49 protein-coding genes (1 of these 49 running past the window's edge) are annotated in these 56,017 nt (G+C 58.3%); 17 read left to right on the top strand and 32 right to left on the bottom strand.

Annotated elements, in window-relative coordinates; all coding sequences use genetic code 11:
* On the top strand, window positions 1–226 hold the 3' portion of the coding sequence (locus ACR0DT_RS19920; RefSeq protein WP_480712429.1) for an Hsp70 family protein. It extends 1,025 nt beyond the left edge of the window; 226 of the gene's 1,251 nt are visible here — the last part of the coding sequence; its start codon lies off the left edge, out of view; it ends in the stop codon at window positions 224–226.
* A 92-nt stretch (window positions 227–318) separates the two neighbouring features.
* Here the strand turns inward: ACR0DT_RS19920 and ACR0DT_RS19925 are convergent, their stop codons facing one another.
* From ACR0DT_RS19925 to ACR0DT_RS19950, 6 genes are all read right to left on the bottom strand, one after another.
* Entirely contained in the window at window positions 319–786 is a 468-nt protein-coding gene (locus tag ACR0DT_RS19925; protein WP_170399401.1) for an Hsp20 family protein, read from the bottom strand.
* A 122-nt stretch (window positions 787–908) separates the two neighbouring features.
* Window positions 909–1,691 (bottom strand): trypsin-like serine peptidase, encoded by a 783-nt coding sequence (locus tag ACR0DT_RS19930; protein ID WP_480712475.1) that lies wholly within the window; start codon window positions 1,689–1,691, stop codon window positions 909–911.
* A gap of 29 nt (window positions 1,692–1,720) precedes the next feature.
* Window positions 1,721–2,512 (bottom strand): trypsin-like serine peptidase, encoded by a 792-nt coding sequence (locus ACR0DT_RS19935; RefSeq protein WP_480712430.1) that lies wholly within the window; start codon window positions 2,510–2,512, stop codon window positions 1,721–1,723.
* Window positions 2,513–2,630: 118 nt separating this feature from the next.
* Window positions 2,631–3,947: a glycolate oxidase subunit GlcF gene (glcF, locus tag ACR0DT_RS19940; RefSeq protein ID WP_480712431.1), complete on the bottom strand. Its 1,317-nt coding sequence runs from the start codon at window positions 3,945–3,947 to the stop codon at window positions 2,631–2,633.
* A gap of 4 nt (window positions 3,948–3,951) precedes the next feature.
* Window positions 3,952–5,052 (bottom strand): FAD-binding protein, encoded by a 1,101-nt coding sequence (locus ACR0DT_RS19945; RefSeq protein ID WP_480712432.1) that lies wholly within the window; start codon window positions 5,050–5,052, stop codon window positions 3,952–3,954.
* A 25-nt stretch (window positions 5,053–5,077) separates the two neighbouring features.
* Entirely contained in the window at window positions 5,078–6,526 is a 1,449-nt protein-coding gene (locus tag ACR0DT_RS19950) for an FAD-linked oxidase C-terminal domain-containing protein (RefSeq protein ID WP_480712433.1), read from the bottom strand.
* A gap of 82 nt (window positions 6,527–6,608) precedes the next feature.
* Here ACR0DT_RS19950 and ACR0DT_RS19955 point away from each other — a divergent pair, with 82 nt between their 5' ends.
* The gene (locus ACR0DT_RS19955; protein ID WP_480712434.1) at window positions 6,609–7,319 is read left to right on the top strand and encodes a DUF599 domain-containing protein; all 711 of its coding nucleotides are present in this window, start codon (window positions 6,609–6,611) and stop codon (window positions 7,317–7,319) included.
* 35 nt (window positions 7,320–7,354) lie between these two features.
* Window positions 7,355–7,702, top strand: a complete 348-nt coding sequence (locus tag ACR0DT_RS19960; protein WP_480712476.1) for a hypothetical protein — start codon at window positions 7,355–7,357, stop codon at window positions 7,700–7,702.
* A gap of 3 nt (window positions 7,703–7,705) precedes the next feature.
* On the opposite strand, the gene ACR0DT_RS19965 is transcribed toward ACR0DT_RS19960, so the two are convergent.
* The 4 genes from ACR0DT_RS19965 to ACR0DT_RS19980 form a co-directional block, all read right to left on the bottom strand.
* Window positions 7,706–8,191 (bottom strand): flavodoxin family protein, encoded by a 486-nt coding sequence (locus ACR0DT_RS19965; RefSeq protein WP_480712435.1) that lies wholly within the window; start codon window positions 8,189–8,191, stop codon window positions 7,706–7,708.
* A gap of 1 nt (window position 8,192) precedes the next feature.
* Window positions 8,193–8,663 (bottom strand): 23S rRNA (pseudouridine(1915)-N(3))-methyltransferase RlmH, encoded by a 471-nt coding sequence (gene rlmH, locus ACR0DT_RS19970; protein WP_480712436.1) that lies wholly within the window; start codon window positions 8,661–8,663, stop codon window positions 8,193–8,195.
* Window positions 8,664–8,707: 44 nt separating this feature from the next.
* Window positions 8,708–9,067: a ribosome silencing factor gene (gene rsfS, locus ACR0DT_RS19975; protein ID WP_480712437.1), complete on the bottom strand. Its 360-nt coding sequence runs from the start codon at window positions 9,065–9,067 to the stop codon at window positions 8,708–8,710.
* Window positions 9,068–9,231: 164 nt separating this feature from the next.
* Window positions 9,232–10,581, bottom strand: a complete 1,350-nt coding sequence (locus ACR0DT_RS19980; protein ID WP_480712438.1) for a mechanosensitive ion channel family protein — start codon at window positions 10,579–10,581, stop codon at window positions 9,232–9,234.
* A 90-nt stretch (window positions 10,582–10,671) separates the two neighbouring features.
* Here ACR0DT_RS19980 and ACR0DT_RS19985 point away from each other — a divergent pair, with 90 nt between their 5' ends.
* From ACR0DT_RS19985 to ACR0DT_RS20015, 7 genes are all read left to right on the top strand, one after another.
* Window positions 10,672–10,770: an isopropylmalate isomerase gene (locus ACR0DT_RS19985; RefSeq protein WP_170351859.1), complete on the top strand. Its 99-nt coding sequence runs from the start codon at window positions 10,672–10,674 to the stop codon at window positions 10,768–10,770.
* Window positions 10,771–10,823: 53 nt separating this feature from the next.
* Window positions 10,824–12,227, top strand: a complete 1,404-nt coding sequence (gene leuC / locus ACR0DT_RS19990; RefSeq protein ID WP_480712439.1) for a 3-isopropylmalate dehydratase large subunit — start codon at window positions 10,824–10,826, stop codon at window positions 12,225–12,227.
* A gap of 37 nt (window positions 12,228–12,264) precedes the next feature.
* Complete coding sequence (locus ACR0DT_RS19995; RefSeq protein WP_480712440.1) at window positions 12,265–12,819, top strand: HdeD family acid-resistance protein; 555 nt, start codon at window positions 12,265–12,267, stop codon at window positions 12,817–12,819.
* 42 nt (window positions 12,820–12,861) lie between these two features.
* Complete coding sequence (gene leuD, locus ACR0DT_RS20000) at window positions 12,862–13,467, top strand: 3-isopropylmalate dehydratase small subunit (RefSeq protein WP_480712441.1); 606 nt, start codon at window positions 12,862–12,864, stop codon at window positions 13,465–13,467.
* A 382-nt stretch (window positions 13,468–13,849) separates the two neighbouring features.
* Entirely contained in the window at window positions 13,850–14,629 is a 780-nt protein-coding gene (locus tag ACR0DT_RS20005; RefSeq protein ID WP_480712442.1) for a hypothetical protein, read from the top strand.
* Window positions 14,626–15,669, top strand: coding sequence for an endonuclease/exonuclease/phosphatase family protein (locus ACR0DT_RS20010; RefSeq protein ID WP_480712443.1), 1,044 nt, complete (start codon window positions 14,626–14,628; stop codon window positions 15,667–15,669). Before ACR0DT_RS20005 ends, ACR0DT_RS20010 begins: the two co-directional genes overlap by 4 nt.
* Window positions 15,670–15,726: 57 nt before the next feature.
* Window positions 15,727–16,620: a LysR family transcriptional regulator gene (locus ACR0DT_RS20015; RefSeq protein WP_480712444.1), complete on the top strand. Its 894-nt coding sequence runs from the start codon at window positions 15,727–15,729 to the stop codon at window positions 16,618–16,620.
* Here ACR0DT_RS20015 and ACR0DT_RS20020 read toward each other — a convergent pair.
* Window positions 16,617–17,144, bottom strand: a complete 528-nt coding sequence (locus tag ACR0DT_RS20020; RefSeq protein WP_480712445.1) for a redoxin domain-containing protein — start codon at window positions 17,142–17,144, stop codon at window positions 16,617–16,619. The genes ACR0DT_RS20015 and ACR0DT_RS20020 overlap by 4 nt on opposite strands.
* Before the next feature lie 91 nt (window positions 17,145–17,235).
* Here ACR0DT_RS20020 and leuB point away from each other — a divergent pair, with 91 nt between their 5' ends.
* Window positions 17,236–18,339, top strand: a complete 1,104-nt coding sequence (gene leuB / locus ACR0DT_RS20025; RefSeq protein WP_480712446.1) for a 3-isopropylmalate dehydrogenase — start codon at window positions 17,236–17,238, stop codon at window positions 18,337–18,339.
* 60 nt (window positions 18,340–18,399) lie between these two features.
* Here the strand turns inward: leuB and ACR0DT_RS20030 are convergent, their stop codons facing one another.
* A complete protein-coding gene (locus tag ACR0DT_RS20030) occupies window positions 18,400–20,583 on the bottom strand; it encodes a transglycosylase domain-containing protein (RefSeq protein ID WP_480712447.1) in 2,184 nt (727 codons plus the stop codon).
* A gap of 249 nt (window positions 20,584–20,832) precedes the next feature.
* Between ACR0DT_RS20030 and ACR0DT_RS20035 the strand changes: the two genes are divergently transcribed.
* From ACR0DT_RS20035 to ACR0DT_RS20045, 3 genes are all read left to right on the top strand, one after another.
* The gene (locus ACR0DT_RS20035; protein ID WP_170351849.1) at window positions 20,833–21,171 is read left to right on the top strand and encodes a P-II family nitrogen regulator; all 339 of its coding nucleotides are present in this window, start codon (window positions 20,833–20,835) and stop codon (window positions 21,169–21,171) included.
* A 32-nt stretch (window positions 21,172–21,203) separates the two neighbouring features.
* Window positions 21,204–22,532 (top strand): ammonium transporter, encoded by a 1,329-nt coding sequence (locus ACR0DT_RS20040; protein WP_480712477.1) that lies wholly within the window; start codon window positions 21,204–21,206, stop codon window positions 22,530–22,532.
* A 149-nt stretch (window positions 22,533–22,681) separates the two neighbouring features.
* Complete coding sequence (locus ACR0DT_RS20045) at window positions 22,682–23,107, top strand: hypothetical protein (protein WP_480712448.1); 426 nt, start codon at window positions 22,682–22,684, stop codon at window positions 23,105–23,107.
* Window positions 23,108–23,150: 43 nt separating this feature from the next.
* Here the strand turns inward: ACR0DT_RS20045 and ACR0DT_RS20050 are convergent, their stop codons facing one another.
* From ACR0DT_RS20050 to ACR0DT_RS20065, 4 genes are all read right to left on the bottom strand, one after another.
* Window positions 23,151–24,335 carry an amino acid aminotransferase gene (locus ACR0DT_RS20050; protein ID WP_480712449.1) on the bottom strand — a complete coding sequence of 395 codons (1,185 nt, stop codon included), beginning with the start codon at window positions 24,333–24,335 and terminating at the stop codon, window positions 23,151–23,153.
* Complete coding sequence (gene sseA / locus ACR0DT_RS20055; protein WP_480712450.1) at window positions 24,335–25,189, bottom strand: 3-mercaptopyruvate sulfurtransferase; 855 nt, start codon at window positions 25,187–25,189, stop codon at window positions 24,335–24,337. Before sseA ends, ACR0DT_RS20050 begins: the two co-directional genes overlap by 1 nt.
* Window positions 25,190–25,260: 71 nt before the next feature.
* Complete coding sequence (locus ACR0DT_RS20060; RefSeq protein ID WP_480712451.1) at window positions 25,261–25,539, bottom strand: CBU_0592 family membrane protein; 279 nt, start codon at window positions 25,537–25,539, stop codon at window positions 25,261–25,263.
* Window positions 25,540–25,565: 26 nt separating this feature from the next.
* Entirely contained in the window at window positions 25,566–26,129 is a 564-nt protein-coding gene (locus tag ACR0DT_RS20065; RefSeq protein ID WP_480712452.1) for a helix-turn-helix domain-containing protein, read from the bottom strand.
* A gap of 106 nt (window positions 26,130–26,235) precedes the next feature.
* On the opposite strand from ACR0DT_RS20065, the gene ilvD reads away from it, so the two are divergent.
* A complete protein-coding gene (ilvD, locus tag ACR0DT_RS20070; RefSeq protein ID WP_480712453.1) occupies window positions 26,236–28,068 on the top strand; it encodes a dihydroxy-acid dehydratase in 1,833 nt (610 codons plus the stop codon).
* A gap of 199 nt (window positions 28,069–28,267) precedes the next feature.
* Here the strand turns inward: ilvD and ACR0DT_RS20075 are convergent, their stop codons facing one another.
* Window positions 28,268–29,086 (bottom strand): sulfotransferase family protein, encoded by an 819-nt coding sequence (locus tag ACR0DT_RS20075; protein WP_480712454.1) that lies wholly within the window; start codon window positions 29,084–29,086, stop codon window positions 28,268–28,270.
* A gap of 140 nt (window positions 29,087–29,226) precedes the next feature.
* On the opposite strand from ACR0DT_RS20075, the gene ACR0DT_RS20080 reads away from it, so the two are divergent.
* Window positions 29,227–30,804: a DUF5928 domain-containing protein gene (locus ACR0DT_RS20080; protein WP_480712455.1), complete on the top strand. Its 1,578-nt coding sequence runs from the start codon at window positions 29,227–29,229 to the stop codon at window positions 30,802–30,804.
* 36 nt (window positions 30,805–30,840) lie between these two features.
* Here ACR0DT_RS20080 and amaB read toward each other — a convergent pair whose 3' ends face one another.
* Window positions 30,841–32,352 carry an L-piperidine-6-carboxylate dehydrogenase gene (amaB, locus tag ACR0DT_RS20085; protein ID WP_480712456.1) on the bottom strand — a complete coding sequence of 504 codons (1,512 nt, stop codon included), beginning with the start codon at window positions 32,350–32,352 and terminating at the stop codon, window positions 30,841–30,843.
* Window positions 32,353–32,355: 3 nt separating this feature from the next.
* On the bottom strand, window positions 32,356–33,462 hold the full coding sequence (locus ACR0DT_RS20090) for a saccharopine dehydrogenase family protein (RefSeq protein ID WP_480712457.1): 1,107 nt from the start codon (window positions 33,460–33,462) through the stop codon (window positions 32,356–32,358).
* Between the two features lie 401 nt (window positions 33,463–33,863).
* Here ACR0DT_RS20090 and ACR0DT_RS20095 point away from each other — a divergent pair, with 401 nt between their 5' ends.
* Window positions 33,864–37,454, top strand: coding sequence for a flavoprotein (locus ACR0DT_RS20095; protein WP_480712458.1), 3,591 nt, complete (start codon window positions 33,864–33,866; stop codon window positions 37,452–37,454).
* Here ACR0DT_RS20095 and ACR0DT_RS20100 read toward each other — a convergent pair.
* The 13 genes from ACR0DT_RS20100 to ACR0DT_RS20160 all read right to left on the bottom strand — a co-directional run bounded on the left by ACR0DT_RS20100 (window position 37,451) and on the right by ACR0DT_RS20160 (window position 55,697).
* Entirely contained in the window at window positions 37,451–38,614 is a 1,164-nt protein-coding gene (locus ACR0DT_RS20100) for a hypothetical protein (protein WP_480712459.1), read from the bottom strand. The two genes, ACR0DT_RS20095 and ACR0DT_RS20100, sit on opposite strands and share 4 nt — an antisense overlap.
* A 12-nt stretch (window positions 38,615–38,626) precedes the next feature.
* Window positions 38,627–41,890: an adenylate/guanylate cyclase domain-containing protein gene (locus tag ACR0DT_RS20105; RefSeq protein ID WP_480712460.1), complete on the bottom strand. Its 3,264-nt coding sequence runs from the start codon at window positions 41,888–41,890 to the stop codon at window positions 38,627–38,629.
* A 117-nt stretch (window positions 41,891–42,007) separates the two neighbouring features.
* Window positions 42,008–43,717 (bottom strand): ABC transporter ATP-binding protein, encoded by a 1,710-nt coding sequence (locus ACR0DT_RS20110; protein ID WP_480712461.1) that lies wholly within the window; start codon window positions 43,715–43,717, stop codon window positions 42,008–42,010.
* A 4-nt stretch (window positions 43,718–43,721) separates the two neighbouring features.
* On the bottom strand, window positions 43,722–44,672 hold the full coding sequence (locus tag ACR0DT_RS20115; protein WP_480712462.1) for an ABC transporter permease: 951 nt from the start codon (window positions 44,670–44,672) through the stop codon (window positions 43,722–43,724).
* On the bottom strand, window positions 44,669–45,646 hold the full coding sequence (locus ACR0DT_RS20120) for an ABC transporter permease (protein ID WP_475212237.1): 978 nt from the start codon (window positions 45,644–45,646) through the stop codon (window positions 44,669–44,671). The genes ACR0DT_RS20115 and ACR0DT_RS20120 overlap by 4 nt, the downstream gene beginning before the upstream one ends.
* Window positions 45,647–45,729: 83 nt before the next feature.
* Window positions 45,730–47,295 carry an ABC transporter substrate-binding protein gene (locus ACR0DT_RS20125; RefSeq protein WP_480712463.1) on the bottom strand — a complete coding sequence of 522 codons (1,566 nt, stop codon included), beginning with the start codon at window positions 47,293–47,295 and terminating at the stop codon, window positions 45,730–45,732.
* A gap of 102 nt (window positions 47,296–47,397) precedes the next feature.
* Entirely contained in the window at window positions 47,398–48,978 is a 1,581-nt protein-coding gene (locus tag ACR0DT_RS20130) for an ABC transporter substrate-binding protein (RefSeq protein WP_480712464.1), read from the bottom strand.
* Window positions 48,979–49,136: 158 nt separating this feature from the next.
* Window positions 49,137–50,420, bottom strand: coding sequence for an amidohydrolase family protein (locus ACR0DT_RS20135; RefSeq protein ID WP_480712465.1), 1,284 nt, complete (start codon window positions 50,418–50,420; stop codon window positions 49,137–49,139).
* Window positions 50,421–50,428: 8 nt separating this feature from the next.
* The gene (locus tag ACR0DT_RS20140) at window positions 50,429–51,370 is read right to left on the bottom strand and encodes an ABC transporter permease (protein WP_480712478.1); all 942 of its coding nucleotides are present in this window, start codon (window positions 51,368–51,370) and stop codon (window positions 50,429–50,431) included.
* Window positions 51,370–52,440 (bottom strand): ABC transporter permease, encoded by a 1,071-nt coding sequence (locus tag ACR0DT_RS20145; RefSeq protein WP_480712479.1) that lies wholly within the window; start codon window positions 52,438–52,440, stop codon window positions 51,370–51,372. The genes ACR0DT_RS20140 and ACR0DT_RS20145 overlap by 1 nt, the downstream gene beginning before the upstream one ends.
* Complete coding sequence (locus tag ACR0DT_RS20150; RefSeq protein WP_480712466.1) at window positions 52,440–53,957, bottom strand: ABC transporter ATP-binding protein; 1,518 nt, start codon at window positions 53,955–53,957, stop codon at window positions 52,440–52,442. Before ACR0DT_RS20150 ends, ACR0DT_RS20145 begins: the two co-directional genes overlap by 1 nt.
* A gap of 39 nt (window positions 53,958–53,996) precedes the next feature.
* Complete coding sequence (locus tag ACR0DT_RS20155) at window positions 53,997–54,986, bottom strand: BMP family protein (RefSeq protein WP_480712467.1); 990 nt, start codon at window positions 54,984–54,986, stop codon at window positions 53,997–53,999.
* Window positions 54,987–55,424: 438 nt separating this feature from the next.
* Complete coding sequence (locus ACR0DT_RS20160) at window positions 55,425–55,697, bottom strand: hypothetical protein (protein ID WP_480712468.1); 273 nt, start codon at window positions 55,695–55,697, stop codon at window positions 55,425–55,427.
* Window positions 55,698–56,017 lie beyond the last annotated feature (320 nt).

Below are 56,017 nucleotides of genomic sequence, written 5' to 3' on the forward strand. Positions count from 1 at the left end.
CATGGAGTCGCATTCTCAGAAGCTGGCGCAGGGCGTTGCTGAAACACTTGGTCTTGCAGGGATTAAGGCAACTCGGGTCAACACTGTTGTCTATGTAGGCGGTTCCAGCCTGATGTCGTCAGTCTCGGAAACGCTCAAAACTGTTTTCCCGGACGCCCAACACAGGTTTTCCGAGGTTTTCACAGCCGTGACCGATGGCCTGTCTATCGCCGCCAACAGGATGTAGGTAAAACAACGCCCCGCGTCTGGAGGAACGCGGGGCGCATGGTGCGACGATCCAGAGAGGAGGAGATCGCCGCGGCGTGAGGGTTAACCGCCTTAGTTCACGGCTTTGGCGTCGACTACGTCCTTTTCAATGGCATTGGCCGAAGCAATCTCGATCCGGCGCGGTTTCAGGGCCTCGGGCACTTCGCGCTTCAAGTCGATGTTCAGCATGCCGTTTTCGTGGTTGGCGCCGGTGACGCGCACGTGGTCAGCCAGCGCAAAGCGGCGCTCGAATGCGCGGGTGGCGATACCACGGTGCAGGTAGCTGCGCTCTTTGTCTTCGGCGGCTTTTTTGCCGGCGACGATCAGCGCGTTTTCCTTCACTTCAACCGACAGGTCATTTTCCGAGAAACCGGCGACAGCGACCGAGATGCGATAGGTGTCGGCATCGGTTTTCTCGATGTTGTAGGGCGGATAGCTGGGCTGAGCCACGTCATTGGTCAGAACGCGATCCATCATGTCGGCGATCTGGTCGAAACCGATGGTGGCGCGGTGCAGCGGTGCAAAATCAAATGTACGCATGTGTCATATCCTCATGTCTGAGCGATCTACGATTTGCCCTCCGTTCGGACGGGCGATTGAGTATTCCGGGCCCCGTTCACGGCGACCCGGTACATTTCAGATGGGGAGGATTTTGACCGAGTTCAAGACCCGTCTGATGAGATGAATTTGGCACCGGAACTGGACTTACCAGCCCCCACCTGCAACCGGCGGATCGAGGCTTTGGGTTGGGGGGCATCACGGCGCATATCAGCTTTAAGTTCAGAAACAATTCCAGACAGTTCCATGCCATATCCGACCTTACGCCGACCGTCGAAACCACCTGCGGACACAACCGACAGAATCTGCCAGCGTGGTCCTTTCTTTGCCAAAATAGCTGACCCCGAAGACCCAAAGGTTACGTCGCAGTCAAAGCTGATCAATCCGCTACCCCTTTGAAGGATTCTGCACGAGCGCTGGCGCGTGATCGCTTCGGACCGGCCTTGCCCATATGATGCAACGCTGATTTCGTTGCCGTTGATCCGTCCCTCATACAGCGCAAACGGATCGGCGACACCATGCGGAACCGGTGCTTCCAAGCGCATCAGCGCTACGTCGATACGAACACGCGGTGCCGAGACCGGCGCGTTAGCCACGAAATCCGGATGGGTGGCGATTTGGATGACTTTACGGTCGGCCAGGGATTTACCGTTGCTCAGGCCCGCCCGGAACGTCACTTCTCCGGATTTAAAGGGCCGACCCGTGGCTTTATCCAACGCACAATGGGCCGCCGTCAGCACCAGATCCCGCGCGATCAGCGTGCCGGTGCAAAAGCCCGAATTGCCTATATCCAGACGACCCACTGCCTCCCAGCCATACAGGTCATCGCGATCCGTCAGCTTGCGTGTGCCGGTTTGCGCATGGGACGCGGTCGACAAGACAAACATGCATACCAAAAAATTTAGCAGAAGTCGTGTCATGGCTTGATGAACTTTGCGCCAATGTTTCTTCTGGACGCGCCGTCCGGGGTTGCAGCCAGAAACCCACGCCCCGCAGACAATTCAGCCTGCAATAAGTGCAGTGACCCTTCGACTGGGGTACCGACAGCGACCCGCTGGCCATTAAACTCGGCCTTAGCGGCCACAACAGAAACGATGCGCGGGCGGTCGCCGTCAAAGGAAAAGACTGGCGCGCCGGATGAACCAAACTCGACATCGCAGGACATCACCAAAACATCTGACCGACGGGTCATGACCGAGCAGACCTCTTGCAGCGCCGGGGCTTCAGCCCTATCCCGCCCGTACGAAACCACGCCCACCTCTTGCCCCCGTAGCGGCCGATCGCCGGTTTCAAAAGGGATCACGGTAGTGTTGCGGATGGGTTGCCACAGTTCGATCAGTGCGATGTCATTGCGCAGCCTCGCGGCAGAGGTTTCGTTGACATAGCGATAGTCCGGATGGACCACCGCCCGCCTGGCCGCGCGATAGGCCGAAGCACGGCCCAATCGCCACGCGGCCAGAAACTCTACCCCGGATAAGTCGATCCGCTGACCGGTTGTTTTGTCATACAGGCAATGCGCGGCAGTCAGTACCAAAGTCGGCGAGATCAACGTTCCGGTGCAGAACCCCGATCCGTTGATATCCAGACGGCCAACGGCCATCCACTCCCGTCCGGCATCGGTGGTGTCCAGGCTTTTAAGCCCACTGTCTTGCGCCGCGGCCGCCATCGGCATCAATGCCAGCGCTAAAGCCCTGATCCATTTTCGCAAGCGGTTCTCCGGCGTAGCTGTTGGACTACCTTCCTACGGTCGGGGTGGGGCGAAAATAGGGCAGCCGCGCCCGGTTTGGTTTCGTCCGAAAACTGATGCACGGCTGCATCAACCGGGCTTATCTGAGGATCGGAACCGCGGGCGTGCTACCCGACTGCAACGACCTTGGTTTGGGGCCGCCGGTGGCCCAGTCCAATAGTTCAACAGTGTGCAGAACTGGAATATCCGTGCCCGAGCCGATCTGCATCATGCAGCCGATATTGCCCGCCGCGATCATGTCGGGTTTCTTCGCCTCAAGCGTTGCCACCTTGCGCTGTTTCAACTGGCCTGAGATTTCCGGTTGCATCAGATTGTATGTACCTGCGCTGCCGCAACAGAGATGACTGTCAGCAGGCTCTACTACGGTGAAACCGGCCTTTTTCAGCAAGGTCTTGGGATGGGTTTTGATCTTTTGCCCGTGCTGCAGAGAGCAGGCGGCGTGATAGGCAACGGTTAGGTTCTGGTCTTTACCTTCGGGAAGGTCCAACTGCACCAGCAATTCGCTGACATCCATCGCAATATCTGTCACCCGCGCGGCGTCTTCAGCCAGCGGATCATTACGGAACATATGCCCGTAGTCCTTGACCGTGGTTCCACAGCCCGATGTGTTGATGACAATGGCGTCCAGCCCACCGCCATCTATTTCAGCCGTCCAGGCCTTGATATTGGCTTCGGCTGCTTTGTGACTGTCGCTGGTTTTGCCCATGTGATGGGTCAACGCGCCACAGCACCCGGCCCCTTCGGCCACTACCACCTCGCACCCTAGACGGGTCAGCAGGCGAATGGTTGCATCGTTGATATCCGTGTTTAAAGCTTTTTGCGCACAGCCCGTCATCAAGGCCACGCGTTTCTTGCGCGGTCCTTCAGACACAAAGCTCTGCGGGTCGTCATTGCGACTGACCGGCGGGATAGTCTTGGGCGCCATATCCAGCATCGCCCGCAATCGTGCATCCGGCATGAGGAAGCGAAACGGGCGGCCCAATTTCGCCCCAAGCAGCGCCCAACGGAATCGCGTGGGATAGGGCAGGATTTGCGCCAGCACCCATCGCAATGCACGATCACTGAAGGGGCGCTTATAGTTCTGTTCGATATAGTCCCGTGCGTGATCGACCAGATGCATATAGTGCACCCCTGACGGGCAGGTCGTCATACAAGCCAGGCAAGACAGGCAGCGGTCGATATGCTTGACCGTTTTTTCATCCGGCACACGTTCATTCTCAAGCATGTCCTTGATTAGGTAGATACGTCCACGCGGGCTGTCGAGTTCATCGCCCAGCACCTGATAGGTCGGGCAAGTGGCGGTACAAAACCCGCAATGCACACAGCTGCGCAAGATTTCATTCGCGCGCTGGATCGCCGGGTCTTGCAGCTGTTCTTCGGTAAATGTCGTCTGCATCGGCTTATCCCATCAGGCCCGGATTAAAGATAGCGCGCGGATCAAAACGCTGTCTCAACCCCTGTGTTAGAGCCTTTACTCCGACTGGCTCAGGTTGAAAGCGACCCAAAGTGTCTATCGTTTGAGCATCTGCCCGTACCAACGTCGCGTGACCGTCAAACGCCCCCAAATGGGCGCGCAGATCGGTCCCTTGGGGAACCCTTACCCAGATCAATCCTCCGCCCCAGTCAAATAGAAGTTGGTCCGCCGCCATACGCGCCGAAATATCGGGCGCGTCACTTGGTTTGACTGAAATTCGCCAGATATCGCCATCTTGTCCCTGAAACGGATTAACGTCTCGCAAAGCTCGCCACAGGTCAGCAGTATCCGAGACCTCGGCAACCTCACCGAATGTGGCAAGCACTTTCGTCAACTGCCCCTCACGGTAAGATACCGATTCCGAGAACCCTTCGATTCGCAGGAATGCGCGCCCGTCTTGCGGGTCATATGCTGCTCCGTTGACCTCGAATGGAGATTTCAACGCTGCTGACATGGCTTTAACAGCGCGATCGGAACTGGCGGCCTGAACCGCCAAAGTCGCCACCGCTTCGGGCTTTGGCAGCACTTTCAACGACACTTCGGTCAGGATGCCAAGCGTGCCCCAAGACCCGGCCATCAGTTTGACCAAATCGATTCCGGTGACGTTTTTCATGACCCGACCGCCATTCTTGATCACCTGCCCGTTGCCATCGACATAGCGCACACCCAGCAGCAAATCCCGGCAAGCCCCGGCCTGAATACGGCGCGGGCCCGAGATATTGGCCGCTACGACACCACCAATAGTGGGCTCTCCGGTCGTGCCCAGCAGGCCACGATGGTCCATGGGTTCAAACGGCAATTGCTGACCTTCTGCCTCCAGCGCGGCCTCGATTTCAGCCAAGGGCGTTCCCGCCTGCGCCACAAGGGTCAGCGCACCGGGTTCATACAGGGTAATGCCACTTAGGCCTGTGGTCTGGATGGTTGCATCGGGGCCGCCAACGCCACGGGTGCCACCACCGGCAATACGCACCGGATGGCTCAGTCCGGCCACCATCTCGGCCAGTTCGGTTTCCGTCTCAGGTTTCATCACCATTCTTCTGTATTAGAGTCTTTTATTCCGCAGCCAGACGCACGTCGCGCCGGGATGCTGATGCATCCAGAGGGAATACTTTGGCGGGGTTCAGCAGCCAGCCCGGGTCGAACACATCCTTGACCATCATCTGCGCCTCAAGGTCTTGCGGCGCGTATTGGTGTGACATCAGATCCCGCTTTTCAACACCCACGCCGTGCTCGCCCGTCAGGCAACCGCCCACATCAACACAAAGCCTCAGGATATCTGCCCCAAAGGCCTCGCATTTTTCAAGGTCGCCGGGTTTGTTGGCATCAAACAGGATCAGCGGGTGCATGTTGCCATCACCTGCGTGGAACACATTGCCCACAAGTAGGCCGTACTCTTCGCTCATCTCATTAATCCGTCGCAGCACTTCGGGCAGGGACGAGACCGGGATCGTGCCGTCCAGACACATGTAATCGTTCATCTGTCCCACGGCGCCAAAGGCTGATTTTCGGCCCAGCCAGATTTTGGCGCTTTCCTCGGCCGACTTGCTTTCGCGAATTTCAACCGGGTTGTGACGTTTGGCGATCTCAACGATTTTCGACAACTGATAGTCGATCTCGGCCTCGGAACCTTCGACTTCAATGATCAGCAGCGCGGTGCAATCGGGGTAGCCCGCCTTGGCAAAGTTCTCACAGGTTTTGATGCAAAGGGTATCCATGAATTCGATGGCAACCGGCAGGATGCCCGATTTGATGATGTCCGAGACGCAATGACCGGCGACCTCGTTGTCGTCGAACCCGATCAGAACCGGCCGGGCGTCTTCGGGTTTGCGCAGGATGCGCAGCGTTGCCTCAGTCACGACACCCAGTTGCCCTTCCGAGCCGCAGATCACCCCCAGCAGGTCCAAACCGCCCGCGTCCAGATGCGCGCCGCCGATCTCGACCACGCTGCCATCCATCATGACCATGGTCACGCCCATCAGGTTGTTCGTGGTCACACCATATTTCAAGCAATGCGCGCCGCCGGAATTCATCGCAATGTTGCCCCCGATGGCGCAGGCCAGTTGCGAGGATGGGTCGGGGGCATAGAAAAAGTCTTCTTCTTCCATCGCCCCGGTTACGCTCAGGTTAGTGCGGCCAGTTTGAACTCGGATGACGCGGTTGTCATAGTCCGCCTCCAGAACGCCATTCATGCGGGAAACGCCCAGAATAACGCAATCGGCTGTCGGCAATGCCCCGCCCGCCAGCGACGTGCCCGAACCGCGCGGCACCACCGGCACACCTTCGGCATGGCAGATGCGCAGCACGTCCGAGACCTGCTCGGTGGTCGAAGGCAGAACCGCCAGCATGGGAGGGCACTTATACGCCGTCAGCGCATCGCATTCATAAGCAAGGGTTTCAGCAGCATCATGGATTACGGCATCCTCGGGCAAAACCTCCAGCAATTGCTGCAGAACCGCGTCCCTGCGGCGCAGAATATCTGGGTTTGGCTTTGGCATTTCCATGGCGATCCCTCCAATTTGGTAAATTAATATTACCAATTTCCACCTCTGGCAAGTTCTCTTGGCCGCGATTAGTGTCGCGACCATGACCTGGATCGAACGCGCCCTAGTGTTTTCACCACTCGACTATGTGGCCATCGCACTGCTGTTTGGTGCCTGGCAGTGGATCGGCTGGCGAATCGACAACCCCTCCCCTCGCAAGAAATCCGTCACGATGATGATGGATGATTTTCGCCGCAACTGGATGCACGAGATGGTAACACGCCAGCCGCGCATGTTCGACGCGCAAATGGTGGCCAGCATGCGGCAGGGCAGTACGTTTTTTGCCTCGACCACGATGATTGCCATAGGCGGCGGGCTGGCCCTGTTGGGCAATACTGAGCGTCTGGCCGGGGTGGCACAGGATTTGGCCATCGGTAGCGCCCCGGCGCTGGTCTGGGAGATCAAGATTTTGATCGTGCTGGCGTTTCTGTCCAATGCGTTTCTGAAATATGTCTGGGCGCATCGTCTGTTCGGTTATTGCGGGGTGCTGATGGCCGCCGTGCCCAATGACCCGGAAGACCCACTGGCCTATCCCCGCGCCGCGCAAGCGGCCGAGATTTGCGTCACCGCCGCCCGCAGTTTCAATCGCGCCTTGCGGGCGACCTATTTTGCGCTGGCCTCGGTTACATGGATATTAGGGCCGATTGCCCTGATTATAGGCACAATCCTTACCTTTGGAGTGTTGTACCGGCGGGAATTTGCCTCACACTCCCGCGCGATCCTGATGAACCTTCCACCCAACACGGGTTCGTGATGACGCAGGTGCGCCGCACATCCTATGGTCGCACCATGCGATACCTGATTCTCTGTGCCCTTCTGGCCAGTCCAGCCTTTGCCGATCCGTCGGTGATCGAAAATGTCTCTGCCCGTCAGAGCGGTGACACGTGGCGATTCGACGTGACGATCCGCCATCCCGATACCGGCTGGGATCACTACGCCGATGGTTGGCGTGTTTTGGATATGGACGGTACTGAACTGGGGATGCGCGTGCTGCACCATCCGCATGAGACCGAGCAGCCCTTTACCCGATCACTGAGCGGTGTGGCCATTCCCGAAGGTGCCACGCAAGTCCAGATTCAGGCGCGCTGCAATGTCGATGGTTGGAACGAAGACACCACGGTCGTTGATCTGAACTGAGGTTCAGAACACGCCCAGGGTCAGACCTGCAGCCAAAGCGGCTCCGATATCGCGACATTGGTCCAGTTGATCGTCTGGGATGGTCTTTTCGGCCAGAATCGCTTCGGGCGTCTGGGCATGGGTGCAGACAATCAGCGGCGGCTGCACCTCTTTCAAACGCCAGCCGGTGGCGACCCGGGCCATTTGGCGCGCGGCGTTCTCACCATCCGACCCAGCACAGACCATCTGCGCATAGGGGCGCCCTTCGATCCTGCCCAGCACAGGGTAATAGCAGCGATCGAAAAACTCTTTCATCAGGCCCGAAATCGCGGCCAGATTCTCGGGCGCGCAGAACAGATAGCCATCGGCGCGTAGCAGATCGTCAGGCCCGGCCTGATCTGCCGTTTTCAGGACGATGTCCGCCTCATCCCTGCCCGCCTCGGCCGCGGCTTCGGCCATCTGCCGGGCCCCGCCGGTGCGCGAATGGTAGACGATCAATAGCTGCGCCATGTCAGACCCGGTGATAAGGGCCGCCCGACAGGATGGTTGCAGCCCGGTAAAGTTGCTCGGCCAGCATCACACGGACCAGCATATGGGGCCAGACCATCGATCCGAATGAGATGGAAAAATCGACCTCAGCCCGCAGATTAGGGTCTATTCCGTCCGCCCCGCCAATAATCAGCGCCAGATCTTGCCGCCCGGCATCACGCCAACCACCCAGTTTATTCGCGAAATCGGGCGACGACATCACCCGCCCACGTTCATCCAGAGAGCAGATCACCGCCCCCTTTGGCAGCGCCTTGCGCAGCAGCGCAGCCTCGGCCCCCATGCCTGCGTTTTTCTTGTCCTCAACCTCGATCACACGTGCAGGACCAAGGCCCAGCGCGCGGCCGGTCCGGTCAAATCGGGTCAGGTAATCGTCAAGCAGGGTCTTCTCCGGTCCGGCACGCAATCGCCCGACCGCACAAATGCTTATACGCATATTTCTCTCGCCGCCGGCCTGTTAATGCAGACCGGGATGGCGCCTCAGTTCGCCGAGGCGCTGCCGCCCTGAGGCAGCCACATCTTTTCCAGCTGATAGAATTCACGCACTTCGGGGCGGAAGATATGGACGATCACATCGCCCGTATCGATCAGCACCCAGTCGCCGGCATCCTTGCCTTCGACCTTCGAGGTGAAACCGAATTCATGCTTGATACGATCCGTCAGCTTTTCCGCCATGGCCGAGACCTGACGGGTCGAGCGACCCGAGGCAATCACCATGTGATCCGCAACCGAGGATTTGCCTTGCAGGTTGATCTGCACGACATTTTCGGCCTTGTCATCGGAAAGTGAGGAAAGGATACGTTCAAGCAGCTTATCGCTGATTGACTGAGAGTGGGCCATTACACCGGCCCCGTCATCGGCGGGCAAACCCGCCTGAGTATGTAGAGACAGAACATAGTCCTCCTTTGCTGCGCGCCGACAAACCCCGGCGCCGGGGTCCTAATAAGGTAGCAAGAGGAATGCAACATTTCAATGAAACGCCGCTATGCGGCGTGCACAGTGGTTCACTCTTTGGCGACCTGTTGCGTGGCTGCGTCGGGCAGAAGCCGGACTTCGCGCTGCGGGAAGGGGATGGAAATGCCTTCGGCCTGGAACGCATCCCACAGGGCCAGGTAGACATTTCCGCGGATATTGGTCAGCCCCTTGGTCGGGTCACTGATCCAGAATCGCAGAACATAATCGACACTGCTGTCACCGAACCCGGTGATATGGCAGACCGGCTCATGTGACCCACCACTGAGCACCCGTGTCACGGATTTGACCGCACGGATGGCCGTCGCGCGGACATTGTGCGGGTCATCGTCATAGCTGGTGCCAAACTCCAGATCCAACCTCACAAACTTGTCGGAATGCGACCAGTTCACCACCTGATTGGTGATCAGATCCTCGTTCGGGATCAGGTATTCCCGCCCGTCCCGCGTCACCACCGAGACATAGCGCGCGCCCAGAGCGTTGATCCAACCAAACGTATCGCCCAGCGAGATCACGTCGCCCGGTTTGATCGACCGGTCCATCAGGATGATGATCCCGGAAATCAGGTTCGACACCACTTTTTGCAGCCCGAACCCGATCCCCACACCAATTGCGCCGGACAACAGGGCGATCCCCGTCAGATCGAACCCAAGCGTGCGGATAGCGGCCATAAAAACGGCTCCATACAGCAGAACCTGAATACCCTTGGCCAACAACACCTGCATGGATGGGGTGATGTCGTCATTGTTCATCAGCCCACGCTCGGCGGCGCGGGTGCCAATTCGGGCCAGCGTCAGCAGAATGCCGATCAGCAGAACTGCCTTGATAATCCCCAACGCCGATATGTGCAGATCACCGATGGAAATCGCCACCCCGTCTAGAAACTCGGCCACATCATCGGTCAGATTCAGCGCGATCAGCGTTGCATAGACCCACATTGCCCATTTGAACATCCGTCGCAGGGTACGGTTGCGCACCAAACGCGCCACCAGCGCAATAGCCAGCCACGCCAAGGCTAAGGTCGCAAACACGCCGATAATGTAACTGCGCGAAGGCCAGGTGACCTGCTGCATCAGCAGATAAAGCGCCCAGGACATCACCACGAAATAGACCAGCGTCAGGCGCTGCATCAGTTGCACCAAAGTGCGCAACCGCCATTTCGGCCAACCGGTGCGAGACCGGGCCCAGGCTTCCCACCGGCCTTGCGTTACCAGTTTCAAAAGGAAAGCCAACGCCCACAGAACCACAATTATGACCAACTGGTGCTGCCGCCAACCAGGCGTGACAATCAGTTCGACAAGGTTTTCGAATTGCACGGAAAAGCCCGCGACCATGTTTTCATAAAGGTCCGACAGCGAACTGGGGATCAGGTCTTGGTTCATGGCCCCAGATTGGACAGCGCCGCCGCATGATGCAAGCCTGACGCCGGATTGAACCTTGATTGACGGCAAAGCCCGATATATCTGGAGTGCATGAGACTCAATCTGGCCCCTGCACCAACGTTGCAAGACCGCACGCGCCTGCGTGAACGGTTCTTTGGGGCCGCCCGCACGGTTCTGGCCCGCCTATAAGGCGCGTCCAGCCACTCGCCAGCTATTTCTCATCTAAATACGGGAGAGGACCAATGTCCCCCAAAACACTCTATGACAAGATCTGGGATGCCCATGTCGCGCACGAAGCCGATGATGGCACCTGCCTGCTGTATATTGACCGCCACCTGGTGCACGAAGTGACCAGCCCGCAGGCGTTCGAAGGCCTGCGCATGGCGGGCCGTAAGGTGCGCGCACCGGAAAAGACCATCGCCGTGCCGGATCACAACGTGCCGACCACGCCGGATCGCGTAAACGGGATCGAAAACCCGGAATCGCGCATTCAGGTCGAAGCTTTGGATAAAAACGCCAAGGATTTCGGCATTCACTACTACCCGGTACATGACGTGCGTCAGGGCATCGTGCACATCGTTGGCCCCGAGCAAGGCTGGACCCTGCCCGGCATGACCGTTGTCTGCGGTGACAGCCACACCGCCACCCACGGCGCGTTTGGCGCTTTGGCGCACGGCATCGGCACGTCTGAGGTTGAGCACGTTCTGGCCACACAGACCCTGATCCAGAAGAAATCCAAGAACATGAAGGTGGAAATCACCGGCAAACTGCAGCCGGGTGTGACCGCCAAGGATATCACTCTGGCCGTGATCGGCGAGACCGGCACCGCAGGCGGCACCGGCTATGTCATCGAATATTGCGGTGAAGCAATCCGCGATCTGTCGATGGAAGGTCGCATGACTGTCTGCAACATGGCCATCGAAGGCGGCGCACGCGCTGGCCTGATCGCGCCGGACGAGAAAACCTTTGAATATGTCCAGGACCGCCCGCACGCCCCGAAAGGCGCACAGTGGGAAGCCGCAATGGACTGGTGGAAAACGCTGTACACTGACGAAGGTGCGCATTTCGACAAGGTGGTCACCTTGCGTGGCGAGGACATCGCCCCTGTCGTCACCTGGGGCACCAGCCCCGAAGACGTGCTGCCAATCACCGCAACTGTACCGAACCCCGAGGATTTCGAAGGCGGCAAGGTCGACGCGGCCCGCCGTTCGATCGAGTACATGGGTCTGGAAGCCGGTCAAAAGCTGAGCGACGTGGAAATCGACACGGTCTTTATCGGGTCCTGCACCAATGGCCGGATCGAAGACCTGCGCGCAGCAGCCGAGATTCTGAAGGGCAAAAGGATCAAGGACGGTCTGCGTGCCATGGTCGTACCCGGTTCAGGTCTGGTTCGCGCACAAGCCGAAGAAGAGGGTCTGGCAGAGATCTTCAAAGAGGCCGGTTTTGAATGGCGTCTGGCCGGATGCTCGATGTGTTTGGCGATGAACCCGGACCAGTTGCAGCCGGGCGAGCGCTGTGCCGCAACCTCGAACCGCAACTTCGAAGGTCGTCAGGGCCGGGGCGGGCGCACCCACCTGCTGAGCCCGGCAATGGCTGCCGCAGCGGCAATCACTGGACGGCTGACAGACGTCCGTGAATTGATGTAAGGTCCCCTCATATCTAGATATTTGAGGGATTAAACACATGAGTGACTGGATCAAATGGCTCTTGCTGGGGCTGCTGTCGATAGCATTTGGCGTCTTTGCGCTGGGCAATGCCATTGCGGCCTCGCTTGCGGTGACGGTGGTGACCGGGGTGTTGCTGCTGATTGCTGGCGCGTTGCAGGTTGTCGGGGGCTTCACCGTCGAAGGTGCCGGCAACAAGATCCTGTCGCTCATCATGGGTGCGGTGATGCTGTTTCTGGGCTGGTCCTTTCTGGATCACCCGCTGCAGGGAACCTTGACCCTGGCGACGGTGATGCTGCTTCTGTTCATGGCAGGCGGCATCGCGCGGGTCATTCTGTCGTTCCAGATGAGAGGAACACAGTTTTTCTGGCCCACGATGATCTCGGGCATCTTGTCGATCGTCCTCGCCGCCATCATCTGGACTTATGTGGGCAAGGAACCCCAGGCTCTGCTGAGCATTCTGGGGATCTTCCTGGGCATTGAAATGCTGTTCAACGGGTTCGGATTGGTCTTCATGGCGTTTTTCGTAAAGAACGCACCCAAAGACGAAACAACGGAAGCGAAACAAGCTTAAACGCGGGGCACGGGCGCAGCCCTCTCCCGCAGGAGTGTGAACATGGAAAAATTTGAAAAAGTCCACGGGGTGGCTGCCCCAATGCCGCTGATCAATATCGACACCGATATGATCATTCCCAAAGTGCACCTGAAAACCATTAAACGGTCCGGCCTTGGCGTCGTGCTGTTTGACGAGATGCGCTATCACGATGACGGGCAGGAAAACGAAGAGTTTGTTCTGAACCAACCTGCCTATCGCGAAACCGAGATCCTGGTCGCAGGCGACAATTTCGGCTGCGGCTCGTCGCGTGAACACGCGCCCTGGGCGATCAAGGATTTCGGCATCAAGGTGGTGATCTCGACTAGCTTCGCCGACATCTTCTATAACAACTGCTTCAAGAACGGCATTCTGCCGATCGTGGTCGAAGAAGAGCATCACGCGCTGCTGATGGAGGACGCCCATAAAGGCCAGAACGCCCGGATGACGGTGCATCTGGAAGACCAGCAGATTACAACCTCGGACGGTGTCGTGATCGAGTTCGACGTAGACCCGCACCGCAAGCATTGCTTGTTGAATGGTCTGGACGATATCGGCCTGACTATGGAAAAAGATCACCACATCGACAAATTCGAGGATCACGCAGGCCAAGCCCGCCCCTGGGTGTGATTCTGGGGATAAATCTGTGGGCACTCAACCTAATGGGGTCGTTTCGGCGACCCCATTCGCATTCTTGGGGTCAAAAACTCAAAATCCACAAGATATAGGTATCAAATTGAGATACACGTCGGATTTGCGTCAAAAATGATGCAATACCGCACCAGTTGCGCCATCATTTTGCCCAAAATTGCGTGTTTTCTGCACCTTGGCTTGAGCGAAATGTCGCTTATCGTCAATGTTGGCGAGACAGAGGCATCCGTCAGAGTATTACGCGGCGGGCACAAGTTGGAACGTAAGTCGGCAAAGAATCGGCTACTCCGGTTTGGAAAGGGTTCGGATAGTGATTGCGCGCACAACTGGGGCGGCAATTCGGGGAATTTTGGTCGCTCTGATGGTACTGACCCCCGCGTTGTACTTGCCCGTATCGTCAACGAATGGCACCGAGATTGTCGTCTTTCTCGCCATTCTCGCATTCTTTCTGACCTTTGCAGAATACAACTCGGCCTTTCCCAGCTTTATCGAATTCCGCGACGCACCACCGGTTAACCGTCTGCGTTTTGTTGGGTTGATGTCGATGATTACCTTCCTGACGCTTATCTGCAAAAACGCTTATGCACCCACCGAATTGACGGCGTTCTTTTACGCGCTTGGGTTGGGCGTCTCTAACGTGGTCGATTTCCCGTATTCGCCGGTTCGCCTGGTTGTGCTGGTGCTACCTGCTGATGCCAGCGCGCCTCTGATCGAACTGGTACGCATCTCGGCCAGTGTGGCTTATGTTGCCGCGCTGGTGACCATCTGCAGCTTCGCCTATGCGGTGAAGATGCGCGGTTGGCCCACTGGCAACGGCGCGTTCAACGTCTGGACCAACCTGCCGCTGTTTGATCCGACCAAGGGCGGCGACGTCGTTACTCGTCTGCAACGGGACGGGCGTTTGAATATCTCTATCGGGGTGCTGCTGCCGTTTCTGATTCCGGCCCTGATCAAATTGCTGACCGACTATGCCAATCCAATATCGCTGAGCAATCCTCAGACCATGATCTGGACTATGAGCGCCTGGGCCTTCCTACCCGCCTCCATGATCATGCGCGGCATGGCGACCTTGCGCATCGCCAATCTGATCGTCGAAAAACGCCGCGCCTATTCCACGGCCGAGTCCACACAAACCGCATGATCCGCATCCTTCTACTGTTGCTGTTGCCAGAGCTGGCACAGGCAGAGACGCTGCGCATTGCCACTTTCAACACCGAACTCAGCCGCGATGGGCCAGGCTTGTTGCTGCGCGACATCCGGCGCGGCGATCCGCAAGTGCAGGCTGTGGTCGATGTCTTGGTTGCAACCAAGCCCGACATAGTCAGCCTGCAAGGCATCGACTGGGATATGGACGGTCAGGCGGTGACCGCTTTGACCGAGCAGTTGCGCATGGCCAGGTTGGACTACCCCCATCATTTTGCGGCCCAACCCAATGCAGGGGTTGAGACCTCCATAGACCTTAACGGAGACGGGCGTACCCATGGCCCAGCAGACGCGCAAGGATGGGGTCGCTTCACCGGTCAGGGCGGGCTTGCGGTGCTGTCGCGGCATCCGATCCGCACAGAGAAAGTGCAGGAGTTCACCGACCTGCTGTGGCGCGATTTGCCGGGCGCGCAACTGCCGGTGACCAAAGATGGCCCCTTCCCGTCCGAAGAGGCCCACCGCATTCAGCGCCTGTCTGCAGTGGCCCACTGGATCGTGCCTGCGGATACCCCCATCGGCCCGCTGGATGTGATGACCTTCCACGCTGCCCCGCCCGTGTTTGATGGCCCCGAGGATCGAAACGGGCTACGCAACCGCGACGAAATCCGCCTTTGGTCTGCGGTGCTGGACGGAAAACTGGGGCGCAAACCGCAAGGCCCATTCGTGATTGCCGGCGATGCCAACCTGGACCCGATACGTGGTGACGGGCGGTCCGAGACGATGCGGGCCTTGTTGGCCGATCCGCGCCTGGAAGATCCGCACGCAGGCAATCCACTACAGGACCAGACCACCGTAGTTTGGAAAGCCGTGGGCGAGATGCGGGTGGACTACGTGCTGCCCTCGGCCGATCTGCAGGTTGTCGCAGCAGGTGTGTTCTGGCCCGAACCGGGCACCCCCCAGCGCGACGCTGCAGAACAGGCCAGCAGGCATCGCCTTGTCTGGGTCGATGTGACAGCGCGCCAGCAGCTTTCAAACTGATCCATTCACTTCATTCTGGCAATTGCCGCCATTCACGGAATGTGTATTCATTTCTGAATGGACAAAACTCTGGCTCATGTCGACTGGTCCCTGATCCAAAGCTTTCTGGCTGTGGCCCAAACCGGCTCACTTTCTGCTGCCGCACGGCAATTGGACCGCAGCCAACCTACGCTGGGCCGCCAAATCCACGCGCTTGAGGATGAACTGGGCGTGTCTCTGTTTGACCGTCATGCGCGCGGCCTGAAACTCAGCGAAGTCGGCGCGCAATTGCTGCCGATGGCGCAACAGATGCACTCGGCCATGACGTCATTCAGCCTGGCGGCGGCGGGTCAGGCGCAGCAACTGGAAGGATCGGTGCGCATCACCGCCTCGGTTTTTGCGTCACACCACCTTCTGCCGCCGATCTTGGCCCAAATCCGGGCACAGGAACCGGCTATTCAGTTGGAACTGGTCGCAACAGATACCACCGAAAACCTGCTGTATCGTGAGGCGGACATTGCCGTACGCATGTACCGCCCGTCGCAAGTTGACCTGATCTCACGCTATCTTGGGGATGTGCGCCTATGTTTCTGCGCAGCGCGCTCCTATCTGGACCGCGCCGGGCAGCCTACCCGTCCTGAAGAGTTGTTCGACCACGATCTGGTTGGCTTTGACGCCAATGAACAGATCATCACCAAAATGCGCGCACGGGGATGGCCCGCCAGCAAAGACAGCTTTTCCACCCGCTGTGACCTGCAAAGCGCTTATTGGCAATTGATCCGCGCGGGGTGTGGAATCGGCTTTTCACAGGTTCAGGTGGCCGAGGACGACCCGGACGTCGAAGTCCTGCCTCTGAATGTCGAGATTGAGTCCTTGCCGGTTTGGTTAGCCGCACCGCAGGCCATGCGTCAGACCCCACGTATCCGCAGGGTCTGGGATTTGCTGGCCGATGGATTGAAAGCCAGTCTTTAAAGCGCACCGGTATAGGTGCCGCGCGGCGGATAATTGTTGCCCAGCGTAAATTTCAGGCCGCCAACAATGTCGGACATGCTCGGGCGACCAAACGGCGTCGTCTGTTGCCACGCGTAATAGAGCGTCCGATCCGGCGCGATGTAGAAATGCCCGGGCTCGGCAAACAGGTCAGGTTCCGCACTGCCTTCGCGCGCAGTTGAAATATTCAGCCCCCAATCCTCCCGCGCCGCCGCCAGCGACAGGCCATAACCAACACGCAGCCGTGAAACTCCGGCCTTTTCGGCTGTTTCCGCCGCGCGCTCGGCCGTGTCCGTCGTGATCATGATCACTTCGATCCCAAGCTCGGCGAAGTCATCCAGCGCCGCTTCGACCTCGGTCATTTGCTTGATGCAGATCGGACAGTGCAGGCCGCGATACTGAATCACCAGCGTGCCGTTTTCGCCCTTGTCGGCATCCAGATCGAAACGTCCATGGCCCAAGGTTTCAATTTTCAGCTCAGGAACGGGGTTTCCCGGTATCAACATGTGTTTTCCTCGTGATTTGGCCGGATCGTCTCATTGACCCGATGCGGCGCAGACGCTAGGGCCTTTGCGACGAAACGCAAGGAGATCCTTCATGTCCAACCCCTCGCTCCTCATCCTGCCCGGAGACGGAATTGGCCCGGAAGTCATGGCCGAAGTGCGCAGAATCATCGACTGGTTTGGCGAAAAGCGCGGCCTTCACTTTGACGTGAGCGAGGACCTTGTGGGCGGCGCGGCCTATGACGCGCACGGCAAGCCCCTGTCGGACGAGACCATGGCCAAGGCGCAAGAGGTCGACGCCGTTCTGCTTGGTGCCGTAGGTGGTCCGAAATATGACGATCTGGATTTCAGCCTCAAGCCCGAGCGCGGGTTGCTACGTCTGCGCAAGGAAATGGACCTGTATTCCAACCTGCGTCCGGCGCAGTGCTTTGACGCGCTGGCCGATTTCTCGTCGCTGAAGAAAGACATCGTTGCCGGTCTGGATATCATGATCGTGCGCGAGCTGACCTCGGGTGTCTATTTCGGCGAGCCGCGCGGTATCTTCGAAGAGGGCAATGAACGCGTCGGCATCAACACCCAGCGTTACACCGAATCCGAGATCGAACGTGCCGCGCGTTCGGCTTTTGAACTGGCGATGCGCCGGGGCAAAAAGGTCTGCTCGATGGAAAAGGCCAACGTGATGGAATCGGGCATCCTGTGGCGCGAGGTCGTGGACCGTGTGGCTCAGGAATACCCCGAGGTTGAGCTGTCGCACATGTATGCCGATAACGGCGCGATGCAGCTGGTGCGCGCGCCCAAGCAGTTTGACGTGATCCTGACCGATAACCTGTTTGGCGACATCCTGTCAGATTGCGCCGCGATGCTGACCGGCTCGCTGGGCATGCTGCCTTCGGCGTCCTTGGGTGCACCAATGGCCAATAGCCGCCCCAAGGCGATGTACGAACCGGTCCACGGCTCGGCCCCCGATATTACGGGTCAGGGCAAGGCTAACCCGATCGCCTGTATCCTCAGCTTTGCCATGGCACTGCGCTATAGCTTTGATCAGGGCGAAGAGGCGGATCGACTGGAGGCCGCGATCGAGAAGGTTCTGGCAGACGGTGTCCGCACCGGTGACTTGCTGGCCGATGAGGGCGTTCAACCGGTCTCGACCACCGAAATGGGTGACGCGATTCTGGCGGCGCTGGACAGCAGCCTGTAATCAGAGACTTAGTTAAAACAGAAAGGCGGTGCCCGGTGCACCGCCTTTTTTGTTGGCACCTCAGTTGCCGAAGATGTTTTTGAACAGGTTGTTGATCGCATCTTCAAAGCCACGCCCCTGACGTCGTTGCCGTTGTGGCTGCGCCGTCCGCACTGGAGGGTCGGGGGCCAGCATAGGCAGCGGCGTGGGTGTCATGCCTTCGGTCACACGCAGCATAGTTTCTTTCCAGATCTCGGCTGGCAGCCCACCACCGGTCACGCCGGACAGGGGGGTGTTGTCGTCATACCCCATCCAGACACCGGCCACATAATCGGCGGTAAACCCGATGAACCACGCATCCCGCGCGGCCTGAGTCGTGCCGGTTTTGCCCGCCACCTGCCAGCCCGGCAATTGCGCCCGCGCGCCGGTTCCCTCGGACACCACGCGCTCCATCATCCAGGTCAGCTGCTTGGCCGCCTTGTCGTTGATCACCCGCTCACCAATGCCCGAGCTGGTCACCATCACGGGAGTATCATCCTCCAGCAGTTTCAATTCGGACAGACCATAGGGTTCCACAGCCGAGCCACCATTGAGAATACCGGCATAGGCCCCGGTCATCTCGATCAGTGTGCTTTCTGATGCGCCCAGCGCCAAGGCCGGACCCTGCGCCAAATCGCTTTCGATACCGAACTCGCTGGCGACCGTGCGGACATTGTCCAAGCCAGAAATCTCAGCCACTTTCACCGCCGGAATATTCAGCGAGTTCTTCAGCGCATCGGCCAGCGTGACCCGACCATAAAACTTGTGAGTATAGTTCTTGGGGCACCATTGGCCCGACCCGGGAATGTTGACGCAATAAGGCTCATCCACAACCGTATCCAGCGGCGAATAGCCCAGCTCCAAGGCAGTGGCATAGACAAACGGCTTGAAAGACGATCCGGTTTGCCGCAATGCCTGTGTGGCCCGATTGAACGCACCGGACACCCGCGTCTGGCGCCCGCCGACCATCGCCCGCACGGCCCCATCCGCCGACATTACGACAATCGCGGCCTGCGCCTCGGACCCTTCGCGGACTTTTTCTTGAAAGATGTATTTCAGCGCCTCTTCCGACGATTTCTGCAGGCGCTGGTCCAGAGTGGTCTTGATCACCACATCATCCGTGGTGTCTGCCCCAAAATAACTGGGCAGCTCGGTAATGACCCAATCCGCGAAATAGCCACCGGCCCGTGCCGCCGCAGCCTCGGACAGTTGCGCCGGGTTGCTGCGGGCACTGCTGGCCTGAGCGGTTGTCAGATAGCCCTGCGCCTCCATCAGCCCCAGCACGAGACGCCCCCGATCCTGCGAGCGTTGCAGGTTGTTCGTGGGCGCATAACGCGTGGGGGCCACCAGCAGACCGGCCAGCATCGCCGCCTGCGCCGGGTTCACCTCGGCTGCAGAGATACCGAAATAGCGCTGGCTTGCGGCCTCGAACCCGCGTGCGCCGGCGCCAAGGAACGCGCGGTTGAGGTAGATGGTCAGGATCTCATCCTTGGAATACTTGACCTCCATCGCGATCGCATAAACCGCTTCCTTGGCCTTGCGCCACAATGATCCCTGACGACAGTCGGATTCATACGCAGCCTCAGACTCCCACTCGCTGGGCACATATGGCACACCCAGACACAGCAACTTGGCGGTCTGCTGCGTGATGGTTGAGCCGCCATGGCCTGACAGCGGCCCGCGCCCCTCGCTCAGGTTGATGCGCACGGCACTGGCCACACCCCGGGGGCTGACGCCAAAATGACGATAGAACCGCTTGTCCTCGGTGGCGACGACTGCGTTCTTGAGGTGGGGCGAAACGGTTCCCGCAGTGATCACCCCGCCAAACTGATCGCCGCGCCAGGCAAAGACCTTGCCATCGCGGTCCAACAACGTGACCGAGCCCCGCGCCCGTCCGTCCAACAGCTCATTCACGTCAGGCAGCGTGCTATAGACAACCCCGACAGCCAGCGCCAGCAGCATTGCCGCCACCGCGCCGACGCGCCAGGTCACTCCCCATATCAGCCGCCAGACCCAGCGGAAGAAACGGCGGAAGATACCGCCACCACCGCCACCGGATTTCCGGCGCGTTTTCTTTCGCGTGGTTTTGCGAGTCGTCGTTTTGCGCGCGGCCGCCTTCTTGCCCGCGGGTTTCGCCGTGCGCTTGGTCGTCGCTGGCTTGCGCCCTTTCGACGGGTATCTTTTATCCGCGACAAGCGGTGCCTTTCGGCGCCTGGACTCAGTCATGCTCAAACTCTGCCCGGTTATCATTTTGAGGCACAATACAATGCCACGCCGATGAAGTAGAGGTCTGAAATTCCGGCAATCGCCCTCTTCAGTGCGCCTATTTCTTACGCATTTGCCAAATTTTGTGCAAAAATTGTGCACTTCCCCACACATTCACCCCGCGTCGTCTCCCCTAAACCGTTCCTTACTGCGGTCAGTCACGCTCTTTTTCTGCAGGTGCAAACAGACCGGACCGCAGAGGGGACCAACGTGAAACTGATTATTGCGACAATCAAGCCGTTCAAGCTTGAAGAGGTGCGCGAGGCACTGACCGACGCAGGCCTGCAAGGCATGATGGTGACCGAGATCAAGGGCTTTGGCTCTCAGTCCGGCCACACGGAAATCTATCGCGGCGCGGAATACGCCGTGAACTTCGTGCCCAAGATCAAGCTGGAGATCGTGGTGCCCGCCACGATGGCTGACCAGATCGTCGAAACCATCACCAAAACCGCCAGAACCGGCAAGATCGGCGACGGCAAGATTTTCGTCCTCGATGTCGAGCAGGCCCTGCGCGTGCGGACCGGGGAAATGAACGAAGAGGCGCTGTGAGCGCCCCCATTCACAATATTCGAGGACTGACTATGAACCTGATGAAATCCCTCATTCCTGCCGCCGCGATTGTCGCGCTGCCGCAGATGGGTCTGGCGCAAGAGGCTGCCGTCGAAGGCGAGGCCGCGCTGCACACCCAGTATATCTTTACCACTCTGCTGTTCCTAATGGGCGGCTTCCTCGTTTTCTTCATGGCTGCTGGCTTTGCCATGCTGGAAGGCGGTCTGGTGCGATCCAAGAACGTGGCCATGCAGATGATCAAGAACGTGGCGTTGTTTTCGATTGCCGCGATCATGTACTGGCTGATCGGCTTCAACCTGATGTATCCGGGCGATGGCTGGTCCATCTCCGGCTGGCTGGGTCCGTTCTTCTCAACCACCGTGCTTGATCCCGTTGGCGTCGGCGCCGATGCAGCGGCTCTGGATTATGCCTCAATCGGTTCGGATTTCTTCTTCCAACTGGTCTTCGTTGCCGCAACCGCGTCGATCGTCTCGGGTGCCGTGGCCGAACGTATCAAGCTGTGGCCCTTCCTGGCCTTTGTTGTGGTGCTAACCGGTATCATGTACCCGATCACAGGCTCGTGGCAGTGGGGCGGCGGCTGGTTGTCCGAAGCCGGATTCTCGGACTTCGCTGGCTCGACCGTGGTGCATTCGGTCGGCGGCTGGGCGGCTCTGGCTGGTGCCATTATCCTGGGCCCACGCATTGGCAAGTACAACAAGGACGGCAAGGTCCACCCGATCCCGGGCTCGAACCTGGCACTGGCAACCTTGGGAACGTTCATCCTGTGGCTGGGCTGGTTCGGCTTCAACGGCGGTTCGCAACTGGCGATGGGCACCGTGGGGGACGTATCCGACGTGTCGCGCATCTTTGCCAACACCAACATGGCCGCCGCTTCGGGTGCTGTCGCGGCCCTGATCATGACCCAGCTGATGTATAAAAAGCCGGACCTGACCATGGTGCTTAACGGCGCGCTGGCCGGACTGGTGTCAATCACCGCCGAGCCTCTGGCACCGACACTGTTCGGCGCACTGTGGATCGGTGCCGTGGGCGGCATCATCGTGGTCTTCGCGGTTCCGATGCTGGACAAGTTCAAGATCGACGACGTAGTCGGTGCGATCCCGGTTCACCTATTCGCAGGTATCTGGGGCACCATCGCCGTCATTTTCTATGGTGAGGCCAACCTGATCACGCAATTGACCGGCATCATTGCCTACGGTGTCTTCACCTTTGCCGGCGCACTGATCCTGTGGACGATCCTGAAAGCCACGGTCGGCATCCGCGTCAGCGAAGAGGACGAGATCAACGGCCTCGACATGGCGGAACTGGGCATGGAAGCTTATCCCGAGTTTTCCAAAGGCTAAGCCCCAACTGAACCAATTTGAAACGCCCCGGCCCAGATGCCGGGGCGTTTTGTTTTGCCATTCAGCCAATATGAGCTTCGCCAAACGACCTAAAAGCAGGGTGTGATAATCTCATTAGCAGTACATGATTTCGATGAGGCGAGACCCCCATGATCACGGAACAGCAATACAACGAATATATCAACGACTTTAACGGAGCCTGCGCTGGCACCGGCATGTCTCATGCCGATTTCTTTGACAAGTGGTACGAACCTGACGCGGTATTCGAGTACGTCCCCAAAGCAGCCAAAAACAGTGGCAAAGATCAAGCTGTCAGTTTCTGGGCAGGTGTGTCGAAGATCATGCAAGAGACTATTCAGCCTCACCTTCATTTCATAAGCAATGACACGACGATAGCCAGCGAAGCGCCGATCGATTTTTTATGCAAAGAGGATCTTGAGTGGGTAGGAGAGCATCATAAGGCAGGAACGTCTTTCCGGCTTATGATGGGCGCGTTTTACGACGTGAGCCCGCGCGGCAAAATCAAATACGCGCGCGTCTATTCCATCTATCACCCGCATTATCAAGTGAGTTGATCGCGGGCGTTTTAACCCGCCCGCAATCTCATTACCCGGGAACTCAAACCCCGACGTCGACAATCGCCTTGGCCAGAATTGGCACAGTCGTCGCGTTCAGACCAGCGATGTTCAGGCGACTGTCGCCAACCATGTAGATGCCGTGGTCATCGCGCAGTTTCTCCACCAGTTCTGGGGCCGCGCCCAAGCGCGAGAACATACCGCGGTGCTGAGCAATGAAACCGAAGCGGTCCGAGCCGCTGAGGCGTTGTAATTCGTCCGAAAGCTGCTGGCGCAAGCCGAGCATAGACAGACGCACATCTTCCAGCTCGGTGGCCCAGTCGGCGCGCAGGGCGTCATCATTCAGGATCGTGGTCACCACGCGCGCACCGTGATCGGGTGGGAAGGAATAGTTCTGGCGGTTCAAGAACGCCAAAGTCGCCTGATTCAAGGCTGTCTGCGCCGCATCGTCACTGATCGCCATCAACAGACCGGTACGTTCGCGGTAGATGCCGAAATTCTTCGAACACGACGCCGCGATCAGGCAACGCTTGACCGACGAGGCCACCAGACGGGCCGCCTGCGCGTCCGCTTCTAGACCGTCGCCAAAGCCCTGATAAGCAATGTCGATCATCGCAACCAGACCGCGTTCGTTGATCAGGTTCACGACCTCTTGCCACTGCACCATGTTCAAGTTGGCGCCGGTCGGGTTGTGACAGCAGCCATGCAACAGTACCACGTCGCCCGCCTTGGCAGCTTTCAGGTCTTCGATCATGCCGTCGAAATCGACACCGCGCGTTTCCCCGTCGAAATAGCGGTATGGAACCATCTCCATCCCCAGATAGTTCAGGATCGACAGGTGGTTCGGCCAGGTCGGGTTCGACACGAAAACACGCGCCGATGGGTTGGCCATGCGGATCAATTCAAATGCCTGACGGCAGGCACCGGTACCGCCCGGAGTGGCCACGGCAGCGATGTTACCGCGTGGCACGGAAGTGCCTAGGATCAGGCCGATCATCGCATCCGCATAAGCCGGATCACCGGCCAGACCAGTGTAGGCTTTGCTTTCCTGCTCTTCCAGAATGCGCTTTTCGGCGGCTTTCACCGCACGCATTACCGGGGTGACCCCTTCGGCATTCTTGTAGACCCCGACACCCAAGTCGATCTTCTGATCGCGCGGGTCTTCGCGGTACATCTGCACCAGTGCCAGAATCTTATCAGCAGGCTGCGGTTTGAGGTTCTCGAACATCAGTTCTCTCCGGTTGCGACGGGCAGGGTCGGGAAGGCACCCCATTCAGCCCAGGAGCCGTCATAAAGCGAGTGGTCTTTCTTGCCCAAGCGCTCAAGCGCCAGGCTGAGGATGGCGGCGGTCACGCCCGACCCGCAGGATGTGATCGCGGGTTTCGAAAGGTCTACGCCTGCGCCCTCGAACACGGCGCGGCAATCGTCGGGTGACTTCATCGTGCCGTTCTTGTTCAGCAGCTGATCAAAAGGCACGTTGCGTGACCCCGGAATATGGCCCGAGCGCAATCCTTCGCGCGGCTCGGCTGCGGTTCCGGCAAAGCGCGCGGCAGATCGGGCATCGATGATCTCATGATCGGCCAGTTTGGCGGCGGCAGAGACCTGCGTCACGTCCCGCACCAGATGGTTCTGTACACGTACAGTCATGTGGCGATCCCGAATGATCGGCGGCAGGTCTTCGATTTCGCGGCCCTCGGCCTGCCATTTCGGCATGCCGCCATCCAGTACGGCAATGTTCTCCTGACCCATCAGGCGGAACAGCCACCAGACCCGCGCGGCCGACATCAGCCCGGCACCGTCATAGACCACAACCTGATGTCCGTCCCCAACGCCCATCGCCCGCAGGCGCGACATGAATTTCTCGACCGGCGGTGCCATATGCGGCAGGTCTGAGCGTTGATCGGAAATATCATCGATATCAAAGAACCGTGCACCGGGAATGTGGGCGGCATCATATTCCGCCTTGGCATCCCGCCCTTGTTGCGGCAGGTACCACGACCCGTCCAGAACCCGTAAATCCGGATCCTTGAGATGGGCGGCAAGCCATTCGGTTGAAACAAGGGTTTTCGGATCGTCCTGCATCAAAGCCTCCCGTAAGCGAGCTTGAGTTTTCCCTATACGCGCTGGCATTGGGGTTCAAGGCTGGATGGGGCTTAGTCCGCCTGACGCGCGTGCCGTAGCCGGAAAAACTGAACGATCCCGATCATGCTGATCAGAATCCAGAAGGATTCGATCAACATCGATGCCAGATTGAAATTCTGCAGCAGTGAATAGACTATCAGGATCGACCCCGCGAGGTTAAGCACCGGAAAGGCCAGATCGTCCGAATTCATCATCCGCATCTGAGTGGCGAAATACGCACCCACGACAACCAATGCACCAAACGAGCCAATCGCATCCGCCAATGTCAGAGTTTCCAGAAAAGCGGTCATGTCTTACCTTTTTTGCGGGGTTAGATTCAGCCGATGGCGGCCAGCGCATCCAGTTGCGCATAATGATGCATGTTCAGAAAGGCAGCGCCCTGATCGCCTGCACGGTAACCATGTGGCAGGTCTGCAGCAAACCGCAGGCCCTGTCCGGCCTCAAGCGCCACCCACTCCCCGTCCCGCAAAATCTCAAGCTCGCCATTGAGGACAAAGACTTCTTCCGTCACGCCCGTCGCGTGGGCCGGGGATTCGTGGCTTTGGTTCGGTGCCAGATCAACGTGAAAGGTCTCGGCCCGCAGGGCTGGATCAAAGGGAAAGACGATCTTAACCTCGATGCTGCCGGGAAAGGTCACGGTGCGAAACACATCAGGTGCCGCCGTATCGCGCAGCGCCGCCGGGCCGATCAGCGCGCTGAGCGGCAGTTGGAATCCTTTGGCGATCTTCCACAGCGTTGCAATGGTCGGGCTGGATTCTCCGCGCTCGATTTGGCCAAGCATGGCTTTGCTGACGCCGGTCATCTCGGCCACCTTGGAAAGGCTCAGCCCCGAGGCCGCCCGCACATCCCGCAGTTTCAGTGTAATATCGTCCGGTGCCATCTAATCGTCTTTCGAATCCTCTTGTGCGTTATAGCGCACATGTGGTACGTGCGCTATAACGCACATATCCCGCATATCGCAACCGGGGCAAAAGGGAAACAGCATCATGCCAATGTACCGATCCAGAACCTCAACCCATGGCCGCAACATGGCCGGTGCCCGCGGCCTGTGGCGCGCCACCGGTATGCAGGATGACGATTTCGGCAAGCCGATCATCGCCATCGTCAACTCGTTCACCCAATTCGTTCCCGGCCACGTGCATCTGAAGGATCTGGGCCAGATGGTCGCGCGCGAGGTCGAGGCCGCAGGCGGCGTCGCCAAAGAGTTCAACACTATTGCGGTGGATGACGGTATCGCCATGGGCCATGACGGGATGCTGTATTCCCTGCCCTCGCGCGAGGTGATCGCGGATTCGGTGGAATATATGGTCAATGCGCACTGTGCTGACGCGATGGTCTGTATCTCGAACTGCGACAAGATCACCCCCGGCATGCTGATGGCCGCCATGCGCCTGAACATCCCGGCGATCTTCGTCTCGGGCGGTCCGATGGAGGCCGGCAAGATCGACATCGCTGATCTGGACGTCAAGAAGATCGACCTTGTCGATGCAATGGTTGCGGCTGCAGATGACAAGTACACCGACGAACAGGTGCAGCATATCGAAGAAAACGCCTGCCCCACTTGCGGGTCGTGCTCGGGCATGTTCACCGCCAACTCGATGAACTGTCTGGCCGAGGCACTGGGTCTGGCGCTGCCTGGCAATGGCTCGACCCTAGCCACCCATGCCGACCGCAAAGAGTTATTCCTTGAGGCTGGCCGCCGCATCGTCGAGATCACCAAACGCCATTACGATCTGGACGAGAAAGGCTTTCTGCCACGCGAGATTGCGACCTTCGATGCCTTCGAAAACGCGATGAGCCTGGATATTGCCATGGGCGGATCGACAAACACCGTTCTGCACCTGCTGGCCATCGCGCATGAAGGTGAGGTTGATTTCACCATGTCCCATATGGACGAGCTCAGCCGCAAAGTGCCCTGCCTTTGCAAGGTCGCGCCCAACACTGAGAACGTGCATATGGAGGACGTCCACCGCGCCGGCGGCATCTTCTCGATCCTTGGTGAGCTCAGCCGCGCCGGATTGCTGCACGAGGATTGCGGCACCGTCCACTCGGGCACCATGGGTGAAGCGATTGCCAACTGGGATATCAAGGTCGCCAACAACCCAAAGGCGCAGGACTTGTTTAAAGCCGCCCCGGGCGGCGTGCGAACCACGCAGGCCTTCAGCCAGTCGAACCGGTACAAGGAACTGGACACCGACCGCGAAGGCGGCGTGATCCGGTCGAAAGAGCACGCCTTCAGTCAGGATGGTGGTCTGGCGGTTCTGTTCGGCAATATCGCCCGCGACGGTTGTATCGTGAAAACGGCAGGCGTTGATCCGAACAGCCTGACCTTCACCGGGTCGGCCTATGTCTGTGAAAGTCAGGATCAGGCGGTGAATGACATTCTGACCGGCAAGGTTAAAGAGGGCGACGTGGTGGTAATCCGCTATGAAGGTCCGCGCGGTGGTCCGGGAATGCAGGAAATGCTGTACCCGACCTCATATCTGAAATCCAAAGGTCTGGGCAAAGCCTGCGCATTGCTTACCGATGGTCGTTTCTCGGGCGGCACGTCCGGCCTGTCGATCGGTCACGTCTCACCCGAAGCTGCCGAGGGCGGTGAGATCGGGCTGGTACGCCCGGGCGACAAGATCGAGATCGACATCCCCAAACGTTCCATCCATCTGGCAGTGTCAGATGAGGAACTTGCCACACGGCGGAAAGAGCAGGACGAAAAGGGCTGGGTGCCGGCCGCGCCGCGCAAGCGTAAGGTGTCGACCGCACTCAAAGCCTATGCCAAACTGACCACCAGCGCGGCGAAAGGAGCTGTCCGTCAGGTCTGATCTGCGCAGGCCGGTTTGTATCAGAGCCGGCCTCTCCTCATCCGGTAGTACTCCCGCGCCCGATCCGTACCATCGGCTGCGCCGATGCCACGTTCGACCTTGGGCCCAGCGCCGCGCTGCGCGCGGCGCTGGGCCCAACTAGAGGAGATGTCTCGTCAGAGGCATTGAAGATAGGCGGGAGCGTCGGCCTTTTGGCAGATCAGTCGCCAAGCTTGGCGTGAACCTCGTCCAAATCAATCTCACCTATCGGCATCTTGTTCGCCGGGTTCTCAAAATCATATCTGAACAGTTCGAAATCCTGTTTATAGATTTCGTAGACCAGATGCATGGACAGGTCGTCGAAGTAATCTTCGACCGGATGAGCACGTTTGGGGCCATGCCCTTCGGATTCGTTGAACCGCGGGATTTCCGACAGGCTGACCGCGTGGGGCGTGTCCAGATTGCTTAGGACCCCCTGCATCCCGTCGTTGAATTTCTCGGTCCAGAAAATTCGATCGTAGCGACCGCCATTCACTATGAAAGTCGAGACATGCCCCGACATGGCCGACCAGTGGATATCCGGGTCCATCGGCCGCCGCCAACGGATCGTATCCCGCGCGAACAGCAGAAAACGGCGAAAACTGGCGATCTGGTCGAACTCACCCTTGCCGTCATCACCGCCCACTTCGATTCCGTAATTATAGATCAGCGTCGGGACCAGATTGCCCCGATACCGGCTGCCGTTGCGCTGAATGCCGCAAATCTTGTCGAAGAACGAGCTAAGAATCCGCGTGTAGGGATTGCGCACGCAGGTAAAAGAATACGAGCTATGTTGGCGCACATTTTCGGATATCCGGGCCTGACTGACGGCAAAGGCCCACTTGTGCATACCGCCCTTGGCGTCATGAATGTCGCCATCAAAGAACTGGCCGTGGTCCGAGTAATACATAATTTGACCAATGGTCGAGCACGCACATTTCGGCACAACACGGTAAACCATACTCTCACTCTCGGTCATCCAGGTACCGGGAAAACCCATCTGCTGTGCCTCCTCAGCGGGTCAAATAAACCACACAAGCCCGCTTAGGCTCATAAAGAACCAAAATTATTCTGTTTATTCAATCGCTCATCCTCAGTATCAGGGAGCGAACAGGCAGAAACGGACATCACAGGCGTTATATGGCAAGGATTGCCTATATTCTATTGTGCCATAAGGACCCTGACGCGATCATAGCGCAGGCCGAGCAATTGACGGCCGCAGGCGACTGCATGGCCATCCACTTTGACGTGCGCGCCAGCACGGCAGCCTATGATCGCATTCGCAGCGCGTTGAAAGACAACCCGAATGTGGCTTTTGCCGCCAAGCGCATCAAATGCGGTTGGGGCGAATGGTCTTTGGTGCAGGCAACCCTGAACGCCGTGCAAGCCGCGGTGGACGCATTTCCACGGGTCACTCATTTCTACATGCTGTCCGGCGATTGCATGGCGATCAAAACCGCCGAATACATCCATTGGTTTCTGGACCAAAACGACAAGGATTTTGTGGAAAGCCACGATTTCTTTGCCAGCAACTGGATCAAGACTGGCATGAAAGAAGACCGGCTGATCTATCGCTATTATTTCAACGAACGCACCCAGAGCAAGCGGTTCTACACTGCATACAACCTGCAGAAACGCTTTGGCCTGACCCGCGAAATACCGGCGGATATTCAGGTCATGATCGGCAGCCAGTGGTGGTGCCTGCGCCGCCGCACAGTCGAGATGATCCTCGATTTTCTGCAACAGCGCCCCGACGTGAAACGCTTTTTCTCGACCACCTGGATACCGGATGAGACCTTTTTCCAATCCCTCGTCCGCCATCTGATCCCAAAGGAAGAGATTGAAAACCGAACCCCCACCTTCCTGATGTTCTCGGATTACGGGATGCCTGTGACCTTTTACAACGATCACTACGACATGCTGCTGGGACAGGATTACCTGTTTGCCCGCAAGATCAGTCCCGAGGCGCATGAACTGAAGGAAAGGCTGGGCCAGCTCTATTCCAGTGAAGGGATCGATTTCCAGATTTCGGATGAAGGGCGCAACCTTTATGGGTTTCTGACCGGGCGCGGCCGTGTCGGCCGCCGTTTTGGACAGCGTTTCTGGGAGGCCGGGAACACGCTGGGCCCTGAACGCGAGCTGTTTCTGATCGCCTGCAAAAAGTGGCACGTAGCCAAGCGTCTGGTCGATCAGATCACGTCCGAGACCGATATCCCCTGTGTAGAATACTTGTTCAACGAAGAAGAATCCCTGCTGCCCGATCTGGGCGGCATCGAAACAACTCTGACCAAGCGTTCCCGCCACCGTCGTGCGGTCGTGCGGATGCTGTTCGACCATTTCCAGACCGACAAGCTGGTGCTCTGCGTAGACCCGGGCAATCTGGATATCATTCAGGATTTTTGCTCGGATCAGGCCAAAACCCACGTTCTTGAAATCGAGTGCGATTACTCCGACGACTACCTGATCGGCCACGCCCGCCGGGTCGGTCTGGCTGGCGAAAACAGTCCTGCGGAGTCCGTGGCGCGCCTGGTGCCAGCCCTGCGCAATTCGCTGGCCTATGAATCCGAGTTGATCCGGGGGGCGGGGTTCGAGGGGTACTTTCGTATCCGCGAGGCCAACACGCGGGCCGAGAACGAAGCAGCAGTGGCCGAGTTTCTCAATATCTCTGAAGGCCAGGCGCAAGCCGTTATGCGGCTGGATTACCTGTTCGCGGATTGATCCGGCGGCACCTTCCGATGCCGCCAGGAGGGTCGATCAGATGTCGAACTTCACACCTTGAGCCAGCGGCAATTCCGCCGAATAGTTCACCGTATTCGTCTGACGCCGCATATAGGCCTTCCACGCATCCGAACCGCTTTCACGCCCGCCACCGGTTTCCTTTTCGCCACCGAATGCGCCACCGATCTCAGCACCCGAAGGTCCGATATTGACGTTGGCGATACCGCAATCAGATCCGGCGGCTGTCAGGAACTGCTCGGCCTCGCGCATGTTCAGGGTGAACACGCAAGACGACAGGCCCTGCGGCACGTCATTCTGGATCGCAATGGCATCGTCAAAATCGTCGTAGCCCATGACGTAAAGGATCGGAGCAAAGGTTTCGGTTTTCACTACATCGCTTTGGCCGGGCATTTCGACGATGGCGGGTTCCATATAGACCCCGGCGGGCACGCCTTCGGTCACGCGGTTGCCGCCGAACACGGTGCCACCCTCGGCCTCTGCTGCTTTCAGCGCCGCGGTCATTGCCGCGCCCGATGCCTCATCCACCAGCGGACCGATCAGAGTACCCTCGGCCAGCGGGTTGCCGATGGGCAGCCCAGTATAGGCTTTTTTCAGACGGCTCACCAGTTCTTCGCGGATCGAGTTATGGACGATCAGGCGTCGCAGCGTGGTGCAACGCTGACCGGCGGTGCCCACGGCCGAAAAGACAATCGCCCGCACCGCCATTTCCAAGTCGGCCGAAGGGCCGACGATCATCGCGTTGTTTCCGCCCAGTTCCAGAATGCACTTGCCGAACCGCTGCGCCACGATGGGGGCCACCGCGCGACCCATGCGGGTTGAACCCGTGGCCGAAATCACCGGCACATCCTCGCTGGCCACCAGCGCCTCGCCCAGCGCGGCACCGCCAATCAGGGTTTGCAACAGGCCCTCTGGCGCATCGCCGAAACGCGCCAGCGCGCGTTCAAAGATTTTCTGGCAGGCCATTGCCGTCAGAGGGGTTTTCTCGGACGGTTTCCAGATTACCGTATCACCGCAAACCAGTGCCAGTGCTGCGTTCCACGACCAGACGGCAACCGGGAAGTTGAAGGCCGAGATCACACCAACCGGACCCACCGGATGCCAGGTTTCCATCATCCGGTGGCCCGGGCGTTCGGACGCGATTGTCAGACCGTAAAGCTGGCGCGACTGGCCGACGGCAAAATCGCAGATGTCGATCATCTCTTGAACTTCGCCCAGACCTTCGGATGTAATCTTACCGGCCTCCCAGCTGACCAGCGCACCCAGATCGTCCTTGGCGGCGCGCAGTTCCTCACCCAGCAGGCGGATCAACTCGCCCCGGCGCGGTGCGGGCACGGTTCGCCATGCCTTGAAGGCCGCTTTTGAGCGGGCAAAGATGGCCTCCATTTCGGAAACCGGGGTTTCATGCACCTCGGCCAGCAAGCTGCCGTCGATCGGCGAGGCTACTTTGAGCGTGCCACCGGTCAGGTCGGCCTCGGTCAGGTCCAGGTTTGCAAGGGTGGTTTGCGCAGTCATCACGATGTCTTTCATATCTCAGGCCGCCTTATTCTGTTCGGTTACATCACCGGCGCGATAGAGCCGGCCAAATTCGGTGTTGAGGAAATCGGGCAGGTTCACCTGCTCCTGCCGGATAAACCCTTTTGCGGGCAGACCACCGGTGCGCATCAGATCGACCACGCCCAGAACGCCTGCTGCGGTGGTGACCTGAATGGCGCTCCAGACCTGTCCGTTGAGTGTGCGGGCAAAGCTTTTGTTGATCAGGGATTTCTCGCGCAGCGTACCGTCGATCATGCCTTTGGCGGTGCAATAGACCAGCACCACATCCTGATCAGTGCGCGGCAGGGCGGTCTCGAAGATATCCTTCAGCAGGTCGCGGCGGCGCTCCAGCCCCAGATCCTTGAGCAGTAACTTCAGGATATCGCAATGGCCGGGATAGCGGATCGAGCGATAGGACACCGCGCGCGCCTTGCCCTCAAGCGTTTCGGGCAGCGTGCCCAGACCGCCAGAGGTATTGAAGCATTCGTACTCCACCCCGTCATGGCCCAGCACTTCGTAATCTTCCAGCGGTGCGGTCTTCACCCGCTCGCCGTTGACGATGGCATCGCAGGGATTGCAGTACTCGTTGATCAGCCCATCGGTCGACCAGGTCAGATTGTATTTCATCGCGTTGGTCGGATAGAGCGGCAAAGCCCCGACCCGCATATGCAGGCTGTCCAATTCGTCAAACTCCGCTGCCAAAGACGCGCCGGCGATCCCAACAAACCCCGGTGCCAGACCGCATTGCGGCATGAAAGCGGTGTCACTGTCCTCGGCCAGTTCGCGCACGGCATTGGTGGCTGCGACGTCTTCGGTCAGGTCAAAATAATGCGCGCCCGCGGTTTTGGCTGCTTTGGCAATCTTAGGCGTCAAAAAGAACGGAGCGGCCGAGATCACGGCATCAAACCCGCTCAACCCCTGAGTCAGTTGCGCCTCATCCCCCACGTCGATCTGCCGGGTTGCAATGCCTTGCTTGTTCAGCACTGCCAAAGCCGCCAGATCGCGGTCTGCAACGGTGACCGAATAGTTCGATGATGCTTGCAGCAGGCTGGCGATCATCTGACCGATCTTGCCTGCTCCTATGACACAAATGTTCCAGCTCAAAACGCGCCTCCTTTTTCGTTTATGAAAAGTATGGAGGGTGGGCTGTTCGATCCGCAGGGGTATTCTTGACGAAAACGCCCAAAGTTACGTCATTATGACGCAAAATCCGACATATTGTTCAAATTAAAACTAACAGGAAGCGGGCGACAAAAACCACAACCCGAACTCGTATAGTCAATTCAACAACATCGGTGATTTTTGTGTCCAAATGCGATACGGTACGCGCAATTGGGCCCATTTGTTCGCGCTGAACGTGCGTGTTCTGTTGGCCCGGCCAGTGCAGATTAACCGTCGGGCCGGTCCCTTATTTCTGTTTGACCATCAGGCGCCTGACACATGCCACAAGACGCAACACTGGTTCTTTGACGACATTCACGGCTTAGTTCAGGGGGGGAACAGACGTGCCTAAAGACCCGATTGAAAACACTATTTCCTATCATCCAACCGACTCCGAATGGGCATTGATACAAGAGGTTCTGCCCGCCGATGATCCAACAGTAATCCAACCTCATTTCGAGTGTTTCGAGGTGGCCGAGGACACGATCCTGCCATCCCAGGGCATGTATGTGGTGCTGGGCGGCGAGGTGCATCTGCGACAGGACGAGACGGTTCTGGCAACGGCCGATACAGGCGATTATTTCTACGAGGAACATCTTGAGATCTTTGATATTCCCGTCAGCCTCGAAGCGCTGGCCACACCCGGCACCAAGCTGGCTTACCTATCCAGCAACCACTGGCTGGAAATTCCGACCGATATCCGCGAGGCCTGCTATGACACCCTGTTCGGTGATCTGGTCAGCGTACATCTGCAAAACTTTCAGCAACCCATCAATTGCTGCAGCGTGACGGCAGCGGCACTCAGTATGTCTGCGCTTGGGTTCAGTTGCGAAGTCAACGATATCTTTCGCGAATGCGCCCTGCCCACGTCTTTCGTGGTTAATGACGGCATCTCGCTGGGCGAGCTTTACGATGTCGCCTGCACTTTCATCCATACGCAGGGTCTGCGCGACAAGGTGCAGGTTCAGGCCTATTTCATGGATGAGGCCACAACCTCAGTCGAATTGCTGCTTGAGGCGATCGACGAATCCAACCGCCTGGGCGGGGATAACGACATTCTGGTGGCGAATTTTCAGGTCGGTGTAGCCCATGGCAAACCGACCATGCCCGGTGGCCACTTTGCCATCATCGCCAAATGCAATCCCAGCACCGGGCTGGTGCATATGATGGATGTGCACCCCGAGAAATACGGCAAGCTTTGGGTTACCACCATCGACCGACTTTGGGCCGGGATGTCGGACCGTGACGGAACCTCGATGCGGTCACGGGGCATCTTGCGGTTCTCGGCACGTGAGGCAGTGAAGACCAACCTGCAGACCCTGCAGCAGGACTGCAACTATGTGGACAGCACGCTGTATCTGGCCAAAGACCCCAAGAAACGTCGCAACCTGTTCCGGCGGGCCAGCCCGAACATGAACTCGTTGGGGGTGCTGGCCGAAAGCCTTGCGATCCTTGGGGATGAGCAGGTCGATGAAGACAAGCTGCTGATTGCCACGCAGACCGATTACACCGACGCCTTAAGCCGTGTTTCCACCGCCAAGGAAATGCACAGCTTAGCGCAGCGCTATCTAAGCCAGTCACCCGATGTACATCTTGGCAGCACGTTCCACAGCTTTGCCCTGCGCCCTGATCCAGAGGAGATCACACCCGAACGGTGGTTCCAAGATCATTTACGCTTGCTCAACAGCGATGAAGACCGGCACTTGATGATCAACATCGACTTCAACCGCGTGTTGGGATTCGAGGTCATCCGCCCGCCCGAAAACGTGTATCGCGAAACGGCCTTGCTGGAAGAGTTCTGGTGTCTCTGCATCGCCTATGACGAGGACACTGATCTGGTGACCGTGGTGGACATGAGCCCCGCGACCTCGCAGGTCTGGCAGGCCCCGCGCGGGCACATCTTCCGCGGCCTGCGAGATGTGAAAAACCCGGCGATGCTGGTGATTGAGGAATACGAGCCACCCGAAGACCCAACTGACGTGGCGCGTATCGTTGCGACCAATCCAATCGTGCTGTTTTACGCGGATGAGGACCCGTGGTCATACATGTTACGCAGCATCCTTTCGAATATCGGCATCACTAGCGTCAAGCTGATCGACATCGAAGGCCACGGGGCTAATGTGATGAAGATTCGGAGGCAACTGAATGTGCTGACCGGCAAGGAAAAACCGCCTTACCTGTTTTTCCAGGGCAACTGTCTGGGCAGGCGGTCGGACATCGTCGATATGATCCTGAAAGGCGAGTTACAAGAACAGGTGCATGCGGCCGGGTTGCCGGTTTTGCTGCGCCATGAATCCCCCAGTCTGGACAAGAACATCTTTGGCTATCCCAAAGGAGGGCTGACCGATGCGCCGACTGAAAAGCGCAACGTCTTGCTGTGCGCCTGTGGATCTTCGGCGGCCGACAAGGTGCCGGAACTGGTCGAACGGATCACCGAGGCCGGGCACAATGTGAAACTGATCCCTTCGGTCTCGGCCGAGAAGTTCTTTCGTGATTTCGGTACTGCGCGGATCGAAAAATGTATTACTCATAACGACTATTACCGCGACGACGATGAATGGAACTTTCGCTATATCGAGTTCGGCATGCCTCTGCGCGCCTCGCATCTGGCGCTGTGCGATTGGGCCGATTGCGTGATCGTTGCGCCGGTGACCTGCAACACGATGGGCAAGATTGCCAACGGGATTGCCGACAACCTGCTGACTTCGGTCTTTGTGGCGTGGCAATACCGGAACAAGCCGGTGATCCTGTGCCCCGCCTGCAATACCAATATGTGGAACAATGTCACCACCCAGCGGAACGTCGAAAAACTGCGCGATCTGGGCATTGATCTGGTCGGGCCGCGCAAGGGGCGGCTGTCCAACGGCATGATGGGGATCGGCATGATGGCTACCCCTGATCAGATCATGGAGGTTCTAGACGAAGCCTTCGAGGAACTGGCCGATCAGGAACACAACATCTGCAGATGGGCGCAAGAGGCTGCCGCCTCGGATGAGTTCGCGCAATGGAAGCGCGTGTTTCAGGCCATCGACCACGGCATGGCCGGGATCGACATCGTTGATGACAGCAACGGCGATACGCTGCTGCACTATGCGGCAGGCGGCGAAGGTGAGATGAACGAGAGCGGAATGGACCTGGGCAAGCCCGATCTTGAAGCAGCCCAGGCACTGATCGACCGCGGCATCAACGTCAATGCCAGCAACGACCACGGCTTTACCAGCCTGCATGTGGCGGTGATGAACAACTCGGTCGAGATGGTGAAAATCCTGCTGGGGGCTGACGGGATCGACGCCAGCGCGTGCATCCACTTCCTGCAGAACCCCAAGAACGCCAGGGACGCCAAGGTCTCGGAGGAAATTAAGGCGATGCTGGACGATTGGGCCAATACCCACACCCTGACTGAATTGGAGGAAGAGGACGAAGGCGACCTGATCGAGGACCGGGAAAAGACCTATCTCTACTTCACCTATGGGTCGCTGAAGAAGGGGTTCCCGAACCACGACGCCCATATCGAGGTACTGGATGATTTCGTGGGCGAAGCGATCACACGTCAGCGCATGCCCCTGATCGTGCCGCACGAACCGTTCTGCGACAATCCGAACTGCGGCTTCCTGCATCGAATGGCCACGCTGGTCGATCAGAAGGGCCGCGGCAAAGCCGTACGGGGCGAGGTCTATCGCGTCTCATCCTCTGGTTTGAAAGAGCTGGACAAGCTTGAAGGCTATCACGGCCCCAATTCGCCCGAGAATGTCTATGTCCGTAAGCGGATCAACGTGCTGATAGATGGCGTGAAAAAGCCCGCCTATACCTATGTGATCGCGCACCCCAACAAATATCTCGACGAATGGGAACAGGGCTCTTCGGGGATTGTGGCGGAATACACGCTCGACATGGCCACCGGCACACCAAAACCGGGTTTTCAGCCGCCTGCCTAATTCTGGCTTTCGATCACGGTCTCATCCACGGGCCCCGCTTTGAGGCTCAGGTTGTAGCCCGTGATCGCCACCATGCACAGCAGGACAAAAGGCCAGAACGCGGCCTTTGGATACAGGTTGTCCTTGTAGTGGATGAACCGCAGGGACGGCACGGCCTCGGACGCAAACAGGTAGGTGTTAATCGAGACCGCCAGCAGCAGGAAATACATCAGAAAAAAGAACGATTCCATGTAGATCACCGGAGATCCGGCAAAGCCTTCGCGCAATTGCACATGGGCTAGCAGGATCACGAAAAACAGGACTGAACAGGTGCCAATCACGCTGGAGGTGCTGAAATCATGCCGGTCAACCAACTCGGGGCGGCGGGTCACGGTCATCACTGCGCCGAACAGCAGCATTGTCACCACGATTAAGGGGATCATGTGGACGATGAAGGCGTTCCCGAAATTTCGCTTAATCACGAAGTTATAGTGCAGCTCGGGCAGGTTGGTTTGGAATTCATTTTCGCCGATGCCCAACGTCGTATCCAGATCGGACAGGCGATAGTCGAAATAGGTGTTCTCACGTTCCCACGTGCCCATGACGATGCGGGGGTCTATGCCGAAAATGTCGTCGGGTCCAGTGGCGGGATAGGACTTAAAGTCTGGTATTAGAGCCACATTTACATCGAATTCTCCGGGCCAGAACCGAACCCAAACGGTTTTATGGTCGAAGGGGTAACTGGTGTAATCAAAGCTTTGCCGCAGGCTTTGTTCAAAATACCAGCCAATCAGTGTCGTGCCGTCCTGATCCATGCGATAGGCCTCTTCGATCACACCGTTCGCGGCGTCGACGGCCTCGGGCAGGATAAAACCCACCTCATCCTTGGTCGGTTTGATCGCGTCATGAACGCCGTCTTCGTAGTGCTGCCAGACATAACCGCTGACATGCACATCGCTGGCGCCTGTAAAGCTGAAGGATTTGATAAAAATCCCGGTTTTCACCCGATAATCTGGCGCATTTCCCAGATTTTGAAGATACTCATCGACCGAGGCTTGATCCGGCAATTGCGTCGGATCGCCCTCGAAGTGGTTCAGCGCGACCAGAAGTTTGAACAACACGACGGCCAGAGCAAATGTCAGGGCGCCGGAAATCAACCAAACCTTCTTTTCGATGCTCATTCAGCCCCCTGCCTAGTTTAGCCGGCCGACCAGAGACTGCGTGATGCCCATCTCGGCAAAGCGCGCGCCCAGCGCTTCGAAATCTTCATGCGCTGTCATCGGGATACCCCACCCCCCGCACGCGGCCAGAACTCTGGTGTGCTGTATCGACAGATCGACCATTGGTAGGGGTTCCTCGGCGGTGAATTTCGCCAGAGCATCCGCATATTCGGTGGCCCGGTCCCATTCCTGCCGCGCCAGCATGACGGCGCTGGCATCAGGATAAAAATGCAGATGGCTGTGGCCGACACAGCCTTCGGCAATGATCTGAGCACCCAATTTCAGGTGCTGATCCTGTTTATTAGAGTCTGTTTCGGCCATGGCCAGCGCCGACAGCGCCTTGGGTCCTACGAAATTCCGACCATGTTCCAACGCGATATCGACAGCCCGTTGACCGGTTTCCCGCGCCGCGTCCAATTGCCCCGCGTAGACCTGCGTACGAGCCAAATGCTCTAACGCCTGTGCCTCAAGCCGCTTTGCACCAACCCGACTGGCAATTTCTGCCGAGACTGAGAACGTCTCCAACGCCTGATCCAATTCGCCCAGAAAGGTATGCGCCACGCCCAGACAGGTCTGCGCCACACATTCGGGTACAAAGGCAAAGTATTTCTGGGACACTTCAATCGCTTCTTGCGCATCTAGCTTGCCCTGCGCCACATCGCCGGTATAGCTGCGCGCCACGCTGAGATTGTGCAGATTCGCCGCCAGATCGCGCACCAACCCCTTTTCCCGCGCCCGTTCCACCGCCTGCGTATAGAACCCCGACGCGGTCTGCATAGTCGCGTTCATGAAATTCGCATCGCCAAACCCGCTAAGCGCACCAACCTCAAGCCGCGCCGATTCAAGCTTTCTGGCCAGTGTTAGAGCCTTTTCATTGCTTTGCAGCGCATCCTCAACGCGACCCAGAGGGAAGTACACATTGCCGCGGACATAGTTGATCTGGGCAATGTCCCGCTCTGATCCGCACTGCTCTGCGGCGATCTCAGCCGTGTCGAGGCTCTGCAGCGCCTCTTGGTACAAACTAGCCTGGCGTGCCGCCTGCGCCAAGCCGATATGGGCACGGGCGGTCTGCTCATCCGTATCGGCCAGATCAGCGGCTTCTTTGAATTCGCGTAAGGCATCATCCGACAGGCCTTGCAATCGGTGGGTTTCCCCCCGGGCGCAGAACAGATTAAACCGCACGCCGGACGGCGCAGGCAGTTCCAGCGCCCGTTCGATTAGCGGGCTAGCATCGTCGAATTGAAACGCCTGAATCAACTTCTCGGCAGCCTCCAGATATGCCTGCGCCGCATTGGTGGCTCCTGCCCGGTCCAGATGCTGTGCGCGTAGGGTGGCGTCGCGGTCTTCGAACCATTTCGCGGCCTGACGGTGCAGCCGCGCGCGTTCGGATTTCACCAGCGTGGCATAAGACCCGTCGCGGATCAGCGCATGGGCAAACATCAAATCGGTTCCCGCCTCGCGGATCAGAGCAGAGCGGATCAGGGTTGAGGTGTCCAGATGCCCCTCGCCCAGAATAAAGTTCAGCACCTCGGGCGAGAACCGCTGTCCCAATACCGAAGCCGCCTGAATCGCCGCCCGGCTGGCCCGGTCCAACGCATCCAACCGCGATTGCACGATGCCCTGAATGCTGCCTGGCACAGATTCGCGTTTCAGCACGTCAATATTGCGCAAGAGCTGTTCTAGAAACAGCGGGTTGCCCCCAGCTCGCTGCACGCAGGCATCCAGCAGCTCAGGATCTACACCTGTAAATTCCTGAACCAGCTGCCGGGCCTGTTCATCACCCATCGGTGCTAGTTCCAGTTTCGAAGTCAGCGCGCCCTCAGTTCCCATTTGCCATTCACGGTTGATCGGATCGCCTTCGACCCGGCTGGTCATCAACAGCACGCAGGGCAAGTCACGCGTGGTCGCGGCGATATAGGCGCAGGCGGTCAGGATATCGGGGGCGGCCCAGTGGATATCCTCGATCTGAATCAGCATCGGCGCATCGCGGCTGCGTGCCGCGATCAGTTCGTCGATCACTTGCCGTCGCCCCCGCTGGCGGGTGGCATTGTCCATCACTGCATAAACCTCGGCTAGGCCTGGGTCTTGCTCCAGTTCCAGCAGCGCGTTCAGATGTGTGGCGTTCGATGGCGACACCCAGCCTTTGCTCACCGCATCCTGTGCCATTGTCGCGCAAGTGGCGGCATCATCCATGGCCTCAAGCCCTAAAATGCTGCGGGCAACGGATTGGATGGCCGAATGTCCCTCACGCGCGCCAAAGTCCATGACCACGCCATTGTGGATCGAGTAATTTAGGCCTGCGGCCATTTCGGCCACCTGCTCGGACAGGTGAGTTTTGCCGATGCCCGGCTCGCCCAGAACGATATGTACCTCACCTTTGCCGTGCTGCTGGCAGCGGTCGAACGTGGCTGAGAACAGCGACATCTCGCGCTCGCGCCCGACAAAGCGATGACGGCGCGACCGGATGTTGCGCGCCATTCGGTCCAACCGCCACAGCTCGACGGGTTCGTTCAGCCCCTTGATGGGCTTTTCACCCAACGACTCGCCGACAAAAAGCGGCCCTAACGCACGCTGAATGTCATGCGACACCAAAGTATCACCCGGCGTCGCCATATCGGTGATGCGCGAAGCCAGATTCACGCCGTCGCCCGTGACCGTGTATTCTGTATGCGCCTGACTGCCGGTTGTGCTGGCGATCACCTGACCCGACGCGATGCCGATATGACACGACAGCGGCGGGTTCAAACCGGGCAGCACCGCATGAATTTCCAGCGCCGCCCGCGCGGCTCGTTCGGTATCATTGGTGTGCGAGATCGGTGCACCAAACACCGCCATCACCGCGTCCCCGATATGTTTGTCGATCCGGCCACCGAATTTTTCAACCACATGATCCACTTTAGCGAAAAACGCATTCAGCAGCGCATGCATGTCTTCGGCGTCCAGTTCACTGGTCAGGCGGGTAAAACCGGTCAGATCAGCGAACATCACCGTGACCTGCCGCTTGGCGGGCTCAAGCGGGGTTTCAGGTTCATAGGGTTGAACAGTTTCGACCGTCTCAAGCTCGGCAATCGCGCGCAGCAGCCTGCGGCGGTCTCCGACAGCGGTCACTCCGATTTCGATCAGGTCTTCGCCCGTCAGATCGGGCAAAATTGCGAAATCAATTTTGTTATCCAAAAAGGCTTGCGCATATTCAGATAGTCCAAGTGCGCTCAGCCAGTCCCTAAGGTCCTGAGACATGTCGCCCCTCTGAAGCCCCCAACTTCAAAGACAGACCTACCACAGCAGACCTGCCCGAGTCTGCAATGGTTAACGAATTTAATGTTTATGTACGCCCATATGCCCGAAATAAGAGCATTAGGCCTCGGCACTAAGCCCCTCGATCGACAGATCATCCAGTCTGGGCATCAGCCGCAGCAATTCACTGGCGTAATCCGTTTGCGGGTTGGCGAACAGATCATTGGTTTCTCGCAATTCGACCACTTTGCCCTGTTTCATCACCGCCACCCGGTCGCACATCTGGCGCACCACAGGCAGGTCATGGCTGATGAAAAGCAGGGTCAGGCCCAGGTGTTCCTGTAGGTCCTTCAGGATGTTCAGGATCTGCGCTTGGATCGAGACATCCAGCGCGCTGGTCGGTTCGTCGCAGATCAAAAAGCGCGGCTGCGTGGCCAAAGCACGCGCAATCGAAATACGCTGCCGCTGCCCGCCTGAGAATTCATGCGGGTATTTCAACCCGGCCTCATGGCCCAGCCCCACCTGATCCAGTAGTTCATCTACACGGCGTTTGATATCGGCCCCATCCATCAGCCGGTGATGGCGGATCGGTTCGGCCACGATATCGTCAACACGCATCCGAGGATTGAGCGAGGAATACGGGTCCTGAAAAATCATCTGAATGTTCTTGCGATAGGCATCAAGCGCCGCCCGGTTGGTCAGGTCGCTGACCACCTGCCCCTCGAACGTGATGGTGCCGCCATCAACTGGATAGAGGCCAGCGATCATTCGGGCAACAGTAGATTTGCCCGAGCCGGACTCGCCCACAACCCCAAACACCTCACCCGCGCGGATATCAAAGCTGACATCATCCACGGCGGTAAAATAGGTGCGGTTCCAAGGCAGCAGGCCTTTGCTCTGCAGGAACTTCTTGGTCAGGTTTCGGATTTCGAATACCGGTTTGGTGGTGTCATTATCCACCTTGGGCCAATGCCGCGCCATGTCGTCGATGGCAAAGCGGGTCTCGCGCCCGCCATAGCTGATCTGCGGAAAACGGTGTAGTTTCAAAGTCGGGCGCGGAACGGCCGCAATCAGCGACTTGGTGTATTCATGGCTGGGTTGCCCCATGACCTGCGCCGTCGGCCCGGTTTCCACCACCTTGCCCGCATACATCACCGTCACCTTGTCGGTCGTATCGGCAATCACGCCCATATCATGCGTGATCAGGATGACGCCAACCTGACGTTCAGTTGCCAGTTCCTTGATCAAGTCCAGAATTTGAGCCTGAACCGAGACGTCTAGCGCTGTGGTCGGCTCATCCGCGATGATCACATCCGGCTCAGTGCACAGCGCCAGCGCGATCACCACACGCTGCCGCATCCCGCCCGAGAACTGGTGTGGGTATTGGTCCAGCCGCGTGTCCGGATCAGGGATTCCCACGCGGTCGATCAGGTCGCGGGCGCGTTTGTTGGCCTCAGCGTCCGAGCCACCCAGATGGGCCTGAATGGTTTCAACCAGTTGCTCACGCACAGTGAACAGCGGGTTAAGCGAGGTCAGCGGGTCCTGAAAGATCATCGAGATCTTCTTGCCGCGCAGCCCGCGCATCGCCTCGGCGTCCAGACCGCTGATCTGATCACCGCTGAGTTTGATGGTTCCGCTGGCGATACGGCCGGGTCGGTCCAACAAGCCCATGATGGCGGCGCCGATGGTGGATTTTCCGGCACCGGATTCACCCACCAGCCCATGGATTTCGCCGGGTTCAACCGACAGATCCACATGGTTCACAGCAGTGAACAATTTGCGGCGGGTGGGGAATTCGACCGTCAGGTCATTGATTGTCAGAAGGCTCATGAAATCACCGCAGCTTGGGGTTCAGCGCATCGCGCAGCCAGTCGCCCAACAGGTTCACAGAAAGGGCCAGCGCCAGAAGGGTGCAGGCTGGGAAGAACAGAATCCACCACTCACCCGAGAACAAGAAACCCTGTCCAATGCGGATCAGTGTGCCCAACGACGGCTGGGTCGGCGGCGCGCCCACACCCAGGAAGCTGAGCGTTGCCTCGGCAATGATTGCCAGAGCCAATGAGATGGTGGCGATCACCAGAACCGGGCTAAGCACATTGGGTAGGATGTGGCGAAACATGATCGGGATCGACCCGCGGCCAATCAGACGGGCGGCCTGCACATATTCCTTGTTTTTCTCAACCAGCGCTGCACCGCGTACGACGCGGGCGAATTGTACCCAATCCGACAGCGCAATGGCGATGATCAGAACATAGATTGCCATTGCATTGCGGTATTCCGGCGGTGTCACCCCCTTGGCAATGCCAAAGATCAGCATGGCGACCAGGATGGCCGGAAAGGTCAGCTGCACATCGGCAATCCGCATAATCACGGTCTCAACCCAGCCGCCATAATAGGCGGCCATGAGGCCAAGGATCACCCCGATGATCATCGCCAGCAGCACAGCCGAGGCACCCACGAACAGCGAAATCCGCAACCCATACAAGATGGTCGAGAACACGTCGCGTCCCTGATCGTCAGTGCCCAGCAGGAAAGTTTCCTGCGTGAAGGCGTTCGGCGTGCCCGGTGGGGTAAACCCATTCATCAGGTTCAGCGTTGCCGGATCAAACGGATTATAAGGCGCGATCAGCGGTGCAAAGATGGCCGCCAGCACAAGGATAACCACCACGACCGACGCGATAATCGCCACCGGAGAATGGCGGAACGACCAGGCAAAATCGCTGTCCCAGAACTTGGCGAAACGCGATTTGGGCGCGGACTGCGGATTTTCGATAGTATCGGTCATGTGGCCCTCGCGTCGACACGCAGGCGCGGGTCAATGGCATAGTAAAGAAGGTCGACAATCAGGTTGATCGTCACGAACATCACCGAAATCAGCATCAGATAAGCGGCCATGACGGGGATATCGACAAACTGGATCGCGTTAATGAATAGCAGACCAACGCCCGGCCACTGAAACACCGTCTCGGTGATAATGGCGAAGGCTATGATCGATCCCAGCTGCAACCCGGTGATGGTGATAACCGGCACTAGCGTGTTCTTCAACGCGTGGCGGAAATTGATCACTCGATCCGACAACCCGCGCGCCCGGGCAAAGCGGACGTAGTCAGCACGCATCACCTCAAGCATTTCGGACCGCACCAACCGCATGATCAACGTCATCTGATAGAGGCCAAGCGTGATCGCCGGCAGGATCAGCGCCTTCAGTCCCGATGCCGTCAAGAACCCGGTGGACCAGTTGCCGATCTTCACCGTCTCCCCTCGGCCAAAGCTGGGTAACCAACCCAATTCGATGGAAAACACATAGATCAGCAAAATCCCGATCAGGAAGGTCGGCAGCGACACCCCTAGCAGCGAAACGGTCATGATCACATTCGCGGCGATCCCTTGTCGTCGGATCGCCGTAAACACGCCCAGCGCGATGCCCATCGTTATGGCCAGAAAGCCCGAAACAAAGGCCAACTCAAGCGTGGCAGGCGCACGTTCGATCAGGATCGTCGAGACGGGCCGCCCCTGACGGTACGAGACCCCAAAATCGCCCTGAACCGCGCCTTTGAGGAACTTGAAATACTGCACTGGAAAGGGTTGATCCAATCCCAGTTCGGTGCGCAGCCGGTCAATGTCGGCCTGAGTGCGTTCCTGCCCCAACATGTTGTCGATCGGATCACCGACAAAGCGGAACATCGAAAAGGCCACCAGACCCACGACCAGCAGCACGATCACGGATTGGAACATCCTTCGGACGATATATGCGAACATTCGTTTCCCTCGTTGATCGGTCTCTCTAGGCTGGCTTTGACCAGATGGTCAAGCTATCGCTAACAGACAGACGCGACGTTCCGTTAGTTCACCGTCACCCAGCGCAGCAGAAAGAAGTTGTCCGGCCGCTGTGTCAGGTCGACATTGCTGCGCGTGCCCCAAACCAGGGGCTGGACATACATCGGCACATAGACCTGCTCGTCCTGAATGATCTGCGCGACCTCATCCAGCATGGCCTGACGTTTGGCTTCATCCAACTCCGATTGAATCATCGGCAACAGCTCGTCCACGCGCACGTTCGAGAATCCGCCAAAATTCCAACTGCCCAACTTCTTTTCCTCATTCGGCGTAGCCACAAGGAACCGCACCGGGTGTTCGGCGTCTAACGTGCCCGGGCTCCAGCCCAGCAGGTACATGTCGTAGTTATCCTCGCGCAGCTCGGGCCAATAGTTGCGGACGGGCATGGCCTCCAACTCTGCCGTGATCCCGATCTGAGCCAGCATCGAGACGACGGCCTGGCAGACGGCCTCATCATTCAGGTAGCGGTCATTGGGGCACTTCAGACCGAATGAGAACCCATCTGCAAACCCTGCCTCGGCCAACAGCGCCTTGGCAGTCTCAACATCGTAAGCAGGACGATCAGCATGGGCTGAGGAATAGCCGCTCATGGCGGGGCTAACCAGTTGCGAGGCGGCTTCGGCATTGCCGCGCATGATGGTGGCCAGAATGGCATCGACATTCACTGCTTGTGCTACCGCCTTGCGGACGCGCGGATCGCGGAACGGGTTCGGTTTGCCTGCGTCATCGGTGTATTTCAGCGTCTCGGCCTGGTGGTCAAAGCCCAGCATGATCACGCGCGCTTCGATTCCCTGAATAACGTCCACCTCATCGTTGCCTTGCAGGCGCGCGACATCCTGAATCGGCACCGGGTTGATCATGTCCACATCGCCCGACAACAGTGCTGCAACGGCGGTCGCCGGGTTCTGGATTGGGGTGAATTCGGCGCGGGTGATGTTGTGTTCGACCTCACCCCACCAATCACCAAAAGGTTCAAGAACCGTGCGCAGCCCCGGCTCACGCGCTGTAACTTTAAACGCACCGGTGCCATTGGCATTCAGCGTGGCGTAGTTGCCAGTTTCCTTGTCGGGCACGTCGGCGTCATTAGCCTCGGTCCAGCCCTGATCCATGATCATCCAGTTGGCGATGGATGACGGGAACAGCGGGTTCGGCGCGGTGGTCATGAAATCTACGGTGTAATCGTTGACGACCTTCACCTCGCTGATCGGCGCGAACCAGCTGCGGGTGTCAGCCGCCTCGCCCGAAGCGCGCTGATAGCTGAACAACACGTCCTGCGCATCAAAGGTGCTGCCATCGTGAAAGGTCACGCCCTCACGCAGATTGAAACGCCAGCCTTCACCATCACCGATCGGCTCCCAACTGACGGCCAGGGCGGGTTCGACGCTCATATCCTTGTCGCGGCGGACCAGCCCTTCGTAGACGTTGTTGAGAAACCCTAGAACCGGAGCTGAGTTGACCGCGTGTGGGTCCATCGTTTGCGGGTCTGTGGTCGAGGCCCACTTGAACTCGGCCGCCTGAACGCTGGTGGCGGCCAGAAATGCCAAGCCTATGGCACTGTTTCTGAGGAACATGGCGAAATCTCCCTGTGGCTCTCGCAAAGGGGTCGTATTGAAGGATAACGCAAAAGGCAGGGCGCGAGGATCACGCCCTGCCAAGTCACTATTCTGATTACATTAGTTCAGAGTGAAGTACTTGATCTTGGGCGAGTCTTCCGGCTCGACCACGGTGCCGACGTTGGACTTCATGCCCCAGTTCAGCACCTGGTGGTGGATCGGGATGTACAGTTGTTCGTCCTGAACCACCTGCCAGATTTCCGCGATCTGCTTGTCACGCTCGGGCAGGTTGGTTTCCGAGGCGAGACCCTGAATCTTGGCATCCAGCTCCGGGTTGGAATACCGCGTGCCGTTCCACGACCCGTACTTCTCACCCTTGGTATGCGCCAGGAAGTTGAAAATGTACTCCGAGTCGTACGTTGGAACGCCCCAACCCAGCATGTAGAAATCGGTTTCCAGGTTGTTGATCAGCGGGAAGTGCTGCGCTTTGGGCTTGGCATCCAGGTTCACGGTGATTCCGATCTGCGCGAGCATACCAACAGCGGCCTGACAGATCGCCTCATCATTTATGTAGCGGTCATTCGGGCAGTCCAGCTGAATGGTGAAGCCATCCGGATAGCCAGCCTCGGCCATCAGGGCCTTGGCGCCTTCGATATCGGTGGTGGACGAGCTGTCCATGCCTTCATCCCAGCCATTCACGAAGGGCGGGGCAATCATGCCGGCAGGTGCCGACTGGCCGCGCATCACAACCTGCTTGATCGCATCGCGGTTGATCGCCTTGGACATGGCCTGGCGCACGCGGACATCGGACAAGGGGTTCTTGCCGTCCACATTGTCATTAGCCAGATCGGCGTCACCCATGTTCAGACCGAAAAAGATCACCCGGTTCTGCGGTGCTGTGCGCACGTCCAGACCATCGGCTCCGGCCACACGCTCAAGGTCCTGCACCGGCACGTCTTGGATGAAATCGACCTCGCCCGACAACAGAGCCGCAACACGAGTGGCGGCGTTCTGGATCGGAGTATAGATGATCTCGGTCACCTGCAGCGGGAATTCGTCCTTGCCCCAGTAGTTTTCATTGGCGGCCAGAACGGTTTTCACATCCGGTTCACGGCTGACCAATTTATAAGGGCCAGTGCCGTTGGCGTTCTTGGCTGCGAACGTGTCTTCGCCACCCTCATAGTCCTGCACCTTGACGGCGTTGTTCGCCTCGGCCCAAGCCTTGTCCATCATGAACATGTTGGTCAGGTTGTTGGGCATGATCGGGTTCGGACCGTCAGTTTCGATCTCGACCGTATACTTGTCGGGCGCGCGCACCTCTTTCACCGAAGCCAACAGCTCTTTGTAATCGGAATCCGGCGTCATCGCGCGGTTCAGCGAGAACACAACGTCTTCGCTGTCGAACTCGGCCCCGTCATGGAAGGTCACGCCTTCGCGCAGCTTGAACACCCAGATATTTGGGTTCTCTTCCGACGGTGCCCATTCGGTGGCCAATGACGGCACCAACGCGCCGGAATGGTCGCGCATCACCAGTGTTTCCATAATCTGGTGCGCCAGCGCCGAAGTCGGGCCTTCGTTCTGGGCATGCGGATCCAGCGTCAGCGAGTCGCCCGCCCGCGCCCAGCGCAGGGTTTCAGCCGAAGCGCTTGCGGCCATCAGCGCAGTCGCACTGGCGGCAATCATCAGGTTTCTTAGGATCATCTTATTCTCCCCGGTTTCTTGTTAGCGCCGTCGTTGCGACGGCCGGCCGCTTGCTGCGACCTTGGTGCAACTGATCATCCAGATCATTTTGATTGTTGCAACAATAGATTGAGTCTGGACGCCGCGACCCAGCGGAAACTCCGGCCAAACTGCACAAATCAGACAAATGGTACCTGCGCCTCGTCCAGGTTCTTTTCTCCTGTGGGTAGGTTTAGGTCACAAGTAACCGGGCTTGACTGGGCAATCACGCGCCCCTTGCGCACCACAGCCAGTCGATGGGCGCGCAGGCGGATCGCCTCGATCCGGTCACGGGCCTGAAGCAGCACGAAGTTGGCCGCACAGCCTTTGGCAACGCCATACCCCTGAAGCCCCATGATCCGGGCCGAGTTTTCGGTGACCGCATCAAAGCACCAATCCATATCGGCCCGGCTTGAGAGTTGACCCACATGCAGCCCCATAAAGGCAACATCCAGCATGTCAGCCTTGCCCAGCGAATACCATGGGTCCATCACGCAATCCGAGCCGAACCCCACCGTGATCCCCGCATCGCGCAGTTCGCGCACCCGGGTCTGGCCGCGGCGTTTGGGATAGGTGTCGTGGCGGCCTTGCAGCATGATGTTGATCAACGGGTTCGGGATTGCATGTACCCCGGCCTCGACCATCAGCGGGATCAGTTTCGAGACATAGTAGTTGTCCATCGAATGCATCGACGTCAGGTGTGACCCCGCAACCCGACCATTTAGACCCAAACGTTGGGTTTCGTAGGCCAATGTCTCGACATGTCGGCTTTGCGGGTCATCGCTTTCGTCACAGTGCATATCGACCATCAAACCGCGCTCGGCCGCGATTTCACACAGCAGGCGCACAGATTTGGCCCCGTCGGCCATCGTACGTTCGAAATGCGGGATACCACCCACCACATCCACACCCATATCCAACGCGCGGATGGTATTCTCCATCGCTGTGGGGTCGCGCAGAACGCCATCCTGCGGGAAAGCCACCAATTGCAGTTCCAGGTAATCCTTCACCTGCTCGCGCACCTGCAGCAAGGCCTCGACGCCCTTCAGCTCATCATCGCAGGTGTCCACATGGCTGCGGATCGCGCCAATACCTTTGGACACGGCCAATTCGCAATAGCGCAATGCACGGGCAACGATGTCGTCGACGTTCTGGATCGGCTTCAGCTCACCCCACAACGCGATGCCTTCCAGCAAGGTGCCCGACACATTCATGCGCGGATTGCCCAGCGATAGAGTCGCATCCATGTGGAAATGAGGATCGACAAACGGGGGCGAGACCAATTGGCCGCCTGCGTCAATCTCCTCGCCCGCTTGGGCAGTGATCCCGGATTCAATCGCAACGATTTGACCGTCCGCACAAGCGATATCAACGCCGGTCTGGCCATCAGGCAGAGTTGCATTCTTGACGATCAAGTCGAACATGGAGGCTCCTATCTTTGGCCCTTGAACCAGGGGGTGAGCAATGCACGCGGGTAATCCGCCGACCGGGCTGCGACGACAAGCGCAATGATTGACAGGATATACGGGGCCATCAAGAACACCTGTCCCGGCACTAACGCGCCAATCTCAGTCTGCAACCGAACCTGCAACGCATCAAACGCGCCAAACAGCAACGCGCCCAACAAAGCTTTGCCGGGACGCCAGCTGGCGAAAATCACTAGCGCGATGCAGACCCAGCCGCGCCCATTGACCATCCCGAAGAAGAAGGCGTCAAAGGCACTCATGGTCAGGAAAGCACCGCCCAGAGCCATCAGTGCCGAGCCCGCGACAATGGCTCCGATCCGCAGCCCGTAAACCGACAGGCCTTGTGCATCCACACTGTCTGGGTTGTCTCCAACCGCTTGGACGGCCACGCCCAAAGCAGTGCGGTTCATCACATACCAGACCACCGCCACCAGCAGCAGTGCCAGCCAGGTCAGTGCGGTCTGCTGGAACAAAACAGAGCTCAAAAAGGGTAGTTCAGACAGTATGGGCAAGTCCAACGGTTGGAACGGCTCGATCCGGGGCGGAGAAGACACGTTCGGCAATGCCGTGCGATAAGTGTAATAACTGACCGAGGTAGCAAACAGCGTAATCCCCAACCCCGAGACATGCTGCGACAGGCCCAGAGGCACAGTCAGGATCGCGTGCAACAGGCCAAAGAAGGCCCCCGACAGCGCAGCGACCAACACACCGCCCCACAACCCCGCGCCCAGCCAGACAGCCATCCAGCCGCACATGGCGCCGACGACAAATATCCCCTCGATCCCGAGGTTCAGCACGCCCGCACGTTCGCAGATCAACGCGCCCAACACCCCAAAGATCAGCGGCGTCGCAATGCGCAGGGACGCGGCCCAAAAACTCTCAGAAAGCAGGATATTGAGGATGTCCATCATGACGCCGCCCTGGTGGTACTGGCCCGGACGATCCGGTAGCGTGCAAAGAACCCTCCGACCAGAACGCAAAGCAGCGAAACCGATACAACCAAGTCGGCCAGAAAGGACGACACACCCATGGCGCGGCTCATACTATCGGCCCCCACGAACACGGAGGCGATAAAGAGCGCGGCGATCACTACGCCCACAGGCGACAGACCTGCCAGCATGGCCACCACGATGCCCGTATAACCAAAACCGGGCGACAGGTCTGAGGTCAGATAACCCTTAAGCCCCGCAACCTCGCTGACCCCCGCCAAACCGGCCAGCCCGCCTGAAAAAACTGCGACCCCGAACAGAGATCGGTTCACATTGATCCCGGCGTGACGCGCGGCGGCGGCATTTTCCCCTACCGCCCGCAAACGGAAACCCCAAACCGAGCGGGCCAGCATGAATTGTGCCAAACCAGCCAATATTAGAGCCAATATAAGTCCCGAATGCACTCGCATCCGCTCTATCAATGGCGGTAGCATACCCTGCTCCAGGACCGGGGCCGATTGCGGCCAGCCCAGGCTCATCGGATCCTGCAGCGGCCCTTCCAACATCATTTGTACAAAGATCAGGATGATGAAGTTCAGCAACAGCGTGGTCACGACCTCATCCGCGCCAAAGCGTGTTTTCAGGTAGGTCGGGGTAACCATCCCCGCCGCGCCCCCCGCCGCACCCAGCACCACAATCAGCGGCAACAATAGGATGCCGGGCACATCCAGCGCCCCTGACCCAACGGCCACTGCGGCCATCGCACCCAGATAAAGCTGCCCTTCGGCCCCGATATTCCACAGCTTGGCACGGAATGCCAAAGCGGCAGCCAGACCGGTGAAAATCAGCGGCGTAGCGCGGGTCAACACTTCGGAAAACGCAAAAACAGAGCCAAACACGCCGCGAAACATCTCTTGGTAAGCCAGAACGGGGTTTGCTCCAGCGGCCAGTAAGGGGATGGCGGCGAACCCCAGCGCAATCAGCGCCGACAGAATCGGAACGCCCAAAGTAAAGGCCCGGGACTGAGTCTGGCGCGGTTCAATGCGGATCATGCCGGTTCTCCTGCCATCATCAGCCCGATCTGTTCCCGGTCACGACCGGGGGCTTCATGCAATTCACCATCGCGGATCACTACGATCCGATCAGCCAGGCCCAGAATCTCATCGAGGTCTTCTGAAATCAGCACCACTCCGGCCCCACGTTCGCGTGCCTCAAGCAGGCGGCGTCCGACCTCAGCCGCAGCCCCCATGTCCAACCCGCGGGTTGGCTGGTTGGCTAGGATTAGGCGCGGTCCGCGGTCAAATACCCGCGCAAGAATGAGCTTCTGAATATTACCGCCTGACAACAACCGCGCTGGAGCTTCAACGCCCGGCCCCCGCACGTCATAGGCTTTTGCCAGACGTTGAGCATTTTCCTGAATTGCTTCGCGTCGCAGAAGACCGCGCGATTGCACATCCGGATCATCCAAACGTTCGATCACCATGTTCTCGGCCACGCTCATCGCGCCGACGATGCCCTCGCGGTGGCGATCTTCGGGAATGCGGCCCACGCCCGCACTTACCATCAAAGCGGGAGTTGGCACGTCAATTTCAGTCGCATCCACAGTAATTAGACCCTGTTCAGGCTGTTTTAAGCCCGAAATCACATCCGCCAGTCCACTTTGCCCGTTCCCCGAAACCCCGGCAATTCCAAGTATTTCATGCGCACAAACCGTTAGGTCCACACCGGTCAGCGTATCGCGCTTTGATCGGCCCACAACCGAAACGCCCGACAAGGTCAGAACCGGCGCGCCCGGTGCCAATGCCGCACCAGCCAGTTCTGGTGTGTCCGCTCCGACCATCATTCTGGCGATAGATTTTTCATCCGCGTCCGAGGTCGCCATCTCACCCACTTTGCGCCCGTGCCGCAGTACCGCGATCCGGTCGGAGAAAGCTAAAACCTCACGCAGCTTATGGCTGATGAATATGACTGACAGCCCTTCGCCCGTCATCATTCTGATGTTTTCAAACAGAGTGTCAGCCTCTTGCGGAGTCAGTACGGCAGTGGGTTCGTCCAATACCAAAATCCTCGCCTGTCGATACAGCGCCTTCAGGATTTCCACCCGCTGTCTTTCGCCAACCGATAGCCGCCCAACGGGCGTGTCCAGCGGTGCGGTCAAACCACTTCGGTCAATGATAGCTTGGATCTTTCGCCTAGCTTCACGCCGATTGCGGCGCAGGGCGAACAAGGGTTCCGAACCCAGAGTAATATTGTCTAGGGCCGAGATGTTCTCGGCCAGCGTGAAATGCTGATGCACCATGCCCACGCCCGCGGCCAATGCCACCTGCGGATGACCAAGCGGTAGCTGCTGCAGGACACCCGCCTCGTCAGCGACTTCGATTGACCCTGAATCGGGCAAATAATGTCCGAACAGCATATTCATCAACGTGGTTTTACCCGCGCCATTTTCACCCAACAACGCCAGTACCTCACCCTTGTTCAGGGTCAGGCTGACATCATCATTAGCGACAACCGGACCAAAGCGCTTGCTGAGCCCGTTGAGTTTCAGAACCGTGGCATCTTTCATTGGAAACGCGGGCCGGTGTAAAGACCGACCCAAGTGCAATCAGTTATCCGAGACCGGGCGGTCGTCGTTCACATTCACCCTGAACAGACCGTCCAAAATTTCGGCCTGACGGGCATTCACTGCCTCGAGTACCTCGGTCGGCACCAGTTCCTCGTCCAGAACCATCGACCCGCCTCCATAGCCCATAAAGCTGTACTGCCCGTAATCCGCAGCCTCGAACGAACCACCCGCCACATTGGCGATGGCTTTATCGATGGTCGGTTCCATATGCCACAGGGCCGAGGCCATGATCGTGCCCGGGTAATCGCCTGAGGTGTCGATGACGTTGCCCACGGCTTTCACGCCCCGCTCAACCGCCGCATCCGAGACACCAAAGCGCTCTGCGTACATGATATCCGCACCCGCATCCATCATCGCGATAGCGCTTTCTTTGGCTTTTGGCGGATCGTACCAGCTGTCGATGAAGGTCACGAGGAAGGTGACATCCGGGTTCACTTCGCGGGCACCGTCCATGAAGGCGTTCATCAGGCGGTTCACCTCGGGAATGGCATATCCACCGACCATGCCGATCACATTCGATTCCGTGGCCGCACCCGCCACCATGCCGGTCAGATAGGATGGTTCATGAATCCAGTTGTCAAAGACCGAGAAATTGGGTGCCACCGGCCCAAAAGATGACCCCATCAAAAAGGCGGTGTCAGGGTAGTCTTTTGCCACTTTGCGCGCGGCGCGTTCTAATCCAAACACCTCTCCTACAATAAGCTGCGCCCCCTGTTCGGCATATTCGCGCATCACACGCTCATAATCCGTGTTCGCCACGTTTTCCGAGAACACATATTCAATGTCTCCCCGCTCGGCTGCGGTGTTCAGGGCCTTGTGTATACGGCTGATCCATTGCTGTTCTACCGGCAAGGTATAGATCGCCGCCACCTTGACGGTTTCGGCCGCCGCCAGACCAGCGGAATATAGGGTTGAAGCTGCGGCGACCGCAGCCAGCAGTACTCTTCTTGAAAATTTTGTTTTCGTCATAACACTCTCCTGTCTAGCGGGATGGCAGCATTTTTTTACTGTTCAGTCAATTTTTTCGTCCAATTCCCATGCGACTGCGAGCATTTCAAAGACCAATCGAACAATCGTTGGGCACCGTCCCGCTACAATCATCAGTGGCCGAACGCATACTCTAAATGGATTTCGGATCATTTTTCTGGCGGCTTCAGCCGCATTTCCAAGAACAGGGCGCTAGCAGCCGAACTGGTCAAATTGAGTGCCTTGGAACCATAGAGCGGAGCAACGACACACACGCCTTGCGTGTGTCGGGCCTCAACGAGTGTAAGCAGTTCTCCGGGGGACAATCCCGAGTATTCTACACGACAAAGTCTTCCAGAAATCAGAGATTGCAGTAGTGGCTTTCCAGGAGGCAGTGCGCCGAATTGGCGCACCGTATTTCGTTGGATTACACAGGCTGGTTCAGTTGGTTCTCACTGTGCTTGTGGTGCTGTTTGACGACCCGCCGCCACCGCCGGCTGCAGCCACACCCACAGCGGCCGCAGCCACACCAAGTGCAGGTGCAACAAGAGGCACAAAACCGGTCACGCCCTCAGCCGCAGCTGCGGTGGCTGCACCGTCCAGCGGAGCAACGCGGGTGGCATCAACCTGGCCTGGGGTTGCACCTTCGGTAGCGTCCTGCGCATAGGCGCCGATGGTTGAAAGCGTCAAAATAAGCAGGGTCGCTCTGATCATCATGAATCTCCTAAATCAAGCCTTGGCCGGACGCTATCACACCCAGTCAAAGCTGAGAATGCCACTGCGAAAAAAATTTTACGTATGTTCCGGGAAGGTTTTTCTTTTCAGCAACTTGCCACGATTCGGCTCTTGCATAAACACCCATCGGCACCTCAGCAGCAGCCGGGGCACTCGGGCATCCGACCCGGTCCGGGTAAGCTACCGATCAGCGCCAACCTGGGATGACTTTCTGCATGTTTTGCAGATATGTCACATGGGGTGATGAAGGTGTTTTGTTTCGAATTGGCGCGGGACGTTGGTTTGGAAAGTCGCTAATG

Source organism: Ruegeria sp. BI11 (assembly GCF_056538005.1).

Bases quoted from the DNA above. Each gene is read 5' to 3' on its own strand.
- ACR0DT_RS19925 (WP_170399401.1), bottom strand. From the start codon at position 786: ATGCGTACATTTGATTTTGCACCGCTGCACCGCGCCACCATCGGTTTC.
- ACR0DT_RS19930 (WP_480712475.1), bottom strand. From the start codon at position 1,691: ATGTTTGTCTTGTCGACCGCGTCCCATGCGCAAACCGGCACACGCAAG.
- glcF (WP_480712431.1), bottom strand. From the start codon at position 3,947: ATGCAGACGACATTTACCGAAGAACAGCTGCAAGACCCGGCGATCCAG.
- ACR0DT_RS19945 (WP_480712432.1), bottom strand. From the start codon at position 5,052: ATGAAACCTGAGACGGAAACCGAACTGGCCGAGATGGTGGCCGGACTG.
- ACR0DT_RS19950 (WP_480712433.1), bottom strand. From the start codon at position 6,526: ATGGAAATGCCAAAGCCAAACCCAGATATTCTGCGCCGCAGGGACGCG.
- ACR0DT_RS19955 (WP_480712434.1), top strand. From the start codon at position 6,609: ATGACCTGGATCGAACGCGCCCTAGTGTTTTCACCACTCGACTATGTG.
- ACR0DT_RS19960 (WP_480712476.1), top strand. From the start codon at position 7,355: ATGCGATACCTGATTCTCTGTGCCCTTCTGGCCAGTCCAGCCTTTGCC.
- ACR0DT_RS19965 (WP_480712435.1), bottom strand. From the start codon at position 8,191: ATGGCGCAGCTATTGATCGTCTACCATTCGCGCACCGGCGGGGCCCGG.
- rlmH (WP_480712436.1), bottom strand. From the start codon at position 8,663: ATGCGTATAAGCATTTGTGCGGTCGGGCGATTGCGTGCCGGACCGGAG.
- rsfS (WP_480712437.1), bottom strand. From the start codon at position 9,067: ATGGCCCACTCTCAGTCAATCAGCGATAAGCTGCTTGAACGTATCCTT.
- ACR0DT_RS19980 (WP_480712438.1), bottom strand. From the start codon at position 10,581: ATGAACCAAGACCTGATCCCCAGTTCGCTGTCGGACCTTTATGAAAAC.
- ACR0DT_RS19985 (WP_170351859.1), top strand. From the start codon at position 10,672: ATGAGACTCAATCTGGCCCCTGCACCAACGTTGCAAGACCGCACGCGC.
- leuC (WP_480712439.1), top strand. From the start codon at position 10,824: ATGTCCCCCAAAACACTCTATGACAAGATCTGGGATGCCCATGTCGCG.
- ACR0DT_RS19995 (WP_480712440.1), top strand. From the start codon at position 12,265: ATGAGTGACTGGATCAAATGGCTCTTGCTGGGGCTGCTGTCGATAGCA.
- leuD (WP_480712441.1), top strand. From the start codon at position 12,862: ATGGAAAAATTTGAAAAAGTCCACGGGGTGGCTGCCCCAATGCCGCTG.
- ACR0DT_RS20005 (WP_480712442.1), top strand. From the start codon at position 13,850: ATGGTACTGACCCCCGCGTTGTACTTGCCCGTATCGTCAACGAATGGC.
- ACR0DT_RS20010 (WP_480712443.1), top strand. From the start codon at position 14,626: ATGATCCGCATCCTTCTACTGTTGCTGTTGCCAGAGCTGGCACAGGCA.
- ACR0DT_RS20015 (WP_480712444.1), top strand. From the start codon at position 15,727: ATGGACAAAACTCTGGCTCATGTCGACTGGTCCCTGATCCAAAGCTTT.
- ACR0DT_RS20020 (WP_480712445.1), bottom strand. From the start codon at position 17,144: ATGTTGATACCGGGAAACCCCGTTCCTGAGCTGAAAATTGAAACCTTG.
- leuB (WP_480712446.1), top strand. From the start codon at position 17,236: ATGTCCAACCCCTCGCTCCTCATCCTGCCCGGAGACGGAATTGGCCCG.
- ACR0DT_RS20030 (WP_480712447.1), bottom strand. From the start codon at position 20,583: ATGACTGAGTCCAGGCGCCGAAAGGCACCGCTTGTCGCGGATAAAAGA.
- ACR0DT_RS20040 (WP_480712477.1), top strand. From the start codon at position 21,204: ATGAACCTGATGAAATCCCTCATTCCTGCCGCCGCGATTGTCGCGCTG.
- ACR0DT_RS20045 (WP_480712448.1), top strand. From the start codon at position 22,682: ATGATCACGGAACAGCAATACAACGAATATATCAACGACTTTAACGGA.
- ACR0DT_RS20050 (WP_480712449.1), bottom strand. From the start codon at position 24,335: ATGTTCGAGAACCTCAAACCGCAGCCTGCTGATAAGATTCTGGCACTG.
- sseA (WP_480712450.1), bottom strand. From the start codon at position 25,189: ATGCAGGACGATCCGAAAACCCTTGTTTCAACCGAATGGCTTGCCGCC.
- ACR0DT_RS20060 (WP_480712451.1), bottom strand. From the start codon at position 25,539: ATGACCGCTTTTCTGGAAACTCTGACATTGGCGGATGCGATTGGCTCG.
- ACR0DT_RS20065 (WP_480712452.1), bottom strand. From the start codon at position 26,129: ATGGCACCGGACGATATTACACTGAAACTGCGGGATGTGCGGGCGGCC.
- ilvD (WP_480712453.1), top strand. From the start codon at position 26,236: ATGCCAATGTACCGATCCAGAACCTCAACCCATGGCCGCAACATGGCC.
- ACR0DT_RS20075 (WP_480712454.1), bottom strand. From the start codon at position 29,086: ATGGGTTTTCCCGGTACCTGGATGACCGAGAGTGAGAGTATGGTTTAC.
- ACR0DT_RS20080 (WP_480712455.1), top strand. From the start codon at position 29,227: ATGGCAAGGATTGCCTATATTCTATTGTGCCATAAGGACCCTGACGCG.
- amaB (WP_480712456.1), bottom strand. From the start codon at position 32,352: ATGAAAGACATCGTGATGACTGCGCAAACCACCCTTGCAAACCTGGAC.
- ACR0DT_RS20100 (WP_480712459.1), bottom strand. From the start codon at position 38,614: ATGAGCATCGAAAAGAAGGTTTGGTTGATTTCCGGCGCCCTGACATTT.
- ACR0DT_RS20105 (WP_480712460.1), bottom strand. From the start codon at position 41,890: ATGTCTCAGGACCTTAGGGACTGGCTGAGCGCACTTGGACTATCTGAA.
- ACR0DT_RS20110 (WP_480712461.1), bottom strand. From the start codon at position 43,717: ATGAGCCTTCTGACAATCAATGACCTGACGGTCGAATTCCCCACCCGC.
- ACR0DT_RS20115 (WP_480712462.1), bottom strand. From the start codon at position 44,672: ATGACCGATACTATCGAAAATCCGCAGTCCGCGCCCAAATCGCGTTTC.
- ACR0DT_RS20120 (WP_475212237.1), bottom strand. From the start codon at position 45,646: ATGTTCGCATATATCGTCCGAAGGATGTTCCAATCCGTGATCGTGCTG.
- ACR0DT_RS20125 (WP_480712463.1), bottom strand. From the start codon at position 47,295: ATGTTCCTCAGAAACAGTGCCATAGGCTTGGCATTTCTGGCCGCCACC.
- ACR0DT_RS20130 (WP_480712464.1), bottom strand. From the start codon at position 48,978: ATGATCCTAAGAAACCTGATGATTGCCGCCAGTGCGACTGCGCTGATG.
- ACR0DT_RS20135 (WP_480712465.1), bottom strand. From the start codon at position 50,420: ATGTTCGACTTGATCGTCAAGAATGCAACTCTGCCTGATGGCCAGACC.
- ACR0DT_RS20140 (WP_480712478.1), bottom strand. From the start codon at position 51,370: ATGGACATCCTCAATATCCTGCTTTCTGAGAGTTTTTGGGCCGCGTCC.
- ACR0DT_RS20150 (WP_480712466.1), bottom strand. From the start codon at position 53,957: ATGAAAGATGCCACGGTTCTGAAACTCAACGGGCTCAGCAAGCGCTTT.
- ACR0DT_RS20155 (WP_480712467.1), bottom strand. From the start codon at position 54,986: ATGACGAAAACAAAATTTTCAAGAAGAGTACTGCTGGCTGCGGTCGCC.
- ACR0DT_RS20160 (WP_480712468.1), bottom strand. From the start codon at position 55,697: ATGATCAGAGCGACCCTGCTTATTTTGACGCTTTCAACCATCGGCGCC.